This window comes from Providencia sp. AGC89 (assembly GCF_053543535.1).
In genome coordinates this window covers 1-46,267 of the sequence record NZ_JBIXLP010000009.1, presented here as the reverse complement: position 1 = coordinate 46,267, position 46,267 = coordinate 1, and the positions used below count along the sequence as shown (strand labels likewise).

Genomic DNA, 46,267 nt, shown 5'->3' with positions numbered 1-46,267 from the left:
TAAACAATCATCAATCACCGATTGTTGACGCTGAAATTGAGCAATTCTTAACGGAGAAAACGCTCAATTTCCGTGCCACAGAAGATAAAAACGAAGCCTATACGGGCGCGCAGTATGTGATAGTGGCGACGCCAACAGACTACGACCCAAAAACCAATTACTTCAATACTCAATCGGTTGAATCTGTTATTCATGACGTGAATAACATTAACCCCGCAGCGACGATTATTGTGAAATCCACCATTCCTGTGGGCTTTACTGAGCGTTTACGTGAAGAGTTTGGTTACACCAACGTGATTTTCTCCCCTGAATTTTTACGTGAAGGCCGTGCTCTGTGGGATAACTTACACCCTTCCCGCATTGTGGTCGGGGAGCGTTCTGAGCGTGCAAAGGTTTTTGCTGATTTACTGCTAGAAGGTGCCATCAAAAAAGACGTTCCGGTGTTATTTACTGATGGAACCGAAGCCGAAGCCATTAAACTGTTTGCCAATACCTATTTGGCGATGCGTGTGGCGTATTTTAATGAACTCGACACTTATGCAGAAAGCCGTGGCTTAAATGCACGCCAAATCATTGAAGGTGTCTCTTTAGACCCACGTATTGGTAGCCATTATAACAACCCATCATTCGGTTACGGCGGTTATTGTTTGCCGAAAGATACCAAACAGCTACTGGCTAATTACGATGACGTGCCAAATAACTTGATTAACGCCATTGTCGAATCCAACCGTACCCGTAAAGACTTTATTTCTGATGCCATTATTGCTAAAGCACCACACAAAGTGGGGGTTTATCGCTTAGTGATGAAAGCGGGCTCTGATAACTTCCGTGCTTCAGCGGTACAAGGTGTGATGAAACGCATCAAAGCCAAGGGCATTGAAGTGGTGGTGTATGAACCTGTTTTAAATGAACCTGAGTTTTTCCGTTCAAAAGTGGTCAATGACTTAGCGGAATTTAAGGCTCAGTGCGACATTATTTTAGCCAACCGCATGGTGCCTGAGTTGGAAGACGTAGCGAGTAAAGTCTACACCCGTGACTTGTTCGGTAACGATTAGTTTGTAATAACTAAATTCAATTTTTAGAATCGCAGTTTTTGCCTAATATAGAACATCAATATAAACTACTCCTCATTGTAGTAATACGTATAAGTGGGAATGATGATCCCCATCATCACTTATACCTTATCTAATCATTTTTTATCATAGGATGGTACCGTGTTTAGGAAGCCCCTCCCACTTACACTATTAACTATCAGTATTTTATTGACCGGCTGCACCATCACCCCGGGTGCCTATATGTCAACCTCTGGCAAAAATGTGGTTGATACCGGTGACCGTGATATCACCAAATTGGTGGATATCTACCCCATTTCACCAAAACTCTTGGACGATATGTACACCGCCCCAACTATCGCCAAGCCAAACTCTCAGTTAGAAAAACAACTTACTCACTATGAATACCGGGTGGGAGCGGGTGATGTCTTAACCATTACGGTTTGGGACCACCCTGAACTAACCATCCCTGCAGGTTCTTACCGTAGTGCGCAAGACTCGGGTAACTGGGTACATTCAGATGGCACCATCTACTACCCGTATATTGGTAAAGTGAAAGTCATCGGTAAAACCGTCACTGAAATCCGTACCTTAATCAGTAACCGCTTAGCCACCTATATTGAATCCCCACAAGTGGATGTCAGCATTGCCGCTTTCCGCTCGCAGAAAATGTATGTATCAGGTGAAGTGGCAAAACCGGGTACTTTGCCAATTACTAACGTGCCGCTAACTATTTTAGAAGCCTTTAATAATGCCGGTGGCTTAACCGAAAAAGCCGATTGGGATAATGTAGTTTTAACGCGTAATGGCAAAGAAACTCGAATTTCACTGCAATCCCTTGTGCAATATGGGGATTTAACCCAAAACCATCTAATGCTATCAGGTGATGTCCTGTATGTGCCGCGTAATGATAACCAAAAAGTGTTTGTGATGGGTGAAGTGGGTCAACCAACTACCCTTACCATCGACCGTGCAGGCATGAGCATCACTGAGGCACTTAGCAAAGCAAATGGAATTAAGCAAGAAACAGCCCAAGCTACAGGTGTATTTGTTATTCGCCCAATTAAGAACCAGCCAGCAGAAGATAAAGAACTCGAAGCGTTACTACCGAAAAAAATGGCAGCGGTATATCAGTTAGATTTATCCGATGCCACCTCACTCGTAATGGGTACTGAGTTTAAGTTACAACCTTATGATTTAGTGTATGTCACTGCGGCACCAGTGGTACGTTGGAACCGTTTAATCACTCAGTTATTACCAACCATTGCCACCTATAATCAGTTAACTGAAGGCACTAAACGTATTCACGATTGGTAATAGCCATGTTTAACCATATCCTAGTTGTTTGTATGGGTAATATCTGTCGCTCTCCTACGGGGGAGCGTTTATTACAACAGTATTTTCCCGAAAAAACTGTTCATTCTGCGGGCATTATTGCTAAAAATGATAGACCCGCGTATGACAGTGCCATCCGCATTGCACAGCAACATAGCCTTTCTTTGGAAAACCATCAGTCCCGTCGTTTAACTAGCGAATTATGTAAAAAAACCGACTTAATCCTAGTGATGGAAAATGACCATATTGCTAAAATCCACCAACTGTTTCCTGAAACCCGTGGCAAAGTGATGTTGTTTGGCCAGTGGATTAACAAAACCGAGATCCCTGACCCCCATAAACGCAGTGATGAAATGTTTGAACATGTTTATCAGTTAATGGAAAAAGCCGCGATTGCTTGGCAAGGAAAAATTTAATTTTATTTATTGGATGACTAAACATTTAACCTATTATGAACACAACAAAAAATAGCTCCCCTGCCTCAGATGAAATCGATCTGCTCGCTCTGTTTAAAGTTTTGAAATCCAATACCATTAAAATTGGGTTTTTTACTGTTATTTTTGCAGCCATTGCCATAGCCTATAGCCTACTCGCAACACCAATTTACCAAGCGAATGCGACCTTACAGTATGACAAATTAGGTCAGGTTTCATTACTCGACCAAATGAGTGATGTCATGCCATTTGGTAACAGCAATAACCAAGTCGACTCTGAAATTGAAGTCATCAAGTCCCGCATGGTGTTAGGTAAAACCGTTGCAGACTTGAACTTAGACACTCAAGCAGCCCCTGAAGGCTTTGTCAGTAAGTTACTTGGTGAAGTAGCACCTGTTGATATTGCCCTATTTCAGTTACCTGAAAACCTGATTGGTCAGCCATTTATATTAACCTATTTGGGGAATGGCCAATACTCCTTAAATATTGATGGGCAAGTATTGCAAGGCAAAGTGGGGGAGGTGTTACAACAAGGCGAGATTAGCTTATTGATCTCAAGCTTTGCTGCAGAAACTGGCGAGGAATTTACTTTAGTTAAAAATGCCCGCTACTCGACGATTGAAGACTTACGTAATACCTTAACCATTACTGAAGTGGGAAAAGGGACAGGGATTATCAGCTTAGCGATTAAAGGGGCAGATAAAACCGAAAATGTTAAAATCCTCAATAGTGTTATCCAAAACTATGTCGACCAGAACACTGAACGTAAAAAAGAAGTCACTAATAACACCTTAGTGTTCTTAGAAGGCTACTTACCGACCATTAAAAAGAAATTAGATAACTACGAAAACCAGCTTAATGCGTTTCGCAAAAAGAATGAGTCTATTGACCTCTCTTTAGAAGCCAAAGCCGCTTTAGATACTGCTTTGCAGGTCGAAGAGAAACTCAATGAGCTGACATTTAAAGAAGTAGAAATTCAACAGTTATATACCCGTAACCACCCGGCTTATCAGTCCCTATTAGACAAACGCCAACAACTGTTACGGGAAAAAGAAAAAATCAGCAAAAATATTCAAAAGCTGCCGAATACCCAACAAGAGATTGTCCGTTTAACTCGCGATGTCGCAGCAGAGCAAGCTATTTACACTCAGTTGGTGGCGAAACAGCAAGAACTCAGCGTATTAAACTCCGGTATCACTGCGGATGTGCGTATTATCGACTCCGCTGAATCACAACCAAAACCTATAGCTCCGAAAAAATCACTGATTGTTGCTCTTGCCACTATCCTTGGCTTTATTATCGGTTGTGCATATGTGATAGCTCGCGAGTTCTTTAATAATAAAATTAAAAGTACTGAAGATATCGATGCGCTCGGGATTAATGTCTATGCCACCATTCCTTTCTCAGCCCATGAGAAAAAACTGATTGAGGCTGGCAACAAGAGCCCATTGGCAATAGAAAACCCAGCCGATACCGCAGTAGAAGCAATCCGTTCCTTACGCACCAGTGTCTATTTTTCGGTGATGAACCAAGGTAACAACCTAGTTATGGTCACCAGTGCCTCACCCGGTGTCGGGAAAAGTTTTGTTACCTCCAATATGGCGGTGGTACTGGCTAACGCAGGTAAGAAAGTGTTATTAATCGATACCGACTTACGCAAAGGCCGTTTACACAAAGCCTTTGGGTTAAATAATAAAGCCGGGTTATCTGAATATTTATCTCAGTCAAACCTAGAGTCACCTACCATTCATTCTAATGTGATTGAAAATTTAGATGTGATTTGCCGTGGTAAAAATGTCACTCACTCCTCTGAGTTACTGATGGGCGAGCGCTTTAAACAGTTGCTCGATAAAGTCAAAAACCAATACGATATTGTGGTGATCGATACCGCCCCAATCTTGGCGATCACCGACTCTGCCATTATTGGTAAATATGTTGGCACCTCGTTATTGATTGCTTTCTATGGTGTGAATACGGTGAAAGATGTTGATTTATCACTGAAACGCTTTAAGCAAAATGATATCGAAATCACCGGAGTGATCCTCAACGGTATTGATGCAAGGTCTGACGACTATAACTACCACTACGAATACTAAGGCTCAGGGAGTTTGAGATGGATGGCAAACAAGTTTTAGTCACTGGTGGTCTTGGCTATATTGGTAGCCATACCTGTGTGCAAATGATCCAGCAGGGAATGCAGCCGATTATTTTAGATAACCTGCATAATGCTAACCTTGAAGTGCTTAACCGCATTGAAGCTATCACGGGTGTTAAGCCGGTCTTTTACCAAGGTGATGTGCGCGATAGCCAGATTTTAGACACTATTTTTGCTAATCACCAAATTCACTCAGTGATCCACTTTGCTGGGTTAAAAGCGGTTGGTGAGTCAGTACAGAAACCGATTGAATACTATGATGTTAACGTCAATGGCACATTGGTATTAGTGGAAAGCATGAAAAAAGCGGGCGTAAAAAGCCTAATTTTTAGCTCATCGGCGACAGTGTATGGTGAACCTGAGCATATACCATTAACGGAAGAGGCTTCTGTTGGTAATACGAATAGCCCATATGGCACCAGTAAATATATGGTTGAGCGTATTTTGACTGACTTAAACATTGCAGATAACGAGTGGTCTATCTCATTACTGCGCTATTTTAACCCTGTCGGTGCGCATAATTCAGGTTTGATGGGGGAAGACCCGAATGGTATTCCAAATAACCTGACACCATTTATCGCACAAGTGGCAGTTGGTCGTCGTAAAGAGCTCGCTGTGTTTGGTGGTGATTACCCGACTAAAGATGGGACCGGCGTTCGTGACTATATTCATGTAATGGATTTGGCTGATGGGCATATTGCTGCACTAAATAAAGTTAGTCAGCAAGCAGGGCTTCATATTTATAACCTTGGTACAGGTACAGGCACCAGTGTATTAGAGGTGGTGGCTGCATTTGAAAAAGCGGTTGGTAAACCAATCCCTTATACTATTTCAGACCGCCGCCCTGGTGATATTGCTGAATATTGGTCAACTCCGGCAAAAGCAGCACAAGACTTAGGCTGGACGGCACAGTATTCTATCCAAGATATGGCAGATGATGTTTGGCGTTGGCAGTCTATGAACCCTAACGGTTATAACAGCTAACCTCAACGAGTTAATTCAGAAACGAGCCTTTATGGCTCGTTTCTTGTTTTTAGAGTGCAAATAATTTTTAACCCGCAAATAAAAGTTCCACATGAAAACAAACCCATTTGCGCGTAAACTCTACCCATCATTTATTTCATCATTACAAATATCAGCTTAACGTTATGCCACACATCGTCTTATTCGAACCAGAAATACCACCAAATACCGGCAACATCATTCGTCTTTGCGCTAATACCGGTTTTGATTTACACCTTATTCACCCATTAGGCTTTACTTGGGATGATAAGCGCCTACGCCGTGCAGGGTTGGATTACAGCGAGTTTGCTGATATCAAACATCACCATGATTATTACGCATTCTTAAAAAGTGAGGGGTTAAACCCCGATAATAACCAGTCAGAAAGTGGGGCTCGCGTCTTCGCCTTAACCACCAAAGGTAAACCCAGCCACAGTAATGTCAGTTACCAACAAAATGACTATTTGATGTTTGGCCCGGAAACACGCGGGTTGCCACCCTATGTTCTCGATAACATGCCAATGGAGCAAAAAATTCGTATTCCAATGCTAGCCGATAGCCGCAGTATGAATTTATCCAACTCCGTGGCGGTTGTGGTGTTTGAAGCATGGAGACAGCTGGGGTATGCAGGGGCGTTGCTAAAAGACTAGCCCCCCTAGCCATACTTCAAGCAATATGGGTGTTGGCTTCACACCAATACCCAAGCAATGTGCCGCTCGAATTATTTAGAGGGATAGGTGACTTTTCTGAACATAAGCGAGATATTTTAATGGAAGAGCCTTTTACTAAACAAACTGAGCAATCCACGAATACCCCATTAGGTCGTATCGATGAAACCACTTATTTATTACGTTCACCCGCTAATGCCGAACATTTAAATAAATCGATTACTCAGTTTAAGATGGGATATATGTTTAAAAAATATACTGCTGAAGAATAACAACGATAGTGAGCAACTCACTACCTATTACGCCTTCCCGCAACTCAAATCCCATCACCATCTTCAAAACCATAAATACTGCCGTTAAAGTTTTGGTCCATTTCTAAGGATGGCATTTCGCTACTTGGCTTACCAACAACCTTCGCAGGGACCCCTGCAACGGTAGTATGTGGCGGAACAGGATGAAGAACAACCGAACCCGCACCAATTTTTGCGCCGCGACCAATTTCAATATTACCTAAAATTTTAGCCCCCGCGCCAATCATCACCCCTTCTCTGACTTTAGGATGACGGTCGCCACAGGTTTTCCCAGTACCGCCGAGGGTAACCGATTGCAAGATAGATACATCGTTTTCCACAATAGCCGTTTCACCAATTACAATGCCTGTTGCGTGGTCAAGCATAATACCGCAACCAATACGAGCTGCGGGGTGAATATCGACACCAAATGAAACAGAAATTTGATTTTGCAGGTAAACCGCCAGCGCTTGGCGACCTTCTTTCCACAGCCAATTCCCGATGCGATAGGCTTGCAAGGCGTGGAAGCCTTTCAGGTACAATAATGGAGTGGAATATTTATCAACGGCAGGGTCACGTAGGCGAACCGCAGCTAAGTCCATTGCTGCGGAGAAAATCATGCCTTCGTCATTGCGATATGCTTCTTCAACGATTTCGCGGACTTCAAGAGCAGGCATGATAGGTGAACTGAGTTTATTCGCTAACATATAGCTAAGTGCGCTACCCAAGTTATCATGCTTTAATAATGTCGCGTTAAAAAAACTGGCTAGGAGTGGTTCGCAGTCAGCAAGCGACTTCGCTTCTTCTTTAATGAAGCCCCAAATTCTATCCAATTCTTCACGCGACATAATCACTCACCTATCTATTTTTATAATTACCTATTATGTAACTTCTTAATGCGGTTAATTTTATTAATCATGCAGTTTTGGCATATCAGCAATTTCATCTTTGGTCGCTCGCCCCAGTAATGCTTGCGCCGCCTCTAGTACATTTTTATGGCAATAGAGGATTTGATAGATTTGCTCTGTAATTGGCATTTCCACCCCAGCACGTTCAGCAAGAGCACGGACTTCTTTAGTATTCCGATAACCTTCAACCACTTGGCCAATCTCTTTTTCTGCCTGTTCAACCGTTATGCCATCGCCTAACATCATACCAAAACGGCGGTTACGAGACTGGTTATCAGTACAAGTTAACACTAAATCGCCAAGCCCTGCCATCCCCATAAAGGTTGAAGGGTCAGCACCGAGTGCTGCACCTAAGCGGCTCATTTCAGCAAGGCCACGGGTGATCAAAGCAGTCCGTGCATTGGCACCAAAGCCCATGCCATCTGAAATACCCGCCCCGATAGCAATCACATTTTTGACTGCGCCACCAAGTTGCACCCCAACCATATCTGGGTTTTTATAAACCCGAAAGCTTTTACCACAATGGAAAAGTTGTTGTAGGTCATCACCAAATTGGCTATCACTTGCCGCCACCGATATTGCTGTTGGCAAGCCTGCTGCTAGCTCTTTTGCAAAGGTAGGCCCAGACAAAACTGCTAGAGGAATTTCATTGCCTAATACCTCACGTGCCACATCTTGTAACAAACGACCGGTATCCCTTTCTAAGCCTTTCGTCGCCCAAATAATGCGCGAATCTGCTCGTAAATAAGGTTGGATTTGTTTTAGTACATCACCAAAAACATGGCTAGGGACGACTATCAAGATATTCGAGCTCGCCTCAACGGCACGTTTTAAGTCCGTTTCGAGAGATAAACTATCAGGGAAAGAAACGCCAGGCAAAAAAGCCTGATTGCTACGATCTTGTTCTAATTGACGAATGTGTTTTGGGTCATGACCCCATAACACGACCTGATGTGCATTACGCGCCAACGTAATGGCTAAAGCGGTGCCGTACGAGCCGGCACCGATCACTGTCATTGAAGCAGTATCCATTAAGCGTCCTGTTGAGCTTCTGAGTTCTGCGCTTGTTCACCTTGTTGCTGCTGTAAGTAGTTCATGAACAGTGCATCAAAGTTAACTGGCGCTAAGTTCAATTGTGGGAATGTACCACGACCCACTAAGCTAGTAATCGCTTCACGTGCATATGGGAACAGGATATTCGGGCAGTATGCACCTAAGCAATGCGCCATTTGAGTCCCATCAATACCTTCGATAGAGAAAACGCCTGCTTGTTGAACTTCACACAGGAATGCGGTTTCTTCACCTAACGTTGCCGTGGTCGTGACACGTAAAACAACTTCATAAACGCCTTCTGACAGCTGATTTGAAGATGTATCTAAATCCAATTTAATTTCTGGCTGCCACTCTTGTTGAAAAATATGAGGCGCGTTAGGTGCTTCAAATGAAACGTCTTTTGCATAAATACGTTGAATTTGAAATACCATTTCTGAGTTGTTTTGTTCTGACATAGTTTAGTACCTTTTAACTTCCATATGAGTTTTCCCTGTTATTCTTCGAGTTACAGGGGTGTTCGCTGCATTGCGCTACCCAAGTCACATACTGATGTAGGCTCCTTGGATACCTTCATTTGCTGCCTGCCTGTAGCCCAAATAACCCAAGGAAAGCCTTGTTTCTTAAGCCACAGAAGGTGTTCGCTGCATCGCGCTACCCAAGTCACATACTGATGTAGGCTCCTTGGATACCTTCACTTGCGCCTAACTGTAACCCAAATAATTGCATTTTGAGTTACAGAAGACTCTCTGCATTGCACTACCCAAGTTACATATTAATACATGCAACTCAAGATTAACTATTATATATGGTAACTACTTCTTACCACGAGCTAATGGAAGGTTTTCACCTGCCCAGCCAGCAATCCCTTCTTTTAGGACAAAAACTTTTTCAAAACCGTATTGCGCAAGTTGCTCAGCAGGTTTAGCTGATTCCATTCCACTCGCAGAAACAATAATGACGGGTTTCTGTTTATGTTTTTCTAATTCGCCTAAATTGTTATCTTTAATTTCAGACGGTGTTAAGTTAATAGAATCAATTATATGCCCTTTGCGGAAATCGTCACGAGTACGCAAATCCACAACAACTGCCTCTTCTTTATTAATCAGTGTAATCGCCTGTGAACGAGCAATCACTTTCGTTTTAGAGAAAAGACCTTTAAAGGTCATTACGACCACAGCAACTAATAACGCTATCCAAACCAGACTCAATAACATGTTCCGGCTTACAAATTGCATGATTTCTTGGATCATGGGGGGCAATCACTCCCGTTAGTTAAAAACGAATATCAAAGGGTTCAGAGTATACCTTTGTGTTGAGCTAATTACAGCCAATTCACACAAACTACAGTGTTTTTTTTGCGGTAAAGCACGCAAAATGAATACCGAACCACTGGAAAATAACATTTGTATCGCGAAACTGTACGCAGACATTTTAACATAAACATGGCTAAACGGGTCTAAGTGATGGATTAAATAGGGGTTCAATAATAAAAAAATGATTGAATACTAGCTATACAAAATAAATCAGTGATAATAAAACTATATAATTTAACTTAATTAACCTTTATCTCAGGGCAAAAATCCGAATTTGTAAATGTTTTCAATACTATTTGTTAGAGAGTGCTGGAAACCATAACTTGCAGATGAAATAATCAGTTATCGTACTTAATTGAGGTGAACTATCACAATGGCCAATATACATCATCGAATGAAAGCATCATTTCTTCGTCAGGCTATTACTGCTCTATTGGGTTTAGGGCTGTTTACTCTCATCCCTACCCACACCGTATTTGCCAATCAGATCACCGAAAATAAAGGGCAATTACACGATTTACTGAAAAATATTGCCGAAAAAGAAAAAAGTGTTAAAGAACAGCAAGCTAAGCGCTCGGCACTGCTTAATCAACTCAAGCAGCAAGAACAAAGTATTTCGGCTGCTGGCCGTAGTTTGCATGAAACACAAAACCAATTAAAACAATTAGATAAAGAAATAGTTTCATTAAATAATAATATAAAACAACTCCAAATAAAGAAACAACAGCAAGAAAAACTGCTGGCGGACCAACTTGATGCAGCCTTTCGCTTAGGGAAGCATCAAGGGCTTACCTTAATGTTTAAAGGTGAAGAAGGTCAGCGTGAAGAGCGCATTTTAGCCTATTACAGTTATTTAAATCAGGCTCGTGAAAAAAACATAGCCGCACTGGAAGAAACAACTCAAACGCTACAAGAACAAAAGCAACTGGAACAGAAAAAACAAGCGGAACAAAAAACAACTCTTGCGCGTCAACAGCAAGAAAAGCGCAAACTCGATAATGCCCGAGCTTCGCGCCAAAAAACATTAAATGCGCTCGAAAGCACATTAAAAGAGGACCAAAAGAACCTTGCGGTCCTAAAACAAAACGAAGCAAGGCTACGAGACAAAATTGCACGTGCTGAGCGGGAAGCAAAAGCAAGAGCTGAGCGAGAAGCCCGTGAAGCTGCTCGTATCCGTGCACAAGTAGCAGAAAAAGAACGCCAAGCAAAACAAAAAGGTTCAACTTATAAACCGTCAGAAAGTGAACGCTCACTTATGTCTCGAACAGGTGGATTAGGGCGCCCTGCTGGGCAAGCAATTTGGCCAGTTCGCGGTTCATTACTGCATAACTATGGTGATGTTATCTCTAGTGAATTACGCTGGAAAGGTATGGTTATTGCGGCAAATGAAGGCACGCAAGTAAAAGCCATTGCAGATGGCAGAGTGTTACTGGCCGACTGGCTACAAGGTTATGGGCTGGTTGTGGTCGTTGAACATGGTAAAGGTGATATGAGCCTTTATGGATATAACCAAAGCGCATTAGTGAATGTTGGCCAAGAAGTTCGAGCGGGTCAGCCTATTGCCTTAGTCGGTAGTAGTGGTGGCCAAGAACGCCCTGCTTTGTACTTTGAAATCCGTAGACAAGGTAAAACCGTAAACCCCCGACCTTGGTTGGGCCGATAGCAAAACGTTAAATTTAAAAGATTAGGATAAAATTATGTTGAAGTACTTACCCTTTAGATTACTCATTGGATGTTCTTTGTTAATGGTGTGTCTACAGGTGAGTGCAGCAAAACTGGCTATCGTTATTGATGACTTTGGTTACCGAGTCAAAGAAGATAACCAAATTTTAGCGTTACCAGCCGCGGTCACTATTGCTATCTTACCAAGCTCTCCACACGGTCGTGAAGTGGCAGAAAAGGCCCATCAGCAAGGGCGGGATATTTTAATCCATATGCCAATGAAGCCATTGAGTAACCAGCCTTTAGAAAAAGATACATTATCCCCCTCAATGAGTGCAGAGGATATTGACCGACTCATTAAGAATGCGATTCAACGGGTACCCTATGCAAAAGGTATGAATAATCATATGGGTAGCGAGATGACATCGAGCTTACCGGGGATGCGTAATGTCATGCACAGCCTGTCACAATCGAATTTATTTTTCTTAGATAGTGTCACCATTGGTAATACACAAGTGAAAAATGCGGCGAAAGAATACGGTGTGCCAACCTTACGCCGCCATATTTTTATCGATAACCACCAATCGGAAGAAGAAACCCGCAGTCAACTTAACAAAGCCGTTGCCTATGCACGTAAACATGGCAGTGCCGTTGCGATTGGCCACCCTCACCCATCCACAGTACGTGCTTTGCAAAAGTACCTTCCACAGCTCCCTGCGGATATTGAACTTGTTGCGGTTAGTTCGCTGCTTAGCCCACAACCAGCCGATAAACAACCTGCAAAATCACTCAGAATGCTATCGGAAGAAGCGAAGCAACCACAAAATAGTGAATCTTCCACTCCGCCATCCGTAACACCGGAAGAAGAAGTACAGGTACAACCCGAGCCCGAACAAGAGGTGACAACGGTTGAAGCTCCCCCCGCAGAATTAGGTCTTTGCGAGTTTGAAACACCAAAGAATAAACCACAAGGAATTGATTTTATTATGTTTGTAGTTGAAGGGATTTATCACGACAAGGCCTTACAACCTCTTTTATTAAAAGACTAAACAACCCAAGTCATAAGCTATTCAACAGGTGGTAGTCCCCTTCTGGCGTGGAAATAATGCAGAAGGGGGAAAAGGGACATTACGTTATAAAAGTTAATCCCAATTTAATATAACTTTACCAGACTGCCCTGAGCACATGATATCAAAGCCTTTTTGGAACTCATCAATCGGAAATTGGTGAGTAATAATCGGTGATAAGTCTAACCCTGATTGTACTAGGGTCGCCATTTTGTACCATGTTTCGAACATTTCCCGGCCATAGATCCCTTTAATAAACAGCCCCTTGAATATGACTTGGCTCCAATCCGTCGCCATCGAAGCTGGGGGGATCCCTAATAATGCAATTCGCCCACCGTGGTTCATGGTATCTAACATGGTTTGAAAAGCGGCTGGGGCGCCTGAAACCTCTAATGCGACATCAAAGCCTTCTTTCATACCAAGTTCGTTCATTACATCTTTTAAATTTTCACGACTGACATTGACCGCTCGTGACACCCCCATTTTTTTCGCTAATTCAAGACGATAGTCATTAACATCTGTGATCACAACATGGCGGGCACCAACGTGTCGGCAAACTGCGGCAGCCATAATACCGATAGGGCCTGCGCCTGAAACCAGAACATCTTCCCCAACCAAATCAAAGGATAGTGCGGTATGAACTGCATTGCCAAAAGGGTCAAAAATAGCGGCAATTTCATCAGGGATATTATCGGGAATTTTAAAGGCATTGAATGCGGGGATAACTAAGTATTCAGCAAAGCAGCCAGTACGGTTGACCCCCACGCCTATAGTATTACGGCAAAGATGGGTACGGCCACCACGACAGTTTCGGCAATGACCACAGGTAATATGCCCCTCACCAGAGACCCGGTCACCAATATTAAAACCTTTCACTTCCTGCCCAATGGCAACAATTTCCCCTATATATTCATGACCGACCACCATAGGGACAGGGATCGTTTTTTGCGACCATTCATCCCAGTTATAGATATGGACATCCGTACCACAAATAGCGGTTTTACGAATTTTTATCATCACATCATTGTGCCCAAGTTCCGGTTTAGGAACATCTGTCATCCATATACCTGGCTCTGTTTTTAATTTGGACAGTGCTTTCATAGACGGCCTTATTATTTGATTATGTTTAGTTTTTTACCTATGCGGGTGAATGCTTCAACGGCGTGTAAAATATCCTCCTTACTATGTGCTGCAGACATTTGGGTACGTATCCTAGCTTGGCCTTGCGGCACAACAGGATAGAAAAAGCCGGTAACATAAATACCTTCATTAAGAAGCTCTTTGGCGAATACTTGGGCTAACTTCGCATCCCCTAACATAACGGGGATAATTGCGTGATCAGCCCCCGCGAGCGTAAAACCAGCCAATGTCATTTTCTCCCTAAATAACATGGCGTTATTCCATAACTTCTCACGTAAATGTTGCCCTTCACTCATCATATCGATGACTTTAATGGATGCAGCAACAATGGCTGGCGCAAGGGAATTGGAAAATAAATACGGGCGAGAACGCTGACGTAACCATTCAACGACCTCTTTTCTCGCAGCGGTATACCCACCAGAGGCTCCCCCCAGTGCTTTTCCTAATGTTCCTGTAATAATATCGACGCGCCCCATAACATTGCAGTACTCATGGCTACCACGGCCATTTTCCCCCACAAAGCCAACTGCGTGAGAATCATCAACCATGACTAAAGCTTGATATTCATCAGCAAGGTCGCAAATTGACTGAAGGTCAGCGATGACACCGTCCATCGAAAATACGCCATCTGTGGCAATTAGAATATGCCGAGCCCCCGCGCTTTTCGCTTCTTCAAGACGTGTTTTTAACTCGGCCATGTTGTTATTACTATAACGGTAACATTTTGCTTTACTTAGCCTGACACCATCAATAATTGAAGCATGATTTAATGCATCTGAAATAATTGCATCTTCAGGCCCTAGTAATGTTTCAAATAACCCACCGTTTGCGTCAAAACAAGAAGAATACAAAATAGCATCTTCCATACCAAGAAAGTCAGCGAGCTTGTGTTCGAGAACCTTATGGCTGTCTTGGGTACCACAAATAAACCGTACAGAAGCCATTCCAAAACCATGGCTATCCATTCCTTGCTTTGCCGCCTCAATCAATGCAGGATGGTTCGCCAGCCCAAGGTAGTTATTTGCGCAAAAGTTAATCACTCGCTGGCCGCCGATAATTTCAATGTCAGCATCTTGTGAAGTGGTAATGATGCGTTCATTTTTAAATAACCCATCCGCTTCAATTTGCACCAATTGGTCTTGGATCTGCTGGTAAAATTTATCTGACATGATTTGTTCCTGTATAATGACTATTAATAGAGTTTAATAATAGTCTCTGTTGGTAGCGACATTCACAGCACAAATAAGTGAAGTTTGTAGGCAAGATCACGATAATGGCCTTGTTCTGATTAACACACTAGTTCAAATCTCTATTAACAATACTGCTGTCGATGGAAAGAGGTGTTATTATAGTCACCCATTGTTATTCTATTTTTTTAACCCATTTGAGGTATATCCAATGATCATAGTCACTGGTGGAGCTGGCTTTATTGGCAGCAATATTATTAGAGCTCTAAACGCAATTGGCCGCACAGATATCCTAGTAGTCGATAATCTGAAAGATGGCACTAAATTTGCCAACCTTGTTGACCTTGATATTGCCGATTACGCAGACAAAGAAGATTTTATTGTTAGTATCATTGCCGGTGATGATTTCGGTGATGTGGACGCGGTATTCCATGAAGGTGCTTGCTCATCAACCACTGAGTGGGATGGCAAATATATGATGGATAATAACTATCAATATTCTAAAGAGTTACTACACTACTGTTTAGAGCGGGAAATTCCCTTCTTATACGCCTCATCAGCGGCGACATATGGCGGCCGTAGCGATAATTTTATCGAAGAGCGCCAATTTGAAAAACCGTTGAATGTATATGGCTATTCAAAATTCCAGTTTGACCAATACGTTCGCGAAATTTTGCCTGAAGCGGGTTCGCAAGTCTGTGGCTTCCGTTATTTCAACGTCTATGGGCCAAATGAAAACCATAAAGGCAGCATGGCAAGCGTTGCTTATCACCTAAATAAGCAAATTAATGAAGGGCAAAGTCCAAAACTGTTCGAAGGTAGCGATGGTTTCCGTCGTGACTTTATTTATGTCGGTGATGTAGCCGCGGTTAACTTGTGGTTCTGGGAAAATAATGTTTCAGGTATTTTTAACTGCGGTACAGGGCGAGCGGAATCTTTCCAAGCCGTTGCTGATGCAGTCACTGAATTCCACAAAGATAAAAATGTCGCTATCGAATATATTGAATTCCCTGAAAAATTAAAAGGCCGCTACCAAAGCTTCACACAAGCTGACCTCACTAAGCTACGTGCCGCCGGCTATACTGCACCATTTAAGACGGTTGCAGAAGGTGTTGCTGAATATATGCAATGGCTAAATAAAGACGCGTAATTATTATTTATGAAAATATTGGTGATCGGCCCTTCTTGGGTAGGGGATATGATGATGTCACAGAGCCTTTATCGCACAATAAAGGCGTTACAGCCCCATGCGCAGATTGATGTGATGGCGCCACAATGGTGTCGCCCTTTACTTGCCAAAATGCCCGAAGTCAGTAACGCAATTCCTATGCCGCTAGGCCATGGGGTACTTGAAATTGGTGAACGTCGTCGATTAGGCAAAAGTTTGCAAGCAAATGGCTATGATCAAGCTATTGTGTTACCCAATTCTTTGAAGTCTGCATTTGTGCCTTTCTTTGCAAGAATCCCCAAAAGAACCGGGTGGCGGGGAGAAATGCGCTATGGTCTACTCAATGATATTCGCCCACTAAATAAAGACGCTTTTCCTTTAATGGTGCAGCGATATGTTGCTCTAGCTTATGATAAGCAAACTATTCAATCAGCTTCCGATATTCCGACACCAATTTTACCGCCTAAACTGGTGACAGTGCCGCAAGAAGTCACTGAAACCCTGCAAACTTTTGGGGTTGATGGTTCTCGCCCTATTATTGGTTTTTGCCCTGGTGCAGAGTTCGGGCCAGCCAAACGTTGGCCTCACTATCACTACGCTTCTCTCGCTCAAACATTAATAAGCGAAAAAGGCTATCAGGTGCTGCTATTTGGTTCACAAAAAGACCACGAAGCCGGTGAAGCCATTCGTTTAGAGCTGACTGATGATGCAAAATTACATTGCCATAATTTTTCAGGAAAAACATCTTTAGAACAAGCTGTGAATCTGATCGATGCCTGTACCGCCGTTGTCAGTAATGACTCTGGTTTGATGCATGTCGCAGCAGCGCTAGGTAAACCTCTTATCGCCTTATATGGCCCAAGTAGCCCTGATTTCACCCCGCCATTATCAGATAAAGCAGAAGTGATCCGCCTAATTACGGGGTATCACAAAGTGCGTAAAGGTGACGGTGAAAGTGGTTATCACCAAAGTTTGATTGATATCCAACCTCAATTAGTTATCGATGCATTAGCTCGGTTAAATATAGGTATTGAATAATGAGAGTATTATTAGTCAAGACATCTTCAATGGGAGATGTTTTACACTCATTACCAGCACTGACCGATGCACAACAAGCCATACCCGGTATCCAATTCGATTGGGTCGTTGAGGAAGGCTTCGCGCAAATTCCGACATGGCACAGTGCCGTTAACCAAGTGATCCCTGTGGCCATTCGCCGCTGGCGAAAAAATTGGTTTTCTGCACCGATCAGGGCCGAACGCGCAGAATTTCGCAAGAAATTACAAGCAACACAGTATGACGCCATCATTGATGCTCAAGGGTTATTAAAGAGCGCTTTTCTTGTCACCCGTTTAGCAAAAGGTGACAAGCATGGGTACGACCGCCATAGTATTCGCGAGCCGTTAGCCAGTTGGTTCTATGACCACCGTTATGCAATTAGTAAACAACAACATGCTGTCGAACGCATCCGCCAACTGTTTGCCAAAAGCCTTAGCTATGATTGCCCAACACAGCAAGGGGATTACGCCATTGCACGCCATTTTTTGCAATCATCTGAAGATGGGCAAAGCCCTTACGTCGTCTTTTTGCATTCAACAACCCGCGATGATAAACACTGGCCAGAAGAAAACTGGCGAGAACTCATTAGCTTAATGGCGAATAGTGGTATTCAAATTAAACTGCCGTGGGGTGCGCCTCATGAGCAACAACGTGCAGAGCGGTTAGCGAAAGGCTTTGATTTTGTCGAGGTATTGCCAAAACTGACTTTAGCTGAGGTTGCACAACAAATTGCTAATGCTAAAGCAGTGGTTTCTGTCGATACTGGGCTTAGCCATTTGACTGCTGCGCTTGATAAACCCAATTTCACCCTGTTTGGGCCCACTGACCCAGGGTTGATAGGGGGATATGGGCAAGGGCAGAATACCATTAAGCCTCCTGAAAATACGATGGCGAGTATTCAAGCTCTTGATGTTTATCGGCAACTAGCCCGATATCTCTAATCAAAGTCATAACTAAATTGATAAAAAGCGGTCAACCGACCGCTTAATGACATAAATTTAAACCCTTTTATTTCTTTTGTTCCGGCGCAATAAACCCAAAGCACATAGTTTCAGGTGCGGCATCCGGTTCAGAACGGTAAATCACATCTTCTTTTTCTATCGTAAATTGCGGCCAAAACTTACGTACTTTAGCAAAGTTCTCATGGGCACAATCATCATATTTTTTGCCGAGTAGCAATGCACCATGCTGGCGAATTTCCGCTTCGGTAATATCACGATTATATACATTTGGTGGCATATGTTTTTCCATCGACCAAGGTTGGATCACATGCGGTCTATCTTTTGCGTAAATGATAAACCATTGATACTGGTTATCTTCCCCACCAACATATTTAACTGGCGTACCATATCGCTGATACCAACGTTGCTCACCTTCTGCAATCAGGTCTTTGACACCAATAAATTTTTGCCCTGCTCCACGGATGTTTGCCGCTTGCACCGTGATATACCCGACTAACACTAAAGCACCAAAAACGGCAAAGCCCACTAATGATTTTTTAAAGATTTTTTTCGGCAGCACCGTGATCGAACCAACAAATAACGGTGCGCAAACGGCCATAAATGGTTGTAACCATTCGGTGATCCGACCGCCATCATGGAATGAAAACCAGCCATAAATCACAATAAGTGGAAATAAGATAATAAAATTAGCCATTCTATTGGCAATAGGTTTCGGCCAGCCTAACTTACCGCCACCACGATAAACGATCACAGCAGCAATGATTAGTGGGTAAAAAACACTAAGCGCAGCTTGAGTTGTATGCAAATTGAAACCAGGGTCAATTTGCGAATCAACCCATTTAAACGCAGAAAAATCACTCGCCATTAACCAAAAGAAATTCGGTAATACCAGCCCAAACCAAAGGGCAATTGCGAGATAAAACACGGGGTGGCGATAACTTTGGCGAACCTGCTTTACAAATAGTGTTAACAAGAAAACAGAGCCAACTAAAGCTAAAGTTGAGTATTTCCCCATCGTGGCCAACCCTGCAAACAAGGCAAAAGGTAGCCACCATGCAGGGTTGTCATCTACAGCGCGTAGAAAGAAGTAAATAGTCCATGGCCATAAAGTCACTAAAATATAGTTATCATTATATGGGATGATATCGAAATTAATTACACCTGATAAATTTAACATCAGCATCGCAAACCAAGCTAGGTCACGACGCCCTGTTAAATGAAAAGCGAGTTTCCACACACCAAGCAAACCAAATGCAATACCCGCAAAATGGATAAAATACCAATAGAAGCTATATGATATCCCTAAATAAATTGCAGGCCACATCAATACCCCAACAAACCATGGGTTTTTAGGGGAGCCCCATTCGCCATTCATTCCCCAATTCACTGCTTCTACAGTGTCATAAGGTACCGTTGGGTCAAAATAGAAACTCGCTAAGATCCAAGCGATAGCGTAGCCTATAACCCATAGATAGACATATTTATTTGATATTGATTGATTGATAGCAGGCATATAGTCTTAAAAGATAAGAAAAAATTTCAACATTCCATTTGGGCGCGACTTCAAGTGCAATAAACCAAACTAGAACGGCTCAATAATAAACGGTGCAGTCTACTATAGTTTAGGAATAATACTAAGGTATGCCATGAAATATTCACAGTTTATTGCTGTAATGTTCAAGTTTCTACTCAAGAAAAGACTTTATTGACGACTATTGTTCTTTCGGAGGCAAATAAGGTTGCAGTAATTTCAAGAGGCGCTGTAAGGCCCCTTGATTTTCATGCAGCACTTCTGCAGCATGTCGACCATAATATAACCGGTAATCTTCATCAGAAAGCAAACTGGTCACGGCTTGAACCATCGATTCACTATCTGTTACCGTAATTAAACCATCTGCTTGTTTTAATTTCCCACAGATATCTTTGAAATTGAACGTATGAGGCCCCATTAAAACAGGTAAAGCATGAGCAGCGGCTTCAAGAGGGTTATGCCCCCCTGTTTCAACTAAACTTCCCCCAACAAATGCAATATCCGCAATACCGTATAGCAGCATTAACTCCCCCATCGTATCGCCAATAACCACTTGTATATCAGATGTTGGGACAGTATTGGCACTACGGCGAATAAATGTTAAACCTGCTTTTTGAGTGAGTTCCTCTGCTTTGGCAAAACGTTCAGGATGACGAGGAACCAAAATTAATAGTAAGTCAGGAAAGCGTGCTAACAATTTTTGATGTGTTTCTAATACAATTGCTTCTTCACCTTCGTGTGTACTCGTAGCAATCCAAACAGGGCGGTGAGCAGCCCATTGCCTACGCAATGTTATTGCCCTAACAGCCAATTCAGGTGTCACAGAAATATCGAACTTTAAGCTCCCCGTCACATTCAATTGCATTCGCCTTAACCCAAGTTGAACAAAGCGCTCGCCATCCTCCTGGTGCTGGGCAGCAACTATCGTGACATTACGCAGCATCCGTTTTACAAAATTGCCGAGCTTTTGATACCCCCGAGCGGAACGCTCAGATAACCGTGCATTAGCAATAACCAAAGGAATTTTACGTTTATGGAGCTGATTTATCATGTTTGGCCATAACTCAGTTTCCATGATAATCACAAGTTTAGGGTCTACTTGTTTAAGAAAACGGCGCATTGAACCGGGAAGGTCATAAGGCAAGTAAACGTGGTCAACATCATCACCAAAAGCAGAAAGTACACGCTCAGAGCCAGTTGGCGTCATCGTCGTCACAGTAATTGGTAATGAGGGATAGTGATGGCGAAGTGCGCGAACAAGAGGAACCGCCGCGAGAGTCTCCCCAACAGAGACTGAATGGAGCAAAATACCTTGAGGCCTTACTTTCCCCGCGCAAAAACCATAGCGCTCGCCCCACCGTTTACGATACGCAGGCGCTTTACGGCTGCGCAGCAATAGGCGAACCCATATAAATGGCTGGATAAGATAAAGAAGTACCTGATATAAACGCAGCAATAACATTCGTTCTGATTCACTTACCAAAATTGGCGCTATCTTAGCATAAAGCTCAAATAAAAGTGTGCAGAATATGCACCTAAAAATGATAACAGACCACTATCTACAGTTGCAACCATGCCAGATAGCCGATAATGTTAATTACTATCAACGCTTATTCATGCTGTTTTTTCGAATAAGTAATAGCAAACAAAGAGATACTATCGCCATGAAACACAAGGCTATTTACCCTGGTACGTTTGACCCGGTTACATCTGGACATGTTGATATTGTTACTCGTGCAGCAGCAATGTTTGACCATGTCCTACTCGCTATTGCTAATAGCCAACGAAAGAACCCGATGTTCTCCCTTGATGAACGTGTTGCTCTTGCTAAAGAAGTCACTTCTCATCTTAATAATGTAGAAGTCGTTGGTTTTTCTGAACTAATGGCAAATTTTGCACAAAAGAATGGGGCCAATATTCTCATTCGGGGTGTTCGCTCGGTCGCCGATTTTGAGTATGAGTGGCAACTGGCAAATATGAACCGCCACTTTGTGCCGGATTTAGAAACCGTATTTTTATTACCATCACAAAGTTTATCCTTTGTTTCTTCATCTTTAATAAAGGATGTTGCACTTCATGATGGTGATATTTCTTCTTTCTTGCCCCCAGTCGTTGCTGAGGCAATGTTAAAGAAGCTCAATAAAAAATAGTAAGTACCTACTACTTTTGGCATTGCGGGCAAAAAAAGGTGCTACGTTGGCCCTGTTTAATACTTTCAATTGGTGTTCCACACATTGAACAGGGTTCGCCTTTTTTGCCATACACGAACAGCTCTTGAGCAAAGTAGCCCGGCTTACCATCCGACTGCAAAAAATCTTTCAACGTTGTGCCACCTTGTTCGATAGAGCGCTGTAAAACTTTTTTAATTTGTTGAACTAATTCAGTAACCTCTTCCAAAGTTAGTGTATTGGTAATTTTTTCGGGTGAGATTTTTGCCGCAAATAAGGCTTCATTAGCATAAATATTACCAACACCAACTACAACTTTGTTATCCATTAACCAAGGCTTGATAGCGACTTTCTTTTTTTGAGCTAATTCATAAAGATAGTGAGGATTAAAAGCATCAGATAGCGGTTCAGGACCTAAATGCGCAAGTATAGAGCTGGTTTCTAAGTCATCACACCAAAGCCAAGCACCGAAACGACGAGGGTCGGTATAGCGAAGTACTTTGCCATCACGCATAATGAGGTCTACATGGTCATGTTTTTCTTCAGGTAATTCTTCCGTTAAAATTCGGACACTACCAGACATACCAAGATGTACAATAATCCACCCTGTTTGCAATTCAATCAGCAAATACTTAGCGCGACGTTGAACACTCAAAACCGCTTCATCTGATAAACTTTTAATTTGTTCACTAACTGGCCAACGTAAACGACCGTTACGTACAATGGCATAAGAGATTGTATTACCAACCAAATGGGGTTCGATACCACGACGGCTTGTTTCGACTTCTGGTAGTTCTGGCATAACACCCTCATAGTTTTCTGAATATCTAAATTAATTTCTTGCTTTTCTGTTTATATAACATAGGTTATCCTAATACAGTAGCCTAGCTTATATAATAATTATAGAGTCAATATTTTTATGAAAAAATTTTTTTTGGAAAGCAAAAAGATACAGCAATCAATACATAAATATTCACCTACTATAATATTTATTCTTTGCATTATATCTATAATATTACTTCCCTATAAGCCAAATATCACTAGTAAAATATTTAATCTAACAGGAATTATATCAATAATTATAGCATTGATATATCCGAAATATTATTTACGTAGTAATATTTTAATAATATCAGTCCCATTATTCCTAATAGGACTGTCTAATTTAGCTTGGGTTGAGTTATATAAAACAGATGATTCCATCTACAAAAATGTATATTACGGTTATTTCCAAATGGGCAAAATAGCTATTTTTTGTAGTTTTATTCTTTTGTTTACAAATAAACAAAAAAAATCAATTATTATAAATAAGCTATATGTTTTTTCTGCTTTTATTATCCAAATAGGCATTTTTTCTTATGCCATTTATCAAGCTTTCTACCTACACTATCCACGCGTTGAATTATCTTTTAGTAATGCATCTAATGCAACTGGTGCAGCATATTCTATTATATTTTTATCAATCTATACGCAAGCCGTATTTCTACAATCAAAATTAAAGTTTAATTATAGTTTTTACTTTTTATCACTAGTATTGACTTACCTGATTATTATTTTAACCGAAACTAGAGCAGGCATACTCCTATATCCTTTTGTCTCAATTTTAATCTTTATTCTTTATAGTAATAAAGTTAAAACTGTCAATAAAAAGAAATTTGTGCTCCCTTTTTTGATAATCTTATCCTGTATTCTGGTTTTTAAAGATACTATTTCCAGTAGAATGACTCAAGCTAGTCATGAAATTGTGCTATATATAGAAGAAGGTAAAAAATCTTCAGTCGGTGATCGACTAGCAATGATCAAAGCAGGCATTTATTCTTCAAGTGATAATTTATTTTGGCAATCCGCAGAGGAACGTAATAGTAAAATAATTACACTTGCTAAAGCCGATAAAAGCCTGCAAGGAGCCAGAAATCATTTTCATGCACATTTGCATAATGACCTAATTGAAACATTATCAACAAAAGGCTGGGTTAATGGCATACTATTAACTTTGGCATTCTATTTTGCTATCATTTTCTATGCGCTTAAGTATAGTAAAAATCCTTTTTTATTAGGTTTTTCAATTAGCTTAATCATTTTAGGCTTTAGTGATACATTAATTATATCGACTCAGGTTTCTTTATCTTGGTGCCTAGCACTTATTCTAATTTTGAGTTATCAATATAATCAACAGACTGCTATAAATGAGACCTAACTTTTTTAAAGTTAAACAATCTAATTATTTTCCAAAGAGTGATGTTATTTAACTTGAATACCATCATTCTTTTTTTGTATTTAACTGGTAGTTCCTCTGCTTGGATATATTCCTGTGAATCCAAAAAATTTGCATCACATAGCTCTTTCAATAAGCTGTATTTTTTACTTAAAAACAACTTCCATAAGTATCTAATTTTTCTATTAGTAACCATATTACTCAGCTTATTAAAAACTTCGTCTTTGTCTTCACCTTCATAAATTTTTTTTATTTCTTTGCTAAGGGTCTGCATAGCGTAGATATCATGAAGATAATCATCATTGTCCCATATTGAAGTCGTTAATGAATCTTTCCTGTAATTATGGTGATATAAATAGTCTAGGCTCATTTTGCATTCCGCTAATGCTAGCAATTGACAAATAAATAAAATATCCTCGCCAAAGAATAGTTTTTCATTGAAGAATATATTATTTTCATCAAGAAATGATTTCTTTATTAACATTGAACCTATATGAAAAGAGATATCTTCAGATAAATATCTGAGTAACAATTGAGTATCATAATACGATTTAGGTTGTTTATCTATATTGTTCACATAATGCTTATAATACCCACAAAGCTGTACATCAACCTTGTTTTCCTTCATTTCCTTAATCAGAATAGATAAAAAACTAGGTTCAAACTGGTCATCACTATCTAAAAAACAAATAAATTCACCTTGAGCATTCTGAATACCGATATTTCTTGCTTTTGAAACACCACCATTTGGAACTGAGATAATTTTAATCACTTGATTAATACCAAAATAGTGATTAATAATTCTCACGGTATCATCCGTTGAGCCATCATCAACAATGATAATTTCCACATGACAATCATCAGGAATGATAATAGAATTAATAGTATCTAAGATAAAATCACTGGAATTGTATACAGGTATAATGATAGTTACTAAAGGTTCACTTCTAGCTGCGTCATTTTTCATAAGAAAAGATTGATTATTCATTAAGTTTCCCAGTAAAATACCATGAGTGTTCCAAAAAAATACTACTTGTACTTTCTACCATCTTCTCAATTATAGCCACTAAAATATACTAAATTAGTATAAATAAAGCCATAATATTAAATAATTTTAGTCGTTATCTTAAAACCTTAGACATACAGCCATGATAAACAAATTTGATATAAAAAAAATATTTTTTAGTATATTTGCACTAATAATCTTAATCATTTTTTCTAAAATGATGTTAAAAGGCTCAGGGATTTCACACCCAAGTATTAGAGATATAACGTTAATATGTCTATTTTTTATTATATTAAGCTCATCAAAAAAAGCATACTGGGTCGTCGGTTCTATCATTATAACTGTATATGCTTTATATACCCCTATAGGACTCACATTTGGCTCTCCTACCTATCAATATCTCGCTTCTATAGTCGCTACCGATGCTTTAGAAACATTCGAATTCTTCACTCAAATACCATTAAAGAACTACTTATCAAGTCTAGTTATTCTTATAGGCTTCATTATATTTAAAAAAATAATTAGTGCTAAAGATATTAAATTTTATAAAAATAAGTCGCTAATTATATGTCTAGTTATGATTTCGTTAATTGACCAAGCTCCTTTTAAAATATTTAACAATGGTTATCAATCAATTAATAGCTTACAAAAAGAGCTCGAAACCTTAAGCCCATACACTAAAAAAAGCAACTGGAGTACACCTATTCTCAATAATGATACAACATCTTATGATGACTATGTATTGATTATCGGTGAGAGTGTCAGAAGGGACTACATGGGAATTTATGGTTACCCAATCAATAATACACCGTTTTTATCTCGTGTAAACGCAACTATTATTGATGGTTTAACAGCCCCAGGAGTCAATACAATATCATCTCTACGGCTCATGCTAACATACCCTTATAAGGATAACTGGACACCGAATTACGGATTAAATTTCATTGACCTAGCAAAGTCTGCAGGTTTTAAAACATTCTGGCTTTCAAATCAGGGTTTTATCGGTGAATACGACACACCAATTAGCTTTATTGCTGCTAGAAGTGATGTTAAAAAATTCATTAAAATTGGTGCTTATAATTCTGATAATTCAAGTGATTTTAAGCTAGTAGATTATTTTAAGACAGAACTACATTTAAAAACTGATAAAAAGCAAAAACGGTTATTTATCATTCATCTATATGGCTCACATCCCGATACCTGTGCCAGAATTGAAGATTATGAAAATAAATATATTACAAAAGATGAAAAATATAAAAATATTTCTTGTTATGTTGCAAGTATCGAAAAAACAGATAAGTTAATTAATGAAATATATGATACCTTGCGTACCCAAGAAAGAAAAAATGGACGTACATTTTCTATTTTATATTTCTCTGACCATGGTTTATCTCATAGTATAGTTGATAATAAATTCAAGATGAGCTTAAGCCATTCATCAACTAAAATATTAGATATTCCATTAATAAGAATATCTTCTGATGATATGCTAAAAAAATATATTAAAGTACAAAAGTCAGGTTTATCCTTTACTGAAGGCCTAGCTAACTGGTTAGGAATCAACACCCCCCAATTAGATAAAAACTATAGCTTATTTTCATCAAAAAATGATGAGAACTATAATCCAAGAGAAAAATATAAACAATTACGGCAAGACAATGATGAGGTTATTAATATTCAGGGTAAATAACTTAAACTAAAAAAAGGGAGCCGCTAATTAATACTGTGCTCCCTGTCATTTTTATTTAAATAATTTGTATTTAACTAAGCTAGTTATACCCGTAATGAATTTACTCTGATGAAATTCATGCTTATACCTTTCTTGATATTCAGCTTTTTTCTTAGCTTGAATTAATTGACAATTTTTCCAAGGGGAACTATCAAAGGCGATCTTAAATGTCTCACTCGAAGGATATCCTACCCCCCAATAATGCCAAGGTTTAGTTGCTCCAGTATAGTGAATTAACTTAGTAGAGTCTGTAATATAGTCTCTATAATTGATTCCTTCCAATTCATTTTTTAGCGTATAGATGCAATTATAATCTCTTGATAGGTAAATATTGTTGCCATTGAACAAAATATTTAGCGCATCTTGGTCTAAATATTTCAATGGTTTTCCTGTATGATTTTCTGTAATTAACTTAAACGCGACCTCAGTAAAATTTTTACTCTTCCATTTTTTTAAATTTAGAAAAATAACACCTGCATTGAAATATTTATCTTTCAGCATCGGAATTTCTAATCGTGATTCACATGAGCTCTGCATATTCGGAACATCAGGAATCACTGCGGCATACGTATCTTGAAACGCGATTTCTGTGTAGTGATATAAGCTTCCCTTGCAAAAAACATCAGCATCTAAATAAAGAATTGATGGAAGCGTATTACATAAATGATCAAAAATAAAAAACCTAAAATAAGTCGCATATGACCATACATGTGATGTAGGCAATTTTTTAAGTTTATCCGCATTTAAAATATACACATCAATATTAACATTATCATTAGATGCGAGTTCTTTAAGTTTAATTAAAAAATTATCATCTATGAAATCTGTAAACAAATTAAATTTCAGCTTAAGATCTCTATTATTGATAATAATAGAATTCATTGATATTCCAGAACCAAATAGGAAGCCTTTATCCACGCCATACGCAATGTTCAAATCGGCTTCAAAGCCTTTCGTCCCTAGCTCTATCTTTTCTTTTATTAAATCCACTTAAGCACCTATTATCGTTTTATTTTACTCACAAAGTATTGAATATAAAAAATAAGCCCCTGTAAGTATTTTTTCTGTTTTATCTTATGTTTAGCACAATAGCGCAGATAATTGCTACTACTTGGCTCCATCAACGGAATATCTCGCCATGGTGATGCCATTCTAGCTTTAAGAAATGGCTCTGCTGAAGGGTAACAAGCCCATTCATGCCAAGGCTTTGTCGGCCCAACATAGTGAATAAAAACAGTCTGTTCATTAACAGGATATTCAAATTTATCTTTAAGCTCATAGTTCAAACTAAACTGAGTATTAAAAATACTTTTAATGTAAACAACCTTACCCATTAATAATATATTGAGTACATCCTGATCTGGGTAACTCAGCTTAGCAGAAATAGAATGATTCATCAGTAAATCAACTGCATTTTTAGTCACATGCTGCTCGTGCCAAACGACCAAGTTGATATACATCACTCCACTATTAAAGTAGCCAGCAGAAATCTCTGGGAAGCCTAAATTGTTAGCTCTATTTTTCCACCAACTTGCATCACGCTCAGCAACAACAGCAGCAACCTTACCATCTAACATTTCATGGATTAAGTCATCGATTTTTCTGTGACAAATAATATCCGCATCAAGATATAGCAAATAGTTAATTTTATTTTTAAAGTATTCTGCAATAATAAATCTAAAATAGATAGCATGAGTCCAATTTTTTGTTGTAGGTAAGTTACTTAGAATTGTTGCATCGATAAAATACAAAATAATTCTTGTATTATACTGAGAGCAAATTTCACGGAACTTTTTAATATCCGCATCTTTCATTAAATTATCAATAAATACGTGAAAAATAAATTTTTTATCTAAGTTATTAATTAATAGAGAAACTATAGAAACACCACAGCCATATAAAAAATTATTATCTATGCCATAAGCAACGTGGATAGCATTATATTCATCTTCATCTATATACCCAATAGATATTTTATTTTTTATCATTCTATCAAATTCAATATTCATCATATCTATCCACTTGTATTTCTAATTTCTACAAACCACGTTTCTGTGTTCTTATTCTGATCTTTTCCGCTTTACTAACGACTTTACTTATTAACACTCTTTCCCGCTGCAAAATTGTTCTTAGCGGCAACTCAAAGTATACCTTCATAAACCGAAAAATATCACGCTGAGTTAGCCCAATGTTCAATGAAGAATAATATAACCCAATTAAATCTTTATTGCGCCAACGAATGGGAACCGAATTTCTAAGTTGTGCACGATGTAAGTCAATAACGGATATTTTTAAATCGTCTTCATTGCCCGTAAAAGGTAAATGAAGTAAAAAATGGCAAATATAGCAATCTCGGTGGTTAATACCTGCCGCGTGCATCTTACGTACCATGTCCGCAACCCGACGAATAATCATTTGCTTGGTACGAAATGCCGGAGGCTCATCTAGCCAATTTGCACAATAATCCTCTAAACTCACCGTCGGGGTCAAATCTTCAGTGATAATAAATGAATGTCGGCGAAGAGGGTTAAGCCCTTTTTGCCCGAATGCCCGCCCATTCATAGTATCAACGCCCACTTTAGTAAGTTGATGGATAGCATTCCATTCTCTATCAGCCCCTAAAACAGGTAAACGGAAAGAAAATAGATTTTTTAAAACTTCTTTTAGTGTTGTGCCATAGTGGATCTTTATAAAATAGCTTCGCCCTTCAATTTCAAAACGTAATGTTTTACGCGACTCTAATGCACGGAAGACTTCACCATGTAATTTATCGCTTTCAACAAATGGATCTTTATTTTTCCATAATTCACTGAAAGGCGTTTTTAATTCAATCATTTGAGCACCCTAAAATAATATCCGCAGCCTTTTCTGGTAGGCTATACAAATCTTCTGTATCTGCAAAATACTGTGCATTTCGAGCCCATTGTACAAGCTGAACAGAATTTTTTAGGCTATTTTCTAATGCTAAGTTTAAAGCTGATTGCTCAAATGGTTCTTTGATAACCATACCGCATTGGGCTTGTTCAATAAATGAAGCGTAACCACATACTTCCGTCACTATAATAGGTAATCCTGCAGTAATAGCTTCTAATAACACAATACCTGCTGCTTCTTGATAAGCTGGATGCATTAATATATCGGCAGCTGCCATTAATTCGGCAATATCATTACGACCACTAAAGAAAGAAACTTGCTGCCCAATCCCAAGTGTTTCAGCTAAACGTTGGTATTTTGCTGGTTTATCTTGCCCAACCACCATCAGCAGCGTATTTTTTTTAATATCTTCAGGGAGCGCAGCAACCGCTTTTAATGTTCTATCAACACCTTTACGCCTAAAATCAGAACCCACTTGCAACAATAAAAATGCAGATTCTGGTATTTGATTTTTTTGGCGATAGACCTGTTTCGCATTCGGTATTTGCTGGTCGTATTTTATACTTTTAGCAATACCTGGAGGAAGCATATGGAAACGTTGGTTCTCTGTCCCATAATGCGTTTTAAAATGGCTAATTTGATGTGGCGTTAACATCAATAATTGGGTGGGCTTACCCACTGCAAAAACAGCTTTTTCAAATGCTGCGTAATGCTTATAACGCGGGGTTAGCTTATAAAAGAAACCTTTTTCTTCCTCAACTTTTTGGGCATAGCACACATCAGCAGCGTAATAGATATCTAAGCCCGGCATTTTATTAAAACCGACAATACGGTCTACTGGATGATGCTGCAAATGGTCTAAAACCCAATGGCAATATTGAGTATTACGGCCATGATTCGTGTTTGATGTCACCGGTACAATGATAATTTCAAAGCCATCAGGCTGATCACCGTCCCATGATTGGGTATACACTCGAACATGGTGACCACGTGACTGGCATTCAGTAGCAATACGCAGAAAATCCCGCTGTAGACCACCATACGGGAAATATTTATATAAGCAGAATGCCACATTCATATTAATACCTTTTCATCATGGAGCGGATATTCATGGGTAACATTTTTTCTGTTGCGTTAATTACATCTAACGCTGGAATAATGGATAAATACTTTTTATTGCGGTCTAGCTCATCTCTGGGTGGCATCGATTCATAGTCACCGGCCCAGAATTGAACAACATTATCACTCCAAGGGCGCCAAAAAATATGATTTGTCGCGCCAAAAAGGCACACGATAGGTGTGTTTACCGCTGCAGCAATATGCATTGGCGCAGAATCCACACCAATAAATAAAGCGGCATGAGCAATAAGAGCCCCTAACTCAGGGAACGTTGTTTTCCCCGCAAGCTCAGTAACAGGTTTTGTATTACAGCCATCTGCAATCTGATTAATACATTCAAGGTCTTCTTTACTCGGCCCTGAAGTCAAAACAACTTGGTAACCACGAGACTGCAGTGCATCAATGACCGCTGAGAACTTTTCATTATCCCAACACTTAAAAAGTTGACGGGCTGTTGGTTGGATAACCACATAGCTACTATGGACGCCTAAGCTTAATAACTTTTCGTCAATATTTTTCCAATCTTGCGCCGAGTATGACATCGTTAGATGCGTTTTTAATTCTTTTATTTCTAACGGCTTAAGTACGGATAAATTATTTACAACAACATGTTCCCCTTCAGGTGGGGTCAAATGAGTAAAACTGTTACGCCAATATTGAGAATCTCGATGAGTAAATTGATGAGAGATTTTCATTTCAGCAGGGATAGCCCTAACCAATAAGCTAACCAACCACTGATCAGCTAAATTAACAACTAAATCGTATTTATTTTTACGTAGCTTTAGCATTAGCTTGATAAAATTACAGGCTTTACTCAATCCAGAACTTTTTTTACTCGCCATGCCATATAAGGCATTGATTTCAGAGTTTTCAGAGAGGATGGGAATGGTCTCCTGATAAAGCAAAACATCAATTTCTGCATCAGGATATTGGTGTTTTAATGAGCTGATAACAGGTGTAGTCAGCAGCATGTCCCCATGAAACCTCATCTTGATCACAAGAATTTTTTTAAACTGTTTTTTCACCAGGCACTCTTAATCAGGTCTATATTATGTGTAAAAGACGATAGATATTTGACAACGAATATCATTATTAATTCAATAATTACTAGCTATGTTACTACTTTCAGAATAATGGTCATAGCCTCGAATGCGCATATCCGTAACTAACCAATTTTTAAGCAAAAAAAAACTCAGCCGAAGCTGAGTTTTTAACGCAGATAGCAAAATTACTTGATTTTTGCTTCTTTGTAGATCACATGCTTACGAACAACTGGATCGAATTTTTTCATTTCCAGTTTTTCTGGCATTGTGCGCTTGTTCTTCGTAGTGGTATAGAAATGACCTGTACCTTCAGAAGAGACCAGCTTGATTTTCTCGCGAATACCTTTAGCCATTTTTTAGCTCCTTAGTACTTCTCACCACGGGCACGCAGTTCAGCAAGAACCGCATCAATTCCCTTTTTATCGATCACACGCATACCTTTAGCAGATACACGCAGTGTTACGAAACGTTTCTCAGACTCAACCCAGAAACGGTGAGAGTGCAGGTTTGGCAAAAAACGACGTTTGGTCGCGTTTAATGCGTGTGAACGGTTGTTACCGCTCATTGGACGCTTGCCAGTAACTTGGCAGACTCGTGACATGTCTATTCTCCAAAAATCTAATCAGCTCGAGCTTTTTTGTTCTGGGTATGGCCGCCTCGTCAGGCTTAGGAGCCCATCTCAGCAAACTTTCATTGACTGAAAAAACCGTTTATACCTGAGTAAAAAATTTACTGAGATAGGCCCTTCTCGCCAAACCCAAGATCCTTAAAGGTGGCGTAGTATACGCTTTCAATCGATTTCACTCAAGCCCAACACAACGAAAGTTGTCATTTTTTAGGCAAAAAAATAATTTTATAGCCATCCCCGCTCTACAAATGAGACGCATTGTTTGTGCCCGACTACAAAATGGTCAAGTAATTTCACGCCCATAAGAGAGCAAGCTTGTTGAATTTGTTCAGTAACTTGTTTATCAGCCATACTCGGTTCAGGATTACCCGAAGGATGGTTATGAGCCAGTATAATTGCGCTAGCATTCATTTTAATAGCAAAGCGAATAATTTCCCTCGGATGTACCTCAACTCTATTTAATGTGCCTTTAAACATTTCTTCATGGCAAATAATTTGATTTTGATTATTTAAAAACAAAACAATAAAAACCTCACGCTCCCGGCCCGCAAACAAATCTAACAACTTTGACTTCAATAATTCAGGCCCGCTCATTACATCTTCATGTAAAAATTGCTCAGAAAAAAAACGACGAGCCAATTCACTTATGGCTTGTAACTGTGTAAATTTACAGTTCCCCATACCTTTACACTGCATCAACTTTTCGTAATCAGCTTGGATGAGTAAATATAAGGAACCAAATTCTTTGATCATACGTTTGGCTAACTGTAAAACGGGTTCCCCTTGGCTTCCTGTTCGCAAGAAAATCGCTAATAGTTCCGCATCCGATAATGAGGCGGCCCCGTATGCAAGTAGTTTTTCCCTCGGTGGTAACTCCTGATGTTCTCTCATCCCTTTATTCCTTCGCCCCAAAACCCTTTTCGAACCTTTTTATATAGCTTAGAAAACGTTAACAAGCCTGCCTATCCGTGTTTGAGTAACGCTTCGCAAAAATAACAATCTGATGTCAAATCGAGCGCGCCACCTAAACTGATGATGTGGTAATATGCCTTCCACATTGAGCGAATCGGATAAAAATAATGAATCAGCTATCACTATTAGGTAAGCAGGTAGTTATTGGGATCAGCGGGGGCATCGCTGCCTATAAAATCCCTGAGCTGACACGTCGCTTGCGTGATCAAGGTGCAGTAGTGCGAGTCGTCATGACTCAGGGCGCAAAGGCCTTTATTACCCCTTTAACTTTGCAAGCTGTTTCAGGGCATCCTGTTTCTGATGACCTGTTAGACCCAGCAGCAGAGGCCGCAATGGGTCACATTGAATTGGCTAAATGGGCTGATATAATTATTTTAGCACCAGCAACTGCGGATTTAATTGCTAAACTTAGTGCTGGAATGGCAAATGACTTACTAACGACGGTCTGTCTCGCCTCTTCAGCTCCTATTGCCGTTGTGCCAGCCATGAATCAACAAATGTATCGGGCGAGCGCCACACAAGACAATTTAATCAGATTGCAACAACGCCAATGTATGATTTGGGGGCCGGATGACGGTAACCAAGCTTGTGGTGATATTGGCCCAGGCCGTATGCTTGACCCATTAGCAATCGTTCGTCTCGCAGCTGAACATTTCAACCCTAAGCTTGACTTACAAGGCATTAAATTGATGATTACCGCGGGCCCAACACGTGAAGCATTGGACCCTGTTCGTTTTATCAGTAATCACAGTTCAGGGAAAATGGGGTTTGCTATTGCACAAGCAGCTAGTCAACGTGGTGCCGAAGTGACATTAATTGCAGGCCCTGTAAACCTTGAAACTCCAACAGGGGTTAATCGAATCGACGTCATTAGTGGTTTAGATATGTATGATAAAGTGCATCAAACCATTGCTGAACAAAATATTTTTATTGGGTGTGCTGCCGTTGCAGATTATCGCGCCAAAACGATCGCCGAAAATAAAATAAAAAAACAAGGCGATGAAGTTATGATTACACTGGTCAAAAACCCAGATATCGTAGCGAGTGTGGGCAACCTGAAACAAAACAGGCCCTATGTTGTTGGGTTTGCAGCAGAAACCCAAAATGTGGAAGAATATGCACGCCAAAAACGGCAACAAAAACAATTAGATTTAATTTGTGCCAATGATGTATCCCTTGCGGATAACGGGTTTAATAGCGATAACAATGCATTACACCTTTTTGATAGCAATGGTGATACTCGTTTGCCTCATTGCAGTAAAACTGAATTAAGCCACTACTTACTTGACGAGATACTTCAACGTTATGAAAAAAATTGACCTAAAAATTCTTGATAGCCGTATCGGTACTGAATTTCCTCTGCCGACCTATGCAACTACAGGCTCTGCCGGTTTAGATTTACGTGCATGCCTTGACGCACCGATCGACTTAGCACCGGGTCAAACAGAATTGATTTCAACAGGTTTAGCTATTCATATAGCAGATGAAAACCTTGCTGCTGTGATTTTACCTCGTTCAGGCTTAGGCCATAAACACGGGGTAGTACTTGGTAATCTAGTTGGGTTGATTGACTCCGATTACCAAGGGCAGCTTATGGTCTCTGTATGGAACCGTAGCGATAAATCTTTTACAGTTGAACCTGGTGAGCGTATGGCACAAATGGTGTTTGTTCCCGTTGTTCAAGCTGAATTTAATATTGTTGATGATTTTGATGCAACTGAGCGCGGTGCAGGTGGCTTTGGTCATTCTGGCCGTCAATAAATAAAACCCCCTGATGTTTAATATGCTATATAGAACCGGCACTAGGTTCTATATTTATCAATAAAAACAATCAGTCATATAATCAACAACAGGGAAAAGCTCAAAATTGCTTATAAACTCTACATTTTTAAAACCTATTTTGCTGCGTAAGTCTCTTTACTAAAAGCAAAATTTTGGATAGTTTGTTTTGCTGTTTTAGCAGGGGTCTTATTAGACATGGCAGAAAAAGCGACAACAAAAAAACGTAACAGGCGTGATGAGATCTTACAAGCTCTTGCGTTAATGTTAGAAAGTAGTGATGGTAGCCAGCGTATTACAACGGCAAAACTTGCGGCCACCGTTGGTGTGTCAGAAGCTGCGCTATATCGTCATTTTCCAAGTAAAATGAAAATGTTCGATAGCCTCATTGGGTTTATAGAAGACTCACTGGTTTCGCGCATCAATCTGATTTTAAATGATGAAAAAGATACTATTATCAGAATCAAGTTAATATTAGCGCTAGTTCTAGGCTTTTCAGAGAAAAACCCAGGGCTAACGCGTATAATGACTGGTCATGCGTTAATGTTTGAGCAAGATAGGCTACAAGACCGTATTAACCAATTGTTTGAACGTATTGAATCGCAATTACGGCAGGTGTTGAAAGAGAAAAAAATACGTGATGGCCATGGGTTTATCCATGATGAGTCATTACTTGCCTCTCAACTATTAGCCTTTTGTGAAGGTATGCTCTCACGTTTTGTACGCTCTGAATTTCGTTATCGGCCAACGGTGGAGTTCGAAGCACGCTGGCCTTTAATTCTAGCTCAGTTACAATAACCGATTATTTATACTACTCACCCCGCCCGTTATTGGGCGCGGGGATTTTTTTATTCAATTCCGTATTGTTCTCGGTAAGCCTTCATTGCCACTAAATGTTCCTGCATCCCCTCTTTTTCAGAAAGATAGGTAATTAAATCACTCATCGTAATGATTGAATAAACCTTGCAGTGATAATCGCGTTCAACTTCCTGTACCGCTGAAATTTCACTTTTGCCTTTTTCTTGACGGTCAAGGGACAATAAAACACCATTCAACGTCGCTTTATGCTGTTTAATAATTTCCATAGACTCACGGATAGCGGTCCCCGCGGTAATCACATCATCAACGACCACGACTTTTCCCTGTAATGGGCTCCCCACGAGTATGCCCCCTTCGCCATGATCTTTTGCTTCTTTACGATTAAAGCAATATGGCATATCAATATCATGGTGTTCTGCTAGTGCGACTGCGGTTGTCGTTGCGATTGGGATACCTTTATACGCTGGCCCAAAAATGACATCACATTCTATTGCGCTATCTTGTAGCGCTTGCGCATAAAAACGACCGACAAGTGCCAAATCACGTCCCGTATTAAATAGCCCTGCATTAAAAAAATAAGGGCTTTTGCGACCTGATTTCAGCGTAAACTCACCAAATTTAAGCACCTGTTTTTTCATGGCAAGTTCAATAAAATCGCGCTGATAGGCTTTCATTGGTCATTCTCCTCATGGATTACTGTTTAATATCTGACAAAACGAATTAGAGACTATTTGTTATAAGTACCGTACTTAAAAACAAGGGTCGATCTCTAAGCATAAAAAAGGCGACTATTTAGCCGCCTAACGAATCATTAACTTATTTCAGCGCTTCTCGCTGAGCTTCAAAAATCGTTTCTAAGCCCGTTTTAGCAAGTGCTAATAATGCGAGTAACTCCTCATGGCTGAACGGTTCACCTTCTGCGGTGCCTTGTACTTCAATCATACGGCCGTCATCCATCATAACAACATTCATATCGGTTTCTGCGGCGGAGTCTTCAACATATTCAAGATCACACAGTGCTTCTTGATTAACAATTCCAACAGAAACTGCTGCAACCATCGATTTTAATGGGCTCTTAGCTAGCTTACCTTGCTCTACCATTTTGTTCAGAGCATCAACTAAAGCAACGCAAGCGCCTGAAATCGCAGCGGTACGAGTACCCCCATCGGCTTGGATCACATCACAATCTAGCGTTATGGTGTATTCGCCTAATTTTTTCAAGTCAACCGCAGCTCGTAAAGAGCGGGCAATTAACCGCTGAATTTCCATCGTGCGGCCTGTTTGTTTTCCTCTCGCCGCTTCTCGTTGATTACGTGAATTAGTTGCTCGCGGTAACATGCCATATTCAGCGGTTACCCAGCCTTGCCCCTGCCCTTTTAAAAAGCGTGGAACGCCTTCTTCAACAGTTGCATTACATAACACCTTAGTGTCGCCAAACTCAATAAGAACAGAGCCTTCTGCATGCTTGGTATAGTTGCGCGTGATATTAATCGGGCGCATTTGGTCTGCTTGTCTATCTGCTGGGCGCATGGTGTTATCTCCATTATCAACTCAAATTGGGACGCATTATACGTCCTTAAAGCGATAATGCCTATCCTGTCATCCCTCATAGCGTTATAATCCCCCTAATTTGATGATGATAGGAACGAATTATGATCCGAAGTATGACCGCTTTTGCCCGCCGTGATATCAAGGGTGAATGGGGGAGTGCGGCCTGGGAGCTGCGTTCCGTAAACCAACGCTATTTAGAAACCTATATTCGCTTACCTGAGCAATTTAGAAGCCTTGAACCGGTTATACGTGAGCGTTTACGTTCTCGCCTAACTCGAGGAAAAGTGGAATGTAACCTGCGTTTTGAGCTAGATGGGGCAAATCGTGGTGAATTAATTCTTAATGAGGGGCTTGCTCGCCAATTAATTAGTGCCGCTAATTGGGTAAAAAATTATAGCCATGAAGGTGAAATTAACCCATTGGAAATTTTACGTTGGCCTGGGGTGATGTCAGCAGGTGAGCAAGATTTAGACGCCATTAGCGAACAATTAATGGCAGGCTTAGATGAAACCATTGATGCTTTCATTCAAAGCCGTGAAGCTGAAGGCGCGTCACTGCATGCATTAATCGAACAACGCCTCGATGGTGTACTGGTTGAAGTAGCTAAAGTCCGCCAACATATGCCTGAAATTTTACAATGGCAACGTGACCGCTTGCACAGCAAGCTTGAAGAAGCGGAAATCCAAGTGGATAACAACCGTTTAGAGCAAGAGCTTATTTTGTTAGCCCAGCGTATTGATGTTTCTGAAGAATTAGATCGCCTAGAAGCACATGTTAAAGAAACACGTAATATTCTGAAGAAAAAAGAGGCAACAGGTCGTCGCCTTGATTTTATGATGCAAGAATTTAACCGTGAATCAAATACATTAGCGTCGAAGTCAATCAATAGCGAAGTCACTAACTCTGCCGTCGAGCTAAAAGTATTGATTGAGCAAATGAGAGAACAAATTCAGAATATTGAATAACCCTCTTCAATAACTAAAAAATTAAGCCAATTGGTACTTGTATTGATTGGCTTAATTTTTAACAGCTTATCCGGGTATCCCCGCTCGTATTGAACGGGGTTTACGCCACTTTTGACTAATTGGCTTTGGCTTCTTTCAAGCCAGTGTTTTTATCGTGATGATAATGGAACGTAAATTGGAATATTATCGCTAATACTACGGTATAAGATGCAAAGACCAACCAAATCATTTGCCAATCTTTAACCCCATCTACCGTATAATAATCGACAACTAACCCACTTAAAATAGCGCCAAAATACGCACCAACGCCATTCACCATCGTCATAAATAAACCTTGAGCACTTGCCCGCATTCTTGTGTCGACTTCTCTTTCGATAAAGATAGACCCTGAAATATTGAAGAAATCAAACGCACAGCCATAAACAATCATTGACATGATTAAGAACATTAAGCCAATCGCAGATGGGTCACCAAACGCAAAGAAACCAAACCTTAATGTCCAAGCAAACATACTCAATAACATGACTGTTTTAATGCCATAGCGTTTTAAGAAGAAGGGAATTGCTAAGATAAAACACACTTCAGCCATCTGAGAAATCGACAATAATATCGATGGGTACTGAACAACTAAGCTATCTTGGTATAGCGGGTTCAGGCCGAAATCATGCAAGAATGGGTTACCAAACGTATTGGTGATTTGTAAAACAGCACCAAGTAACATAGCGAATAAGAAAAACACCGCCATAATCGGTTTTTTAAATAAAACGAGCGCATCTAAACCTAGCTTACTGATCCAGCTACTTGAAATGGCTTTTTTATTGACATCAATTTTTGGCAAGGTTAGTGAATAAAGCGCTAAAAGTAATGAACAACCACCTGCAATATAAAGTTGCATACTACTTAGCTCAAATTTCAATAAGCTAATACTCCACATCGCCACAATAAAACCAATGGTACCAAATACACGAATAGGCGGGAAATTACTGACCGAGTCTAATTGATATTGGCTTAATGATGAGTAGCTAATACTGTTCGAAAGCGCAATGGTTGGCATGAAAGCCATCGCATTAATCAGCATCACCCAAAACATCACTGTCGAGTTGGTTACTGTAGCTGCATAAAATAAAGCCGCTGCGCCAATCAAATGACAAATCATATATAGCCGATTTGCTGGAATATATTTATCTGCAATTATCCCGATAATACCGGGCATTAAAATAGCGGCTACACCTTTCGAACTATAAACCATACCGACTTCTGCACCTGAGAAACTCAATGTTTTCATCATGTAAGAGCCGAGTGTAATCAACCAACTTCCCCAGACAAAATATTGTAGAAAAAGCATGATTTTTAAGCGGGATTTAATATTCATACGAAGCTCCGTTTGGAGTTACATTTATTCGTTTTTATTTTCAACTCAGCAATGGCGACACCCATAAGAATGACGACAACACCAACAAACTGAATGAATTCAAGAGGTAAATGCAATACCGTTACAGACAATAAAATAGTAACGGGAAGTTGCATTGAGCTAACAATGGTCGCTAGGCTGGTGCCAATAAGTGGAGTGCCCTTGGCAAACATCCACATACCAAAAAAGGAACCAAAAAAAGCGAGAGGTAATCCATAAGAGAAAAATAACGATTGAAACGTTGAAGCACTTAGCAAAAAGGTGGGTGGTACAACGATTGATGTCAAAATAGCTCCGCCTGTTACCATAATTGCAGAACGCATCATTGGGTCAGTTTTTATTGCTAAGGCCCCACTAACATACACGCGGATAGCATTTGATAATGCGGCTAATAGCCCTAATAACACACCAAGCCAATGAAACACCACCGTTTCACTATTCAGTAACCCTGTCGCCAGTACTGTTCCGATTAATATGACGACAACAGAAATTACCGTCATGAAAGGCGGTATTTGGCGCGTCACTACCGTATTAATTACTACCCCCATCCAGGTAAATTGCAAAAATAACACAACACCAAGAGCAGGCGATAAATACTGTAGCGATGCATAATACAGTAGCCCCGTTAAGCCTGTTGTTGTCCCCGTGAGTAACATCAACAACCCCTGCTGACCCGTTGGCCAGACTAAACGAACTCTTTTTACCCATGCGGCAACGACGACAAAAAACCAAAGTAATATCGCACCAAGTACCGTTTGGCTACCGATGACATCATTAAGGGAATACCCAGCACGATAAGCTAGAATGACTAACGTCGAAAGAATGCCATAACTACAAGCGCCTAAAGAAACTAGAATTAAACCTTTGAGTTTCATTTCAATATTCATCCTGCCTATACTTACAACATTCTTTATATTATTTTGAGAAAAAGAAGCTTAAAAAATTAGAAGCGTTCAATCACACCTGTCACTAACTTCAAGAAAGTTGCTTTGACTTTTTCTGCCGTTTCAATCACTTCGTCATGGCTGAGAGGTTGTTCTAAAATACCGCACGCCATATTGGTTAAGCAGGAAATCCCGACTGTTTTAATTTGTGAATGGTGAGCAACCAAGGCTTCAGGTACAGTAGACATCCCAACGGCGTCAGCGCCTAACGTTCTGATCATGCGAATTTCGGCAGGTGTTTCATAAGTTGGCCCTGTCCACCATGCATATACGCCCTCACGCACACTGACCCCTTGCTCTGTGGCAACATCTTTAATCGTTTGACGTAACTCTTTGTTATAGACTTCGCTAACATCCAAGAAGCGCACACCTAATTCAGGGTTATTTGGCCCAATTAATGGGTTGTTCGCCGTCAAATTAATATGGTCTGTGATAATCATCAGATCGCCTGGGTTAAACTCAGTATTCACTGCACCGCAAGCATTAGTAATAATCAGTTTTTCGACACCCAGAGCTTTCATTAAACGCACAGGGAAAGTGACTTGATCAAGGGAAAAGCCTTCGTAATAATGAAAACGCCCTTTCATAGCAACAACATTTTTGCCTGCGATAGTCCCTATGACTAACTCGTTGGCATGACCAACCGCCTCTGATTTCGCAAAATGGGGAATTTCACTATAAGGAATATGCACCGCATTTTCTAATGTGTCGGCGAATGGCCCTAATCCTGACCCTAAAATAATGCCAACAGTAGGTTTCATATCTGTGCGAGACTGAATAAAACTCAAGCTTTCTAAAATATCTTTTGTATGATGCATGGCGGTCTCCAAATTGACATCGACTAAAAACTGTTAAAATCGATCATAAAGCAATTTAAAAACAGAACAGCGATCTTAATCTCATTTTAAGAAAAAGTATTTCGGTATGATGTGTCGGACGAAACAGTATTTTATGCGTAGATTTGCTAATCTCTAGCGCAAGAGTTGGCAATAGAAAGGAGCGGGGCGCTTGTTACATACACTATTAAATGAATTTCGCACCTCAAAAAATTCAAAAACACAAAAACTCAAAGTCCTCTATCGGTTGATTCTTAACCATGGTCCAATTAGAGCTGAAACCTTGGCATCATTGGCTAGTATGAAGCCTGCCACCTGTGCAAGGCTGCTCGATGAGCTGAGTAAATGCCAATTAATTTCGACCTCAGAACTCGGAGAATCAACTGGTGGGCGTAAACCCATTCTGTATAGCATCAACCCTGCTGATGGTTATTTAGTTGGGATTGAAATGAGTGATATCTACTCGACCATTGTTTTACAAAACCTAAAGCTGGATATTTTAGGCATGGTCAAAGTGAAATATGAACACTTAGAAACAGCAGAAAACATGCTAGATCATCTGCTAAATAAGGTTAACACCCTGCTTGAGGAACACCATCTCAAGCTTGAAAGCTTGCTTGGCATAGGGATTGCTATCGACCATATTTTAGAGCGCGATAAACTACCTTATCACCAATATAGCGCCCGGATACAAGAGCTATATCGTTATATTACTGACAAAGTACCTTGCTTTGTATTACTCGGGAGTGGGATCAGCTTTGCGGCTTTTGCTGAATATCGCTTACGCTATACCTCTGATAGCCAAAGGTTTTTATTCACTACTTGTGATACTGACATCCGCAGCTGCACCATAATTAATAATCACTACGCCCCTGCGCCTATCAGTACCGCCCAAGCATTTGGTCACACCACGATTGATATCAATGGCCAACGCTGTGAATGTGGGTCATTTGGCTGTTTAAAGCAGTATAGCTCACTATCTGCGATTAAAACCCGAATAATAAAACAACTTCGCTTAGGAAAGCCCTCAGTTATCAATGAATTAGTTAATCATGAATCTGAGATTAATTACCATATTATTTTCAAAGCGTTAACCTTGAATGATGCATTGTGTCTTGAGGCACTTGAAGAAGCTGCCTATTATTATGGTATTGCGATTGCTAATGCCGTTTTGATCACGCAAGCGGATGTCGTTGTATGCGGGGGCACATTAACACCTAAAAACCACTTTTTTGCGGTGACTAAAAAATCCATTGAAGACAAACTGTCTATTTTCCCGCATATTAAAACACGTATTTACCCAGCAAATGACTCTTATGAAATTGTCGCTCAAGGGGCTGGGGGGATGGTGATACAAAACTATCTTTCTGATTATTAAGCTATTTCATTAATGATTATAACCTGTAAACTGCATGAGTTATTCTACAGTTTCTATTATGCGAGAGGGGCACATGGCTGAATTTGAAAGTATCGACAACGTAACAAAATCAAATATATTACAGCAACTTAAGTCTGCCTCTCCCCTTGTCCACTGCATGACCAATGATGTCGTTCAAACCTTTACAGCCAATGTACTTCTTGCCTTGGGTTGTTCCCCCGCCATGGTCATTGAGCCCGAAGAAGCGGAGCAATTTGCTGCCATAGCCAGTGGGTTATTAATCAATGTAGGCACGCTAACTGCACCGCGGCAGCATGCTATGCGTTTAGCGGTACAGAGTGCTAATGCTGCCAATAAGCCGTGGGTGTTAGACCCTGTTGCCGTGGGGGCGCTGAGTTTTCGGACACAATTTTGTCAAGAGCTACTCACACTAAAACCCGCCGCTATTCGTGGCAATGCATCCGAAATCATGGCATTAGCCGGTGAAAGCCTTGGTGGGAGGGGGGTTGATTCCCTGAATACCACGAGTGATGCTCTACCGGCAGCTCAGTTATTAGCGCGAAAAACGGCTACAATCGTGGCAATTAGCGGCGAAGTTGACTACATCACCGATGGGGCGCGAACGATTGCCGTCATAGGGGGTCATCCATTAATGACTCGAGTGGTTGGCACTGGGTGTGCGCTTTCTGCTGTTGTTGGCGCATTTTGTACCTTAACTGGCGACCGTTTACAGCATGTTGCAACAGCATGCGCATTAATGAAACAAGCAGGAGAAACAGCGACACGACGGTGCCACGGTACAGGCAGTTTTATCCCTGAATTTTTAGATGCCATTTACCAGCTAAATTAATCACTTATTGATAAAGAAAATAAAGTCGCTAAGTTATAACCGCGTTTTCTTTCCTCTAAGTTTTCTCGACCAATGGCGAAAGTTATCCCTGAAACGAATAAATCGATAGATAAGGTTTTTGTGATCAGGTTCGATACCGTAAAAACGTTGTAAAGCAATTAAGTCATTAGCTTTGCAAATAGACAAATTACCATAATCTGATAAATCAATGACTTTCAATCCATTGTCCGTTAAAACAAAATTCCCCGTATGGACATCATTAGAAGATAACCCGTATTGATGTAACTGATGAATGACCGATTTCATCTCCTCATAGTAAGGCGTGATATCGTCAAGCTCAGAGAGTACTGTCCCTTCTACATACTCAGCAATAATCCACGTTTCGATTGATTCACGGCATTTTATTTTTTCAGCCACAAAGTAAATATCATTTGTGACAGTACAGCCTTTATTTTGAGCGACAACTAAGCGTTTTAATAAGGTTGAATAAAAAGGCCCAGAGATAATGCGCATTATTCTCTTTTCAAGGCGTTTATCACGCTCTTTTTCACACTTAATAATAAAATTCCGACCATCAATATTAATACGTGCAACACTTCTATCGATATTGCCACTTCCTAAATTTTTGCCATCAATTTTCCCTTGAATAAAATCATTAATAACCTGCCAAAAATCGATTGTTCCCTCTTTTTGATAAGTCGTAAAACTATCCATTTGTTTTTTAATTATTTTTTGCATGACAAAAAGCCAGTTTATTTAAGTAGATCAGCTGATGCTAGCAAAGGGGAAAAGGCATTTCTTAGCGATTCTTGCAAAATCAGCGAATAAAATGAGTAATTGTGGCATTTAGCACAAAATAGATAGGGTTTTAGCGACAATACGGGGACTTGACGCATAGATTGGCCAATTCGATGACCAATCTATTTCAGGTTGATAAGCTTAATCGTTACCAAACAAGTCACGGGTATAGACTTTACTCGCTACGTCTTCCAACTCAGGCACCATGCGGTTGGCTAAAATAATGTCACATTGAGCCTTAAATTCCGCTAAGTCATTGACCACTTTTGAACGGAAAAACTCAGGTTCATTTAAAACAGGTTCATACACCACCACTTCAATGCCCTTGGCTTTGATGCGTTTCATCACACCTTGTACCGCTGAAGCACGGAAGTTATCAGAGCCCGCTTTCATCACTAAGCGATAAACCCCCACTTTGTGTGGTGCTTTAGCAATAATGGCATCAGAAATAAAGTCTTTACGGGTACGGTTGGATTCGACAATGGCGTTAATCAAGTTATTTGGCACGTCATCGTAATTAGCCAGTAGCTGTTTGGTATCTTTCGGTAAACAATAACCGCCGTAACCGAATGATGGGTTGTTATAATGGCTGCCAATACGTGGGTCTAAAGAGACACCTTCAATGATTTGGCGTGCATTTAAGCCACGGCTTTCTGCATAAGTGTCGAGTTCATTAAAGTACGCCACTCGCATCGCCAAATAGGTATTGGCAAACAGTTTAATGGCTTCGGCTTCGGTTCCATCGGTAAATAACACCGGAACGTCTTTTTTAATTGCACCTTCTAGCAGTAAATCAGCAAAAACCTTTGCACGCTCAGAACGCTCCCCGACCACAATGCGGGAAGGGTGTAAGTTATCCCACAGAGCACGGCCTTCACGTAAAAATTCAGGGGAGAAAATCACGTTGGTGTAACCAAACTCTTCACGTAAACGCTCAGTAAAGCCCACAGGAATGGTGGATTTCACAATAATCGTCGCTGCGGGGTTAATGTTATTCACGTCATGAATAACAGATTCAACCGATTGAGTATTGAAGTAATTGGTTTTTGGGTCGTAGTCTGTTGGCGTCGCCACTATCACATACTGCGCGCCCGTATAGGCTTCGTTTTTATCTTCTGTGGCACGGAAATTGAGCGTTTTCTCCGTTAAGAATTGCTCAATTTCAGCGTCAACAATCGGTGATTGATGATTGTTTA

At 40.3% G+C, this 46,267-nt stretch carries 46 protein-coding genes; 21 read left to right on the top strand and 25 right to left on the bottom strand.

Annotated features, from left to right (window positions below):
* The 7 genes from ACIPUA_RS04800 to ACIPUA_RS04770 all read left to right on the top strand — a co-directional run.
* The coding region (locus ACIPUA_RS04800; RefSeq protein ID WP_449059321.1) for a nucleotide sugar dehydrogenase at nucleotides 1-1,055 on the top strand (1,055 nt) is incomplete at its 5' end.
* Nucleotides 1,056-1,214: 159 nt separating this feature from the next.
* Nucleotides 1,215-2,369 carry a polysaccharide export protein gene (locus ACIPUA_RS04795; RefSeq protein ID WP_449059330.1) on the top strand — a complete coding sequence of 385 codons (1,155 nt, stop codon included), beginning with the start codon at nucleotides 1,215-1,217 and terminating at the stop codon, nucleotides 2,367-2,369.
* Nucleotides 2,370-2,374: 5 nt separating this feature from the next.
* On the top strand, nucleotides 2,375-2,803 hold the full coding sequence (locus tag ACIPUA_RS04790; RefSeq protein ID WP_048605720.1) for an arsenate reductase/protein-tyrosine-phosphatase family protein: 429 nt from the start codon (nucleotides 2,375-2,377) through the stop codon (nucleotides 2,801-2,803).
* A gap of 35 nt (nucleotides 2,804-2,838) precedes the next feature.
* Nucleotides 2,839-4,917, top strand: a complete 2,079-nt coding sequence (locus tag ACIPUA_RS04785) for a polysaccharide biosynthesis tyrosine autokinase (protein ID WP_449059329.1) — start codon at nucleotides 2,839-2,841, stop codon at nucleotides 4,915-4,917.
* Between the two features lie 17 nt (nucleotides 4,918-4,934).
* Nucleotides 4,935-5,960, top strand: coding sequence for a UDP-glucose 4-epimerase GalE (gene galE, locus ACIPUA_RS04780; RefSeq protein WP_449059328.1), 1,026 nt, complete (start codon nucleotides 4,935-4,937; stop codon nucleotides 5,958-5,960).
* 164 nt (nucleotides 5,961-6,124) lie between these two features.
* Nucleotides 6,125-6,628 carry a tRNA (uridine(34)/cytosine(34)/5-carboxymethylaminomethyluridine(34)-2'-O)-methyltransferase TrmL gene (gene trmL, locus ACIPUA_RS04775; protein ID WP_042846710.1) on the top strand — a complete coding sequence of 168 codons (504 nt, stop codon included), beginning with the start codon at nucleotides 6,125-6,127 and terminating at the stop codon, nucleotides 6,626-6,628.
* 29 nt (nucleotides 6,629-6,657) lie between these two features.
* Nucleotides 6,658-6,918, top strand: coding sequence for a hypothetical protein (locus tag ACIPUA_RS04770; RefSeq protein ID WP_197974813.1), 261 nt, complete (start codon nucleotides 6,658-6,660; stop codon nucleotides 6,916-6,918).
* Between the two features lie 44 nt (nucleotides 6,919-6,962).
* Here ACIPUA_RS04770 and cysE read toward each other — a convergent pair whose 3' ends face one another.
* The 4 genes from cysE to ACIPUA_RS04750 all read right to left on the bottom strand — a co-directional run bounded on the left by cysE (nucleotide 6,963) and on the right by ACIPUA_RS04750 (nucleotide 10,147).
* Entirely contained in the window at nucleotides 6,963-7,784 is an 822-nt protein-coding gene (gene cysE / locus ACIPUA_RS04765) for a serine O-acetyltransferase (RefSeq protein WP_042846713.1), read from the bottom strand.
* A 63-nt stretch (nucleotides 7,785-7,847) separates the two neighbouring features.
* A complete protein-coding gene (gpsA, locus tag ACIPUA_RS04760) occupies nucleotides 7,848-8,876 on the bottom strand; it encodes an NAD(P)H-dependent glycerol-3-phosphate dehydrogenase (protein ID WP_042846714.1) in 1,029 nt (342 codons plus the stop codon).
* On the bottom strand, nucleotides 8,876-9,352 hold the full coding sequence (gene secB, locus ACIPUA_RS04755; protein ID WP_042846715.1) for a protein-export chaperone SecB: 477 nt from the start codon (nucleotides 9,350-9,352) through the stop codon (nucleotides 8,876-8,878). The genes gpsA and secB overlap by 1 nt, the downstream gene beginning before the upstream one ends.
* A 357-nt stretch (nucleotides 9,353-9,709) precedes the next feature.
* A complete protein-coding gene (locus tag ACIPUA_RS04750; RefSeq protein WP_042846716.1) occupies nucleotides 9,710-10,147 on the bottom strand; it encodes a rhodanese-like domain-containing protein in 438 nt (145 codons plus the stop codon).
* Between the two features lie 436 nt (nucleotides 10,148-10,583).
* On the opposite strand from ACIPUA_RS04750, the gene envC reads away from it, so the two are divergent.
* Both envC and ACIPUA_RS04740 read left to right on the top strand, forming a co-directional pair.
* Nucleotides 10,584-11,873, top strand: coding sequence for a murein hydrolase activator EnvC (gene envC / locus ACIPUA_RS04745; RefSeq protein ID WP_042846717.1), 1,290 nt, complete (start codon nucleotides 10,584-10,586; stop codon nucleotides 11,871-11,873).
* 34 nt (nucleotides 11,874-11,907) lie between these two features.
* On the top strand, nucleotides 11,908-12,921 hold the full coding sequence (locus tag ACIPUA_RS04740; protein ID WP_449059327.1) for a divergent polysaccharide deacetylase family protein: 1,014 nt from the start codon (nucleotides 11,908-11,910) through the stop codon (nucleotides 12,919-12,921).
* A 93-nt stretch (nucleotides 12,922-13,014) separates the two neighbouring features.
* On the opposite strand, the gene tdh is transcribed toward ACIPUA_RS04740, so the two are convergent.
* On the bottom strand, nucleotides 13,015-14,040 hold the full coding sequence (tdh, locus tag ACIPUA_RS04735) for an L-threonine 3-dehydrogenase (RefSeq protein ID WP_166685496.1): 1,026 nt from the start codon (nucleotides 14,038-14,040) through the stop codon (nucleotides 13,015-13,017).
* An 11-nt stretch (nucleotides 14,041-14,051) separates the two neighbouring features.
* Nucleotides 14,052-15,248, bottom strand: coding sequence for a glycine C-acetyltransferase (locus ACIPUA_RS04730; RefSeq protein ID WP_449059326.1), 1,197 nt, complete (start codon nucleotides 15,246-15,248; stop codon nucleotides 14,052-14,054).
* 229 nt (nucleotides 15,249-15,477) lie between these two features.
* On the opposite strand from ACIPUA_RS04730, the gene rfaD reads away from it, so the two are divergent.
* From rfaD to rfaC, 3 genes are read left to right on the top strand one after another with little or no spacing between them, the layout of a single operon-like run.
* On the top strand, nucleotides 15,478-16,416 hold the full coding sequence (gene rfaD / locus ACIPUA_RS04725; protein ID WP_042846722.1) for an ADP-glyceromanno-heptose 6-epimerase: 939 nt from the start codon (nucleotides 15,478-15,480) through the stop codon (nucleotides 16,414-16,416).
* 9 nt (nucleotides 16,417-16,425) lie between these two features.
* Nucleotides 16,426-17,472, top strand: a complete 1,047-nt coding sequence (gene rfaF, locus ACIPUA_RS04720; RefSeq protein WP_449059325.1) for an ADP-heptose--LPS heptosyltransferase RfaF — start codon at nucleotides 16,426-16,428, stop codon at nucleotides 17,470-17,472.
* Nucleotides 17,472-18,434, top strand: a complete 963-nt coding sequence (gene rfaC, locus ACIPUA_RS04715) for a lipopolysaccharide heptosyltransferase RfaC (RefSeq protein WP_042846724.1) — start codon at nucleotides 17,472-17,474, stop codon at nucleotides 18,432-18,434. Before rfaF ends, rfaC begins: the two co-directional genes overlap by 1 nt.
* A 67-nt stretch (nucleotides 18,435-18,501) precedes the next feature.
* Here the strand turns inward: rfaC and ACIPUA_RS04710 are convergent, their stop codons facing one another.
* Both ACIPUA_RS04710 and waaA read right to left on the bottom strand, forming a co-directional pair.
* Complete coding sequence (locus tag ACIPUA_RS04710; RefSeq protein ID WP_166696402.1) at nucleotides 18,502-19,968, bottom strand: glycosyltransferase family 39 protein; 1,467 nt, start codon at nucleotides 19,966-19,968, stop codon at nucleotides 18,502-18,504.
* A 199-nt stretch (nucleotides 19,969-20,167) separates the two neighbouring features.
* On the bottom strand, nucleotides 20,168-21,448 hold the full coding sequence (waaA, locus tag ACIPUA_RS04705) for a lipid IV(A) 3-deoxy-D-manno-octulosonic acid transferase (RefSeq protein ID WP_042846726.1): 1,281 nt from the start codon (nucleotides 21,446-21,448) through the stop codon (nucleotides 20,168-20,170).
* Between the two features lie 202 nt (nucleotides 21,449-21,650).
* Here waaA and coaD point away from each other — a divergent pair, with 202 nt between their 5' ends.
* The gene (gene coaD, locus ACIPUA_RS04700; RefSeq protein ID WP_042846826.1) at nucleotides 21,651-22,136 is read left to right on the top strand and encodes a pantetheine-phosphate adenylyltransferase; all 486 of its coding nucleotides are present in this window, start codon (nucleotides 21,651-21,653) and stop codon (nucleotides 22,134-22,136) included.
* Between the two features lie 10 nt (nucleotides 22,137-22,146).
* Here coaD and mutM read toward each other — a convergent pair whose 3' ends face one another.
* Nucleotides 22,147-22,956 (bottom strand): bifunctional DNA-formamidopyrimidine glycosylase/DNA-(apurinic or apyrimidinic site) lyase, encoded by an 810-nt coding sequence (gene mutM / locus ACIPUA_RS04695; protein ID WP_181468895.1) that lies wholly within the window; start codon nucleotides 22,954-22,956, stop codon nucleotides 22,147-22,149.
* 117 nt (nucleotides 22,957-23,073) lie between these two features.
* On the opposite strand from mutM, the gene ACIPUA_RS04690 reads away from it, so the two are divergent.
* On the top strand, nucleotides 23,074-24,351 hold the full coding sequence (locus ACIPUA_RS04690) for an O-antigen ligase family protein (protein ID WP_232370502.1): 1,278 nt from the start codon (nucleotides 23,074-23,076) through the stop codon (nucleotides 24,349-24,351).
* Here the strand turns inward: ACIPUA_RS04690 and ACIPUA_RS04685 are convergent.
* On the bottom strand, nucleotides 24,335-25,357 hold the full coding sequence (locus ACIPUA_RS04685) for a glycosyltransferase family 2 protein (RefSeq protein WP_181468896.1): 1,023 nt from the start codon (nucleotides 25,355-25,357) through the stop codon (nucleotides 24,335-24,337). The genes ACIPUA_RS04690 and ACIPUA_RS04685 overlap by 17 nt on opposite strands.
* Before the next feature lie 160 nt (nucleotides 25,358-25,517).
* Between ACIPUA_RS04685 and ACIPUA_RS04680 the strand changes: the two genes are divergently transcribed.
* Nucleotides 25,518-27,065, top strand: coding sequence for a phosphoethanolamine transferase (locus tag ACIPUA_RS04680; RefSeq protein WP_181468897.1), 1,548 nt, complete (start codon nucleotides 25,518-25,520; stop codon nucleotides 27,063-27,065).
* Nucleotides 27,066-27,116: 51 nt separating this feature from the next.
* Here ACIPUA_RS04680 and ACIPUA_RS04675 read toward each other — a convergent pair whose 3' ends face one another.
* The 8 genes from ACIPUA_RS04675 to radC all read right to left on the bottom strand — a co-directional run bounded on the left by ACIPUA_RS04675 (nucleotide 27,117) and on the right by radC (nucleotide 33,659).
* Entirely contained in the window at nucleotides 27,117-28,094 is a 978-nt protein-coding gene (locus ACIPUA_RS04675) for a glycosyltransferase family 8 protein (protein ID WP_166697037.1), read from the bottom strand.
* An 11-nt stretch (nucleotides 28,095-28,105) separates the two neighbouring features.
* Complete coding sequence (locus ACIPUA_RS04670; RefSeq protein WP_449059324.1) at nucleotides 28,106-29,116, bottom strand: glycosyltransferase; 1,011 nt, start codon at nucleotides 29,114-29,116, stop codon at nucleotides 28,106-28,108.
* 25 nt (nucleotides 29,117-29,141) lie between these two features.
* Nucleotides 29,142-29,939 (bottom strand): lipopolysaccharide core heptose(I) kinase RfaP, encoded by a 798-nt coding sequence (gene rfaP / locus ACIPUA_RS04665; protein ID WP_449059323.1) that lies wholly within the window; start codon nucleotides 29,937-29,939, stop codon nucleotides 29,142-29,144.
* On the bottom strand, nucleotides 29,932-31,056 hold the full coding sequence (locus ACIPUA_RS04660; RefSeq protein WP_181468899.1) for a glycosyltransferase family 4 protein: 1,125 nt from the start codon (nucleotides 31,054-31,056) through the stop codon (nucleotides 29,932-29,934). Before ACIPUA_RS04660 ends, rfaP begins: the two co-directional genes overlap by 8 nt.
* Nucleotide 31,057: 1 nt before the next feature.
* Nucleotides 31,058-32,122 carry a lipopolysaccharide core heptosyltransferase RfaQ gene (gene rfaQ / locus ACIPUA_RS04655; RefSeq protein ID WP_042846737.1) on the bottom strand — a complete coding sequence of 355 codons (1,065 nt, stop codon included), beginning with the start codon at nucleotides 32,120-32,122 and terminating at the stop codon, nucleotides 31,058-31,060.
* Between the two features lie 203 nt (nucleotides 32,123-32,325).
* Nucleotides 32,326-32,493: a 50S ribosomal protein L33 gene (rpmG, locus tag ACIPUA_RS04650; protein WP_004924244.1), complete on the bottom strand. Its 168-nt coding sequence runs from the start codon at nucleotides 32,491-32,493 to the stop codon at nucleotides 32,326-32,328.
* Nucleotides 32,494-32,504: 11 nt separating this feature from the next.
* On the bottom strand, nucleotides 32,505-32,741 hold the full coding sequence (rpmB, locus tag ACIPUA_RS04645) for a 50S ribosomal protein L28 (RefSeq protein ID WP_042846738.1): 237 nt from the start codon (nucleotides 32,739-32,741) through the stop codon (nucleotides 32,505-32,507).
* A gap of 252 nt (nucleotides 32,742-32,993) precedes the next feature.
* Entirely contained in the window at nucleotides 32,994-33,659 is a 666-nt protein-coding gene (gene radC / locus ACIPUA_RS04640; protein ID WP_042846739.1) for a RadC family protein, read from the bottom strand.
* Nucleotides 33,660-33,847: 188 nt separating this feature from the next.
* Here radC and coaBC point away from each other — a divergent pair, with 188 nt between their 5' ends.
* From coaBC to slmA, 3 genes are all read left to right on the top strand, one after another.
* Complete coding sequence (gene coaBC, locus ACIPUA_RS04635) at nucleotides 33,848-35,059, top strand: bifunctional phosphopantothenoylcysteine decarboxylase/phosphopantothenate--cysteine ligase CoaBC (protein WP_048605688.1); 1,212 nt, start codon at nucleotides 33,848-33,850, stop codon at nucleotides 35,057-35,059.
* Entirely contained in the window at nucleotides 35,046-35,501 is a 456-nt protein-coding gene (dut, locus tag ACIPUA_RS04630; protein WP_449059322.1) for a dUTP diphosphatase, read from the top strand. The genes coaBC and dut overlap by 14 nt, the downstream gene beginning before the upstream one ends.
* Nucleotides 35,502-35,717: 216 nt before the next feature.
* Nucleotides 35,718-36,317, top strand: coding sequence for a nucleoid occlusion factor SlmA (gene slmA / locus ACIPUA_RS04625; RefSeq protein WP_042846742.1), 600 nt, complete (start codon nucleotides 35,718-35,720; stop codon nucleotides 36,315-36,317).
* Nucleotides 36,318-36,367: 50 nt separating this feature from the next.
* Here the strand turns inward: slmA and pyrE are convergent, their stop codons facing one another.
* Nucleotides 36,368-37,012 carry an orotate phosphoribosyltransferase gene (gene pyrE / locus ACIPUA_RS04620; RefSeq protein WP_042846743.1) on the bottom strand — a complete coding sequence of 215 codons (645 nt, stop codon included), beginning with the start codon at nucleotides 37,010-37,012 and terminating at the stop codon, nucleotides 36,368-36,370.
* A 142-nt stretch (nucleotides 37,013-37,154) separates the two neighbouring features.
* Nucleotides 37,155-37,868 carry a ribonuclease PH gene (gene rph / locus ACIPUA_RS04615; RefSeq protein WP_042846744.1) on the bottom strand — a complete coding sequence of 238 codons (714 nt, stop codon included), beginning with the start codon at nucleotides 37,866-37,868 and terminating at the stop codon, nucleotides 37,155-37,157.
* A gap of 122 nt (nucleotides 37,869-37,990) precedes the next feature.
* Here rph and ACIPUA_RS04610 point away from each other — a divergent pair, with 122 nt between their 5' ends.
* Nucleotides 37,991-38,854 carry a YicC/YloC family endoribonuclease gene (locus tag ACIPUA_RS04610; RefSeq protein WP_042846745.1) on the top strand — a complete coding sequence of 288 codons (864 nt, stop codon included), beginning with the start codon at nucleotides 37,991-37,993 and terminating at the stop codon, nucleotides 38,852-38,854.
* 115 nt (nucleotides 38,855-38,969) lie between these two features.
* Here the strand turns inward: ACIPUA_RS04610 and ACIPUA_RS04605 are convergent, their stop codons facing one another.
* From ACIPUA_RS04605 to ACIPUA_RS04595, 3 genes are all read right to left on the bottom strand, one after another.
* Nucleotides 38,970-40,226, bottom strand: a complete 1,257-nt coding sequence (locus ACIPUA_RS04605) for a nucleoside permease (protein WP_042846746.1) — start codon at nucleotides 40,224-40,226, stop codon at nucleotides 38,970-38,972.
* Nucleotides 40,223-41,140, bottom strand: coding sequence for a DMT family transporter (locus ACIPUA_RS04600; RefSeq protein WP_048605754.1), 918 nt, complete (start codon nucleotides 41,138-41,140; stop codon nucleotides 40,223-40,225). Before ACIPUA_RS04600 ends, ACIPUA_RS04605 begins: the two co-directional genes overlap by 4 nt.
* 68 nt (nucleotides 41,141-41,208) lie before the next feature.
* The gene (locus ACIPUA_RS04595; RefSeq protein WP_048605686.1) at nucleotides 41,209-42,027 is read right to left on the bottom strand and encodes a purine-nucleoside phosphorylase; all 819 of its coding nucleotides are present in this window, start codon (nucleotides 42,025-42,027) and stop codon (nucleotides 41,209-41,211) included.
* A gap of 190 nt (nucleotides 42,028-42,217) precedes the next feature.
* Between ACIPUA_RS04595 and ACIPUA_RS04590 the strand changes: the two genes are divergently transcribed.
* On the top strand, nucleotides 42,218-43,423 hold the full coding sequence (locus ACIPUA_RS04590; RefSeq protein ID WP_048605685.1) for an ROK family protein: 1,206 nt from the start codon (nucleotides 42,218-42,220) through the stop codon (nucleotides 43,421-43,423).
* Nucleotides 43,424-43,496: 73 nt separating this feature from the next.
* Nucleotides 43,497-44,273, top strand: a complete 777-nt coding sequence (gene thiM / locus ACIPUA_RS04585; RefSeq protein WP_080972684.1) for a hydroxyethylthiazole kinase — start codon at nucleotides 43,497-43,499, stop codon at nucleotides 44,271-44,273.
* A 33-nt stretch (nucleotides 44,274-44,306) separates the two neighbouring features.
* On the opposite strand, the gene ACIPUA_RS04580 is transcribed toward thiM, so the two are convergent.
* Together ACIPUA_RS04580 and ACIPUA_RS04575 are read right to left on the bottom strand one after the other, a co-directional pair.
* On the bottom strand, nucleotides 44,307-45,011 hold the full coding sequence (locus ACIPUA_RS04580; protein WP_048605683.1) for a lipopolysaccharide core heptose(II) kinase RfaY: 705 nt from the start codon (nucleotides 45,009-45,011) through the stop codon (nucleotides 44,307-44,309).
* 201 nt (nucleotides 45,012-45,212) lie between these two features.
* A partial coding sequence (locus ACIPUA_RS04575) for a nucleotide sugar dehydrogenase (protein WP_449059321.1) occupies nucleotides 45,213-46,267 on the bottom strand: 1,055 nt, incomplete at its 5' end.

Bases quoted from the DNA above. Each gene is read 5' to 3' on its own strand.
- cysE (WP_042846713.1), bottom strand. From the start codon at position 7,784: ATGTCGCGTGAAGAATTGGATAGAATTTGGGGCTTCATTAAAGAAGAA.
- waaA (WP_042846726.1), bottom strand. From the start codon at position 21,448: ATGTTATTGCTGCGTTTATATCAGGTACTTCTTTATCTTATCCAGCCA.
- envC (WP_042846717.1), top strand. From the start codon at position 10,584: ATGGCCAATATACATCATCGAATGAAAGCATCATTTCTTCGTCAGGCT.
- ACIPUA_RS04710 (WP_166696402.1), bottom strand. From the start codon at position 19,968: ATGCCTGCTATCAATCAATCAATATCAAATAAATATGTCTATCTATGG.
- ACIPUA_RS04680 (WP_181468897.1), top strand. From the start codon at position 25,518: ATGATAAACAAATTTGATATAAAAAAAATATTTTTTAGTATATTTGCA.
- rfaD (WP_042846722.1), top strand. From the start codon at position 15,478: ATGATCATAGTCACTGGTGGAGCTGGCTTTATTGGCAGCAATATTATT.
- rfaC (WP_042846724.1), top strand. From the start codon at position 17,472: ATGAGAGTATTATTAGTCAAGACATCTTCAATGGGAGATGTTTTACAC.
- ACIPUA_RS04600 (WP_048605754.1), bottom strand. From the start codon at position 41,140: ATGAAACTCAAAGGTTTAATTCTAGTTTCTTTAGGCGCTTGTAGTTAT.
- ACIPUA_RS04685 (WP_181468896.1), bottom strand. From the start codon at position 25,357: ATGAATAATCAATCTTTTCTTATGAAAAATGACGCAGCTAGAAGTGAA.
- rph (WP_042846744.1), bottom strand. From the start codon at position 37,868: ATGCGCCCAGCAGATAGACAAGCAGACCAAATGCGCCCGATTAATATC.
- ACIPUA_RS04660 (WP_181468899.1), bottom strand. From the start codon at position 31,056: ATGAATGTGGCATTCTGCTTATATAAATATTTCCCGTATGGTGGTCTA.
- ACIPUA_RS04690 (WP_232370502.1), top strand. From the start codon at position 23,074: ATGAAAAAATTTTTTTTGGAAAGCAAAAAGATACAGCAATCAATACAT.
- dut (WP_449059322.1), top strand. From the start codon at position 35,046: ATGAAAAAAATTGACCTAAAAATTCTTGATAGCCGTATCGGTACTGAA.
- tdh (WP_166685496.1), bottom strand. From the start codon at position 14,040: ATGAAAGCACTGTCCAAATTAAAAACAGAGCCAGGTATATGGATGACA.
- rpmG (WP_004924244.1), bottom strand. From the start codon at position 32,493: ATGGCTAAAGGTATTCGCGAGAAAATCAAGCTGGTCTCTTCTGAAGGT.
- gpsA (WP_042846714.1), bottom strand. From the start codon at position 8,876: ATGGATACTGCTTCAATGACAGTGATCGGTGCCGGCTCGTACGGCACC.
- rfaP (WP_449059323.1), bottom strand. From the start codon at position 29,939: ATGATTGAATTAAAAACGCCTTTCAGTGAATTATGGAAAAATAAAGAT.
- ACIPUA_RS04750 (WP_042846716.1), bottom strand. From the start codon at position 10,147: ATGATCCAAGAAATCATGCAATTTGTAAGCCGGAACATGTTATTGAGT.
- slmA (WP_042846742.1), top strand. From the start codon at position 35,718: ATGGCAGAAAAAGCGACAACAAAAAAACGTAACAGGCGTGATGAGATC.
- rpmB (WP_042846738.1), bottom strand. From the start codon at position 32,741: ATGTCACGAGTCTGCCAAGTTACTGGCAAGCGTCCAATGAGCGGTAAC.
- ACIPUA_RS04740 (WP_449059327.1), top strand. From the start codon at position 11,908: ATGTTGAAGTACTTACCCTTTAGATTACTCATTGGATGTTCTTTGTTA.
- mutM (WP_181468895.1), bottom strand. From the start codon at position 22,956: ATGCCAGAACTACCAGAAGTCGAAACAAGCCGTCGTGGTATCGAACCC.
- radC (WP_042846739.1), bottom strand. From the start codon at position 33,659: ATGAGAGAACATCAGGAGTTACCACCGAGGGAAAAACTACTTGCATAC.
- trmL (WP_042846710.1), top strand. From the start codon at position 6,125: ATGCCACACATCGTCTTATTCGAACCAGAAATACCACCAAATACCGGC.
- ACIPUA_RS04595 (WP_048605686.1), bottom strand. From the start codon at position 42,027: ATGCATCATACAAAAGATATTTTAGAAAGCTTGAGTTTTATTCAGTCT.
- ACIPUA_RS04670 (WP_449059324.1), bottom strand. From the start codon at position 29,116: ATGATGAATATTGAATTTGATAGAATGATAAAAAATAAAATATCTATT.
- rfaF (WP_449059325.1), top strand. From the start codon at position 16,426: ATGAAAATATTGGTGATCGGCCCTTCTTGGGTAGGGGATATGATGATG.
- ACIPUA_RS04610 (WP_042846745.1), top strand. From the start codon at position 37,991: ATGATCCGAAGTATGACCGCTTTTGCCCGCCGTGATATCAAGGGTGAA.
- ACIPUA_RS04730 (WP_449059326.1), bottom strand. From the start codon at position 15,248: ATGTCAGATAAATTTTACCAGCAGATCCAAGACCAATTGGTGCAAATT.
- galE (WP_449059328.1), top strand. From the start codon at position 4,935: ATGGATGGCAAACAAGTTTTAGTCACTGGTGGTCTTGGCTATATTGGT.
- pyrE (WP_042846743.1), bottom strand. From the start codon at position 37,012: ATGAAAGCCTATCAGCGCGATTTTATTGAACTTGCCATGAAAAAACAG.
- ACIPUA_RS04790 (WP_048605720.1), top strand. From the start codon at position 2,375: ATGTTTAACCATATCCTAGTTGTTTGTATGGGTAATATCTGTCGCTCT.
- ACIPUA_RS04785 (WP_449059329.1), top strand. From the start codon at position 2,839: ATGAACACAACAAAAAATAGCTCCCCTGCCTCAGATGAAATCGATCTG.
- coaD (WP_042846826.1), top strand. From the start codon at position 21,651: ATGAAACACAAGGCTATTTACCCTGGTACGTTTGACCCGGTTACATCT.
- ACIPUA_RS04605 (WP_042846746.1), bottom strand. From the start codon at position 40,226: ATGAATATTAAATCCCGCTTAAAAATCATGCTTTTTCTACAATATTTT.
- ACIPUA_RS04580 (WP_048605683.1), bottom strand. From the start codon at position 45,011: ATGCAAAAAATAATTAAAAAACAAATGGATAGTTTTACGACTTATCAA.
- coaBC (WP_048605688.1), top strand. From the start codon at position 33,848: ATGAATCAGCTATCACTATTAGGTAAGCAGGTAGTTATTGGGATCAGC.
- secB (WP_042846715.1), bottom strand. From the start codon at position 9,352: ATGTCAGAACAAAACAACTCAGAAATGGTATTTCAAATTCAACGTATT.
- thiM (WP_080972684.1), top strand. From the start codon at position 43,497: ATGGCTGAATTTGAAAGTATCGACAACGTAACAAAATCAAATATATTA.